Here is a 40577-nt window from a genome sequence, read left to right on the forward strand (position 1 = left end):
GTAATCATATAATTTCATAAAAGCAATTGATACAACACTAAATAACAAAGGTTTAATATCTTATACACATTCAAAGCCATCTTCATTCTGCCCCTTATCCACTCTTTGTCATTATGTCCTTCTGTCTACGTAAGAGCTTTCAGTCACTCCCTGTCATTATGCCCTTCTGTCTGAGAACATTAAAAGCATAGTCCATTCTGTCCCCTCTGTCTTAGTGCAATTTGCATAATTCGTAGTTCTGTGGTGATAGTTGTTTAGTATAGTCCATACCAGTCTTATTCCCATGTGGCATTATATCATCTTTTAATATGTCATTCTATTTATGGATAGTCCGTCTTTGTACCACTCAATTAAACCGCCGTATTTGTATGTCTGTGGAACTCGGTATGAGTATGAAAAGTCTCAACAAAAATGTAATGAAAGGTAGGAGTTAATGACGAAGGTTATATACATGGTTCACGTCTATAATCTGCATTAAATCAGTATGTTGTGAGTAGTAGTGGAGAAGATGCCTAATAAGGTGCAAGAAGGGCGTTAACAAGCGTCAAGAAGGGCGTGTTCTTGAAGGCTGAAGGGCGTCTTCTTGAACCATGAAAAGTAAGTATTAGCGATGGTGTATGCGATAAATCTTTACATCATCCATCCTTTCCCTTAGTTTTATTCATGGCTGGTTTATATGGGACTCTACGCCTATACCTTTAAATCGTACAATTAATTTCTTAAAGTCAGGACAATGTCATTTCAACTGTCCTACCATCTAACACAATAAAAAGTTTGTCGACCGCTTCCAATTATTATAGGTTCTTGAAGTTACATATCCCAAAATTAGGAAGCTCAGAAATACTGTCATATCTTTGCAACATCAAGAAAAACGATGGTTGATATCACCAGTGAATTAAAAGCTATACTTTATATCGAACCCAGCGTGATTTTACCAAGAGAAAGACAGCTCCGGTTTGCCCATCAGCATTCCTCATGCTCCTAAAGAAATGAAGCCAATGACACCATTCAGATGACGTACCCCATCTTCATTCTGCCCCTTATCCACTCTTTGTCATTATGTTCTTCTGTTTATGTATGAGCTTTCGGTCACTCTATGTCGTTATGTCCTTCTGTCTGAGAATATTAAAATCGTTGTTCCTTCTGTGCCCTCTGTCTCTCTATGTCATTATGTCCATCTGTCTGAGAACATTAAAATCTCCAATCGTTCAGAGCATTCAGTCTCTTCCTGTCATTATGTCATTCTGTCTGAGAACATTTAAGGTGTTGTTCATTCTGTATCCTCTGTCTTCGTGTACTTCGTAGTTCTATGTTGATAGTTGTTTAGTATAGTCCATACTGTTTTGGGGTTTCTTCATAATTTTGGAGTAATAATGACTCGCCTAAGCTTAGGTCTCTGATGAAATGTCACATAGAGAAAAGGAGAGTACGGAGAGTTATCAAAATAAAGTACTGTTAGTCATGGAGGTACCACCGGTACGTAGAGTGACGGAGATTGTTAGCCAGTTTTATTAGAGCTTATATACCCAAAGTGGTTAACCCAAAAGATTTATCAGGAATCTGGACGCTACACCTTCGCTGCTCATTGTACCTATTAGGGGTATGATATCGTCTATTACGTTGGTTTAACATTCTATTTTTGACGCTACCTGTTATATCCTACCTTTATATACAAGGTGAGTTTAGGTAATTAACGATGAAAAACAATAGCTTTTATTTTGTCCTTTAAGGAATTTACTTTATATTTGCAGAATAAATAGAAAAATAAAAACCGAATGTCATTTACAACACATTGTAACGAGATTTTCAATCAGGCAATCCGTGATTATCATATTACGGATAATGTTGATACACCGATTAGTAACCCTTACGACAGAGATTCTATCGAAAACCGTCTCTATCTGAAATGCTGGATTGACACTGTACAGTGGCATTTCGAGGACTTAATTCGTGATCCACATATCAATCCTGAAGAAGGGATGAGCCTTAAGCACCGTATAGACCGTTCTAATCAGGACCGTACTGACCTTGTTGAGCAGATTGATTCATATTTCCGTCAGCTCTACTCTGATGTGACGCCTCTCCCAGATGCTACTATCAATACTGAAAGTCCAGCATGGGCAGTAGATCGCTTGTCTATCCTTGCATTGAAGATTTATCACATGAAAGAGCAGACGGAGCGTACAGATGCTTCGCCAGAACACATCGAAAAATGTAAGTCTAAGCTGAACATCCTCCTCGAACAACAGAAAGATCTCAGTCTTGCCATCGACCAATTGCTCGATGACATCGAGCATGGTCGAAAGTACATGAAGGTTTATCGCCAGATGAAGATGTACAACGATCCTGCAACAAATCCGATTCTTTATAATAAGAAATAAAATGATGCCCCTCCCACAAAACATAGGGAGGGGTGTAATTACTCGTCTTGAGTAAATGCAAATATGCTTTATAAGGTTATTGAATAAGTATATCTTATTTGCTTATCCTAACTGATAATAGCCAGTGTTCTCGTTTCTTATTCTGCTTATTTATTCTTGTTAGCCTATGAAAACCCCACATATTCTTATCATTCGATTCTCTGCCATGGGTGATATAGCCATGACTGTTCCTATCGTTTATTCGCTTGCAAAGCAGTATCCAAATGTGAGAATAAGTGTGCTTTCTCGTCCTTTTGCACGACCATTCTTCCAAGGTCTTGCCTCTAATGTATGCTTTATGGAAGCTGATCTGAAAGGGGAATATAAGGGATTGACGGGTCTTAACAAACTATATAGGCGCTTGGTGGCAAAGCAGTTTACTGATATAGCCGACCTTCACAATGTACTCCGCACTCGTTTCCTTCGCTTTCGTTTTCTCCTTGGTGGCTATTCTGTGGCACATATCAATAAACATAAGCAAGGTAAGAAATTGCTTTGTCGGGAAGAAAATAAGGTTTTCATACAACAGCCCACATCCTTTCAGAATTATGCAGATGTGCTTAAGGAATTAGGTTATCCTATTAAACTCGAATTTACGAGTATCTTTCCACCTGAAGGAGGCGATTTACAACGTCTGCCAAACATTATTGGAAATAAGCAGAAAGAGGAGTGTTGGATAGGTATTGCCCCTTTTGCAGCTCATGCGGGTAAAATGTATCCACAGGATAAAATGGAACTTGTGATACGTAAACTAACTGAGCAACACCCGTCTTGGCGTTTGTTTCTCTTTGGTGGAGGCAAGGAAGAGATTGAAGTACTCAATCGTTGGGCTACGCAATATCCACAATGTTTATGTGTGGCAAGTGTCCTTAAAGGGTTAGAGCAAGAACTTATCCTTATGAGTCACCTCGATACTATGGTCTCAATGGACAGTGCTAATATGCACCTCGCTTCCCTCACAGGTACACGAGTTGTAAGTGTGTGGGGCGCAACCCACCCTTATTGTGGATTTATGGGTTGGCAACAGAAGGAAGAAGATGCCGTTCAAATCAATACACTCTCTTGTCGTCCTTGTTCAGTCTTTGGTAACAGACCCTGCCATCGTGGCGACTTTGCTTGTATGAATAATATTCTTCCAGAAGAGATTGTGCGTCGTCTTGAAGAAGGGTTGCATTCTTAATAGAAGAATAAGAGAAAGAAAGTGATAAAAGAGATTAATCCTTAAACTTCCAATAATATGAAACAAACGGTCACTCTACTCGTCTATCTTCTTACCATGCTGTCCTCCTGCTGTAATAAGACAAGTTCCAAGCTGACGGAGAATAATCCATTAGATAGTCTGGTTCTCGTTGATACAGTACAGATGAAGACCGCCTTTCTAAGTTGTATTCACGATTTTGTTAAACAATATCCTAAGGATAGTACGTTTATTCTTAAAGCTGGATATGGCTATGAAGACCATGGTGCTATTAGCAATGGTGTCCATATCAACAATGACATCTTTGTTATCCAACCTGCTTATAACTATGCTTTTATGGGAGGAGAATGGTCTATTGATGATATGTATCCTTCTCATTATTTCAAGGTTGACAATCGCATTGTCTTTCTCTGTTCACGTTCAGATTCCTTCATGAGGCAGGAGAAATATAAGAAAGCTTATCATCAGATAGTGCCTGATAGTCTCCATGTGCGCTATGATGACTACGCCTTTATACTTATTGAACATAATGACAATAAGGCAACATTGCTGTCAAGTGACGAAATAAGAAAGAGAACAATTAGTCCTATCAGTCCTTTTAGAAAAAGAATCAAGTTTATTCCACCAAAGATTAAATAATAGGAGTGGAGGATAAATAGTTTTACTCCTTTCAAGCCCTTAAAAGGTTAATTTCTTGAACGTTTTTCCTTGTAAGATATAAAAATATTTTTTTTCTCCTCAAAAGATTTTGTTTTCTCAATAATATTTTGCACTTTTGTCCTCAGAATATACTAACGTAAACAAAAGATAATCTAAAAAAGGGTAAGTCGAGAAAGTTACATGGGAGAAAGCAGACCAATGTCATGTTATGAACCCTCTGTTATCACCTATTTATAAGGAGGATACTACGCTTTCCAAGTACTACCGTCTCAGATAAGATCTTAATAAATTCATGTCGCAAAAGAAGAACATCAAGAGAATGCTTACAGTGCTTATAATGGCATTGTTATCCACAATATCGTTTGCACAAGATGTTAACTTGGTAAATGGTGTTGAGCCTTTGCCATCTGGTGAGCAAACTCCTGGTTCAGAATACACACTCGTCTTCCATGATGAGTTTTATGAACCAAATGGCACCTTACCTAATACAAAGGTGTGGAGATACTGTACGCGTTATCCTAAAGTGACATGGGCACGTTTCTTGAGCAGCTCTCCTGAAGTCGCATATATGCAGGATGGTAATCTTGTTTTGCGTGCTATCCCTAATCCAGATAAGTCGAAAGACAACGTGGAAATGCTCTCAGGGGGAATAGAGACCAGTCAGAGTTTTACGTTCCGCTTTGGTCGAGTAGAGTGTCGGGCGCTGGTTAATCCGTTTATCGGTAATTTCCCTGCTATTTGGATGATGCCAAAGACAACATTAGGATGGCCGAAAGGCGGTGAAATCGATATATTTGAGCAGATTGATAATGAGCAGAAGGCTTATGCAACAGTGCACTCTGTGTGGACACAAAGTCATGGAAATGAGCCACACTCAGGTAATTGTTGGATACCGATGAATCGTTATCATATTTATGCGGTAGAGTGGGAAGAAGACGTGCTGACCTTTTTTGTAGATGGTAAACGTGTTTACCAATATAAGAAGCAGAATGATAGTCAGGAGCAATGGCCGTTTGATAAGTCTAATTTTTACCTGATTCTCAATCAGTCAGTGGGCAATGGTTCATGGGCGAAAAAGCCAGATGTTAATCATACCTATGAGATGCGCATAGATTGGATACGTGTCTATCAGAAACAAAAGCACATCCCTACTGTTATCAGCGTCCCTATGACGAAGATTAAAGAATGCACGGAGAGCAACGATGTCTATTCGCTACAGGGTGCTAAGATGGGGATGAAAGAGAGTGAACTGCCCAAGGGCATCTATGTCTCTAATGGCAAGAAATTTATAAAATAAGCTTTACTACCATGGTAGAAAAGCTAAGTAATACAGAAACGATTTACTAACATAAACAAGAAATAATCTATGGAAGAACAAATCGAAGTGAAAGAGCTCGACAGTGTTGTAGTACACTTTTCTGGTGACTCAGGTGACGGTATGCAACTTGCAGGTAACATTTTCACTACTGTCTCGGCATCTGTCGGCAATGGTGTGTCTACTTTTCCAGACTATCCGGCTGATATTCGTGCCCCGCAAGGTTCCTTGACAGGTGTGAGTGGATTCCAAGTTCATATCGGTGCGGGTAAGGTTTATACTCCTGGTGACCGTTGTGACGTCCTTGTAGCAATGAATGCTGCAGCGTTGAAGATGCAGTATAAGCACTGCAAGCCCAACGGTACGATTATTATTGACACCGATTCTTTTGGTCAACGCGACCTTCAGAAGGCCGAGTTCCGCAGTGATGACTATTTAGGCGAGATGGGTATCGACCCTGATCGCGTAGTGGCTTGTCCAATAACAAAGATGGTGAAGGACTGTTTGGCAGATACTGGTATGGACAACAAATCCATGTTGAAGTGCCGTAATATGTTTGCCTTAGGTCTTGTTTGCTGGTTGTTCAATCGTGACTTAGAGTTGGTAAACAACTATCTTGAGACAAAGTTCAAGAAGAAACCAGCCATTGCAGAGGCAAATATAAAGGTTGTACGTGCAGGATATGACTATGGTCATAACGTACATGCTTCTGTTCCGAATACTTATCGTATTGAGTCTAAGATCAAGGAGCCTGGCCGCTACATGGATATCACTGGTAATAAGGCAACAGCTTATGGTCTGATGGCAGCGGCAGAGCGTGCTGGTTTGCGCCTCTTCTTAGGCTCTTATCCTATTACTCCAGCCACAGATATCTTACACGAGTTGGCAAAGCATAAGTCAATGGGTGTGACAACCGTTCAGTGTGAGGACGAGATTGCGGGCTGTGCATCAGCTATTGGTGCTGCTTTCGCAGGTGCTTTAGCTGCTACTTCAACCTCTGGTCCTGGTATCTGTTTGAAGAGTGAGGCCATGAACCTTGCGCTTATCGACGAGCTTCCATTGGTGATTGTTGACGTACAGCGTGGTGGACCATCAACCGGTATGCCTACGAAGAGCGAGCAGACCGACCTCTTACAGGTCCTTTATGGCCGTAATGGTGAGAGTCCAATGCCTGTTATTGCAGCGACAAGTCCTACCGATTGCTTTGATGCAGCATATAATGCTTGTAAGATAGCACTGGAACACATGACGCCAGTCGTGCTCCTTACCGATGCTTTCATTGCTAATGGTTCATCTGCTTGGAAGCTACCTAATATCGAGGAGTTGCCAGAGATTCATCCGCATTTCGTCACAGAAGATCAGAAATATAAGTACACTCCATACAAACGTGACCCTGAGACGTTGGCACGTTACTGGGCTATCCCAGGTACGGAAGGGTATGCGCATATCTTGGGTGGACTGGAGAAAGACGGAGAGACAGGTAGTATCTCTACTGACCCAGAGAATCATGACAAGATGGACCACATCCGTTGGAACAAGGTGGCACGTATTCCTGTGCCTGACTTGACTGTTTTAGGCGACAAGGATGATGCCGACTTACTCATTGTAGGCTTCGGTAGTACATACGGTCATCTTTATTCAGCTATGGAGGTGTTGCGTGGTAAGGGACATAAGGTTGCTTTGGCACAATTCAAGTATGTGAACCCATTACCAAAGAACACTGCAGAAGTGCTTGCTCGATACAAGAAGGTTGTTGTTGCAGAACAGAACCTTGGACAGCTTGCTGCCCTCCTTCGTATCCGTATGAATCATTTCGCTCCTTATCAGTATAACCAAGTTAAGGGTCAACCTTTCGTTGTCACCGAGTTGGTTACAAGTTTTGAGAAGCTCCTTAAGGCGCCTCTACCAAAGGAGGAAACGGGTACTTTCTATACGAAGATACTTGAATAAGCATATTGACGAGTAAACAAGTCACAGGATGACGAGTTACTTGTTGATAATGCAGAGTGAATAGCAGTAATCATAATTACGTATGATGAATTAAAAAAAAAAGTCATGAATCAATATACAGCACAAGATTTCAAGAAGGGACAGCCACGTTGGTGTCCTGGCTGTGGCGACCATTTCTTCCTTGCCAGCCTACAGAAAGCTATGGCAGAGTTAGGTGTTCCACCTTACGAAACAGCCGTTATTAGTGGTATCGGATGTTCAAGTCGATTACCATATTATGCAAATACATACGCTATGCAGACTATCCATGGTCGTGCAGCAGCTATTTCTACAGGTGCAAAGGTCACGAACCCGAACCTTACTATTTGGCAGGTTTCTGGTGATGGTGACGCTCTTGCTATCGGTGGTAACCACTTTATCCACGCTATGCGCCGTAATGTAGACTTGAATATGATTCTCCTGAACAACCGCATCTACGGTCTTACGAAGGGACAATATTCCCCAACAAGTCCACGAGGCTTCGTCTCTAAGTCAAGTCCATTCGGTACAACGGAGGACCCATTCCGCCCAGCTGAGCTCTGTTTCGGTGCTCGTGGTAACTTCTTCGCACGTAGTGTTGCCAGCGACAATTCTGAGACAATCGCCATCCTCAAGGCTGCCTATCAGCATAAGGGGGCTGCCGTATGCGAGATTTTACAGAACTGTGTCATCTTCAACGACGGTTGTCACAATTCTGTCTACACCTCTCAAGGTCGTAAGGAGAATGCTATCTACGTCAAGCATGGCGAACCTTTGATCTTTGGAGCCAATCAAGAGTTTGGACTCGTACAAGAAGGCTTCGGCTTAAAGGTGGTGAAAATAGGTGAGAACGGCGTTACTCGTGATGATATCCTCATACATGACGCCCACTGTCAAGATAATACTTTACAGTTGAAGCTTGCCATGATGAGTAATGAAGAGGGTTTCCCAATCGCCCTCGGAGTTATTCGTGACGTTGAGGCTCCTACCTACGACGCTGCTGTCAATCAGCAGATAGAGGAGGTAAAGGCGCAGAAACATTACCACACCTTTATGGAGATGCTCGAAACCAATGATATTTGGGAAGTAAAAGAGTAATAATTTAAGACGAAATACACTTGCACGAAAAGAGGAAAAGATGTATCTTTGTGGGCAGAACAACCATTTAAGACATCATGAGTAGACTAACCTCATTTCTACGTAGCAAGTATATGATACATACAAATGCCAGTTCCTGGCGCACAAGTGTTGCGTTGGGAGTTGGCATTTTTTTGTTTCTTTACCTCCTGCAGCCGTTTGGAATCAGTCGATATAGGGGTAGTATCTTCTTGATGTGTCTTGGTTTTTGCGTCATGACCATAGGAGTTCAGTGGCTATGTACTTTCTTTTTCTTCAGACGACCAGTGCAGAAGAATATGCCAGTAACCAATGGCTACATGATTATTTACAGTGTTGCTATCGAGTTTGCATTGGCCATCTCTCTGACGCTCTATGCTGCTTTCTTCTTCCACATACCGCTGTCATGGCAGCTGTTTTGGGTGTTCTTTTATTGGACCTTCCTTGTTTGGGTAATCGTTACGGCTATCTTTACGTTGTTAAACTATAACCGTATGTTGAATAGCAGACTGGAAGAGATGATAAAGAAGACTACGGACGAGCAAGAGGATGTCATCATTACGCTGCACGACCAGAACCTTCGAGGGACTGACCTAACCTTACCTATCAACAATCTACTCTATATCGAAGCACGAAAAAACAATGTTTGTGTTTGTTATATAAAGGAAGGTAGGTTACAGAAGACCGAGCTCCGCTCTACATTGACAGCCTTGAAGGATGACCTTCCATACGATAATGTCTTCCAATGTCACCGCTCCTTCCTTGTAAATGTCAATAACATCGTATCTGCAAAAGGTAATTCTAACGGCTATCAGTTGCTCCTCACTGGTTGTGAAGACATCATTCCTGTTTCTCGTACGTTTGTTCCTGGCCTTCGCCACTTCGTTGGTTAAGGTCTTTGCAGGCTATAGTCAGCCTTCTGTTTAGTGCTAATAGCATTGTTAAAATGCGTATTCTCTCCGCTTGATAGCCGTCTGTAAGTTCTGTCTACCTACTTGTTCTACCCCTCGCAAACGAATTAGGAACGACTAAACCACCCATCCTTTCGAATTATTTTCACGTAAGAAAGAAATTATTTTCATGAAAAAAAATATTTTTCTTCACGACAATAAATATTTATTTTCATGAAAATAATTCGCAAGAGGGGGAGCTGTCTGATAATAAAAACGATAGGAATACTTGTAATAAACAGCTTTTAATACTGTAAAACACGTCCTAAAGTAAAGGATGAATAGACTTTCTATTTACAAGGAAATAAGTGTTTACGTTCAAGCCAATAGAATTTCTATGAACAAGAAAGTAAATGATTTTGTTCAAGCTAATAGAGCTTCTATGAACAAGAAAGTCAGTGATTATGTTCAGCCGATAGGACTTCTATCTACAAGAAAGTAAGAGATTATGTTCAGCCGATAGGACTTCTATCTACAAGAAAGTAAGAGATTATGTTCAGCCGATAGGACTTCTATCTATATGAAAGTAAGTGATTATGTTCAAGTAAATAGGCTTGCTATATTCAAGAAAGGATGTGTTTATTTGGTAGGGATATGCCTATTTTACGAGAGAGGGAGAAGAAAAGGACAGCTATACCGCATGTGGTGAGATCATATCACTGGTACAACGCTGGAATAGCTGTCCTTGGTTTGAATAATATTTATCGATGACTGAGGATATTCTCCACAATCATCATGCTTACATCAGATGGCATACCATCATAGAGATGAGGCTGAATAAGGCTAATACCTATCGGTCAAGTTTCCACGTAACACCGTCCTTGGTGTCCTTAACTTGGAAGCCTGCGTCAGCAAGTGCATCACGAATCTGGTCGCTGACAGCCCAGTTCTTTTCTGCTTTCGCCTTTGCACGAAGGTCGAGAACCATATCAACTACCTTGCCATAAGCCTCCTCACGGGCATCGTTATTGGCCCCACGCTCATTCTGAAGACCGAGAATGTCGAAGGCAAAGAGCTGCATAGCCTCTGTTAACTCCCTAAGGTCGTCGGCTGAAATCTGCGCCTTATGGTCGATGAGGATGTTCACTAAGTGGCAAGCCTCAAAGAGAGTTGAGATGACAGCAGGGGTCATCAAGTCGTCATTCATTGCGTCGTAACACTTCAGACGGAAGCCATCAACAAACGTCTTCGTATTCTCATCCGTCGTAGCAGCAGGTTGGATGCGTGCTAAATCCTCAATGCCATTCATCAAACGCTCGTATCCCTTTTCTGCAGCCTGTAGTGCCTCGTTAGAGAAATCGACTGTTCCACGATAGTGAGCAGATAGGATGAAGAAGCGAATTGTCATTGGAGAGTAAGCCTGTGTGAGCGTTTCATGATTGCCCGTAAAGAACTGCTCAAGCGTAATAAAGTTGCCAAGCGATTTGCCCATCTTCTGTCCATTGATGGTAATCATATTGTTGTGCATCCAATACTTCACCATTTGGTCGCCTTGTGAAGCAACTGCTTGTGCAATCTCGCACTCGTGGTGAGGGAAGATAAGGTCCATACCTCCACCGTGGATATCGAAGTGATCACCCAAATACTTGCGCCCCATCGCTGTACACTCGCAGTGCCAACCAGGGAAACCATCGCTCCAAGGAGATGGCCAACGCATGATATGCTCTGGCATAGCACGTTTCCAAAGAGCAAAGTCAATCTGATTACGCTTCTCACCAACACCCGCCAACTCACGAGAATTGTTTATCATGTCAGTGATGTTACGCCCAGAGAGAACGCCATAGTGATGGTCTTTATCGTATTCCTCTACATCGAAATAGATACTTCCATTGCTTTCATAGGCATAGCCATTGGTTAGGATTTGTTTTACTAACTCCTCCTGTTCAATGATATGACCCGTTGCGTGCGGTTCAATGCTTGGTGGAAGCACATTGAGCAAACGCATAGCATCGTGATAGCGGTTGGTATAGTGCTGTGCTATCTCCATTGGCTCCAACTGCTCGAGACGTGCCTTTTTCTCAATCTTGTCGTCGCCCTCGTCAGCATCATGCTCCAAGTGACCCACGTCAGTGATGTTACGAACATAACGCACCTTGTATCCTATGTGTTTAAGATAGCGGAAAAGGATGTCGAAAGTGATAGCTGGACGAGCGTGTCCGAGGTGTGGGTCGCCATAAACGGTTGGTCCACAAACATACATTCCGACGTTAGGAGCTGCAATCGGTTGGAAGAGTTCCTTCTTACGATGCAGTGTATTGTAAATAACTAAGTCTTGCATAATGCCGTTGTTTATATCTTATTGATGCAAAAGTACAAAATTATTGTCAGCCATGATGCGTCTACATAGAATTTTTATTATCTTTGTCATGTATTTGTAAGACATCAAGTAATAAGTCTACATATCAATTATATTATTAATACTGACAAAAGATTATGATTATCACAACAACCCCAACCATTGAAGGTCGTCCTATCAAAGAGTATAAAGGAATTGTTACAGGAGAAACAATTATCGGTGCTAACTTTCTAAAAGACTTCCTTGCCGGCATCAGGGACTTCATCGGTGGACGTAGCGCAGCCTATGAAAAGGTGCTGCGTGAAGGCAAAGAAACCTCCATTCAGGAAATGATGCAACGTGCAGAAGCACTTGGTGCTAACGCTATCGTTGGTATTGACCTCGATTATGAGACAGTCGGACAGGGTGGTTCTATGCTCATGGTCACCTGTTCTGGTACTGCCGTAGTAATATAAGAAACGGTTGTCACAAGTCTTAAAAGGCTCTGAAATACAGAAAAGAGTACTTTCCCTTCGATGAATAATAGTGGGGAATCGTATTGAACATATAAATAAAGCACGCCATGCAGGATTGTATGGCGTGCTTTATTTATCTACTATTACCTATTTATTCATCAAAACCTATCGGACGAAACTGGTGTTGCTCCTCGCTATAGACGTAACCAGCATCATGCAAGTAGGCTTTGAGTCGCTCGGCATCTTCGTTGAAGTTATAACAAAGAGACTCTAAAGAGTCGAACTCTTCATCACGTAGTAGCATGTTAACACTGCTAACTAATATCTCTGGGTCTTTTGGTAAATGGTCCATAATAACTAATTTTTAAGAATGAAAAGGCTACTTCATTGACTCTCCAATAAACTGAAGAGGCAGCAAGTCCTTTATACTATTGATTACATATACGCCCGCCGTACCATAAAGCAGGATACGAATAGGCTGTTTATAACGGTCTTCTATTTCTAAGATAACTTGTCGACAAGCACCACAAGGTACTATCGGGTCACGCATCAGACCATACTCATTGGCCGCAGCAATGGCAAGTGTGGTGACTGCTTGGTCTGGATAGACAGACTGAGCAGCAAAGATTGCTGAGCGCTCAGCACATAAGCCTGATGGAAAAGCAGCATTCTCCTGATTGGCTCCGATAACTTCTGTACCATTAGCAAGCAACAACGCTGCGCCAACACGGAAGCGGCTATAAGGAGAATAACTATTACCTGTTGCCTCCACAGCCCTTTGAATGAGGTGCTGATCAGCCTCCGAGAGTTCATCTTGTTGGCAAAAACCTATCTTGATGCTTATGTCTATTGTTTTCATTGTTGATATTTATTATTGGTAATGGGGGTTATTGGGCTTATTAGGGCTTATAAGGCCAATATGGCTAATAGGCCTTATAAGGCCAATAAAGCTTATTGGGCTAATGGGGCTAATAGGGCTTATATGGCCAATAAGGCTTATTGGGCTAATAGGGCTAATAGGCCTTATAAGGCCAATAAAGCTAATTAGCTATCAGCTCATAACAGCCGATATCTGGTTTACTATCACGCTGCTTACCATCATGATCAGTTGCAAAACGGGGGTCGCCAAGGGCCAGTCCCGCATCAATTGCAGGATATTTCTCTCCTTTTTCAGCCTTCTTTAGATGAAAATCATAGTTCTGCTTGTCGCCATCTACCAGTACAAACTGCTTTGAACCACCCTCTGGATAGTCCTTACTATTTTCCCATGTGACGTCTGTGAAACGTGCCATAAGAGACGAGTCCTTAGGTTTTGACGTACGAAGAAGACAATTATAGAAATGATAGTTGGCTGTCACATCCTCCTTATTATTGCCCATAAGCACAACATCCGCATATCCTGTTACAAGTGAATTGACCACGTGGAGGGTCTGGAGCGGGTAGTCCTTGTTGTCAATATGATTGCCAAAGCTCAATGCAGCACCACGGTTACTATCGAAGGGATAGAACTGTGCGAAGGTACAATGTGTCAGGGTCACCTCGCCACCCACAAAGTCAGCACAGTCCATCAGCGTGTTAGAGAACTGAGTGTTATAAGCAACTATCTTACAGTTAATGGCTTGTAAGCCATGACCCTGACAGTTATGAACAGTAGAGTTCGCTATAGTCAGCTTCGTACGTGCAGCCGTTGCGGTATCGCAGAGAATACCATTATAGGTAGAATGGATGTCGGTGTGTTCCAATAGATTATCATAACTATCCTTGTGAAAACGCACACCTTGCCACTGACCACTGACCCGGTCGTATGGTAAATACTTGAACATTTTATCTAATCGGTCGCCACGTAGTGTCACAGGATTAGCTGCCGTACCCTCACAACGCAGTGTTCCGTAAACGTCAAGGGCAGCCTTCTGAGAGAAGTAGACGGTCGTACCGGCAGGAATCGTCAGTGTAGCACCCGCTTCAACCCGCAATGTATCTTGGAAGACTATAGGTTTTGTACTATTCAGTGTGGTGTTTGTTGTAATCTTCCTACCCTTAATCAACTCCGCATCCCAGCTGTAAGCAGACAGGTTAACCTTCTGTTGTACACCGCTTTCGAGCGTAAATAATAGGTTATCAGACAATTCTTGCGGTGTCAGTGCATTGTTCAAAGGGGATGTCATCTCAACGAACACCTGAATACTATCCTTGTTCCTAACCTCAAGGTTGCTAACTTGATAGCCGTTCTCAGCCGACAGTTCGATGCCATCTACGTTCACTCTGAATCCTGTTTGATTACCTTGTGCGAGGCGAACATTAGTTAATCGCAATCCATCCCCCGACTTATTATACACCCAGAAAGTCTTAGTAGATGTCGGAACATTGGAGAATGTGGTGTCAAGTCGTAGTGTATCTGTTGAGAAAGAGAGGAGATTACTGCGCGATGTAGTGAACGTATCATCATCCGTACAGGCCACCATCAGCATGACAACAGACAGAAAAAAGAATATAGAAAACTTCTTCATCATTAATCTTATTAGTTCTTATCTAACGACTCAACAGGCTGTTTTATTGCCTTTGGGTGTCTATTCCAAGTCTACATGCTCCACATCGACTTGTTCATGTAGGAAGATACGTGCCGTCTCCTTGAACTTCTCGGGGTTTTCTGTGGTGAAATACTTCACGCTACCATGCTTTGTACAACGTGCATCCATATCGGGATGACGTCGAAAGTAGTCTTTCAGACTCTCTGCGACATACTCACCCTGAGCAACAATCTGTACGTTTTTTGGTACATGCTTCTGTATTTTTGGCATGAGGATAGGGTAGTGTGTACAGCCAAGGATGAGCGTGTCAATTAGTGGGTCACGTTCCATGATAAGGTCGATACGCTTTTTCACGAAGTAGTCAGCACCGGGCGTATCTGCTTCATTGTTCTCAATGATTGGTACCCAAAGCGGACAAGGGATACCCGTCACCGTCACGTCGTCCCATAATTTCTGTATTTCAAGCTTATAACTATGACTCTTTATCGTCCCTTCAGTAGCCAACACCCCCACGTGACGTGACTGTGTAAGTTTGCCTATCACCTCAGCAGTAGGACGAATTACGCCCAACACTCGTCTATCTGGGTCGAGCTTCGGTAGGTCATTCTGCTGAATAGTGCGCAAGGCCTTGGCCGAAGCGGTGTTACAACCTAATATTACCAAGTGGCAACCGAGGTCGAATAGCTTCATCACAGCCTGCCGTGTGAACTGATAGACCACGTCGAAGGAGCGTGAACCGTATGGTGCACGTGCATTATCACCCAAGTAAAGATAGTCATACTCAGGGAGCAGCTGTCGAATACCATGTAGGATGGTCAGTCCACCATACCCAGAATCGAATACACCGATAGGTCCCGGCTGTTTAGAATATGCTGTCATTTATCCTTACTAATATTATTTCAGCACTGTAATCAGTGCGTCTGTGATATCTTCTCCCATGGTTGTGTTAGCGAAAGGTAGCCCGTTATTATCCGTATTAAGGATGAACGCATAGCCTCTCTCCTTTCCCATCTCACGAACAACATTGTTCAGTTTAGTGCGAACAGGTGCATAGATATCTTCTTCAGCCTTCTTCAACAGTCGTTCTGACTCCTTACGAAATGCGATGTTGCGGTCCATCAGTTCCTCTAACTCTGCTTGACGCTTACGGAGAATAGATGGTTCCAACTTACGCTGTACGTCAAGGAAATCTTCATATCTGTTGTTGAAATCCTCTACTGAACGCTTTGTTTCAGCATCATACTTTGCTTTTAGGTCGTTTAAATTACGTGTTGCAGAAGCATAGTCGGCCATAGCACGAAACACTTTATCATAGCTAAAGTATGCGAACTTGAATGCTGGTACACTCTGCTGTGCCGTTGCCAAGAGTGGCAAAAGCATGAAAACGAAGGAAAAGATTAGTTTCTTCATTACGTTATATATTATCTTTTCTATATTTAAACATAAGTGAGGTCATCGCAAGAACAGAATATTCGTGCGGTGACCTCACCCTTTTTTCTCCCTTTATTTAGTGTCGGTTCGTTGAAAGAAATATTCTACTTTCTAACCAGCGGCCTGTCTTTCTCGAATTCTTTTCATGAAGAAAAATATTTTTTGTCGTGAAAAAAAATATTTTTTTTCATGTAAATAAATTCTTCTTGTCATGAAAATAATTCAGTGTCATCAGATTGTTTGATGCTCAAAGACAAACTATCAGAGAAATACTTACCAGTCTCAAGGGCTTAAAAGAGCATTAGCATGTTTCGTCAGATACCTTAGTAGCCCTCGACAAGCTAACCTTCTCTGGCAAAGAAATTCCTACTATAATAGCCCGTTCATTCTAAACAATGGAGAAACAAACACGGGGCAAAGGCACCCGCATTGCTTTACTTCATCTTAGCCAACTGAGCCTTTACCTCTGCAGTGATATCCTTGCTGAGTGCCTCGTTGATATACAATGGCTGACCAGCTGCCTTCTCCATGATGTAAACATAGTTACCTGCCTTAGCGACAGCAGCGATAGCGTTACGAACCTTCTCAAGGACAGGGCCGAGCTGCTTCTGCTGTTCCTCGTTGAAAGCCTTCTGGTTGTCCTGAGCAGTCTGCTGAATCTTGTTATACATATCCTGCAGATTCTTCTCGGTCTCAGCCTGTTTTGTAGCGTTCATAGTGCTCTTAGACTTGTCGTAAGCCTCAGCTTGACGCTGCAACTCAGCCTGCATGTCCTCAATCTGCTTCTGATACTCCTTGCCCTTAGCCTCGAGTTTACTCTGAACGGCTGTAGCCTCTGGGAGAGACTGAAGCAAAGCCTGTGAATCAAGATGACCAAACTTCTGTGCGAACAATGTCATTGGTGCGCAAAGCATCAACATCAAAAATAACTTCTTCATTTCTTTCTATTGTTTAATTGTTTATTAATTTACTTTTTATCTGTGGTGATAGTATTCCTAGGATAGCTAGGAGAACTAGTTTTCCTAGCCTCCCCTTACTGATAAGAATATCCTAATTTCTGCAGCACCTCATTACTGATATCCACCTTTGGAGACCCATAGATAATACCAGAGGCATTGCTTGAACGGTCGATGACCAGACTATAGCCACGTTGGTCAGAGATATCCTTTACGGCATTGTAAATCTCGTCCTGTATCGGAGTAATCAAGCTCGTACGCTTCTTGAAGAGCTCGCCCTCTGGGCCGAAATACTTACGTTTGAGGTCGGAAGCCTGCTTTTCCTTAGCCATGATAGCGTCTTGACGCTTCTTCTTCTGGTCCTGTGAGAGGAAGACTACCTCGTTCTGATAGTTCTTATACATTGTTGAAGCCTCAGTATTGAGCGCCTCAACCTCAGCTTGCCACTTCTTACTAACCTGATTCAACTGCTCATTTGCACGCTCGTAAGCAGGTACATTCTTGAGGATATACTCCATATCAATCAGCGCAAACTTCTGTGCTGATGCCATTAAAGGCATAAGAGTAAACACACAAAGAGGTAAAACGTATCGTAATACACTCTTAAACATATTCTTCTTCATCCTTTACTAATTCAATATTTATAACTCTTAATTCTCTTTACCGATAGTTACTCAGCCTATTAGAACAAGCAACTTGTCTACTCGTTTACTCATTTAACTCGTCTACTCGTCTACTTGTCAACCAGTCAACTCGCCCTTAAAACTCCTGTCCAAGGATGAAATGGAACTGACTTCCGCCCTTTGTACCAAAGACTTTGTCGAAGCCATAAGCCCAGTCGATACCCATCATACCCACCATTGGGAGGAAGATACGAACGCCAAGACCAGCAGAACGCTTCATGTCAAATGGATTGAACTTACTTGTCTCTGTCCATGCGTTACCAGCCTCAACAAATCCAAGACCGTAGATGGTCGTGTTACCCAAGAGGAAAGGATAGCGAAGCTCTAACGACATACGAGTGTAAGCATAACCTTCAGCACCACGAGGAGTAAGTGATCCATTCTCATAACCACGTAATCCAATCGTTTCTTCAGCGTATCCTGTAGTATAACCACTCATACCATCACCACCCATGTAGTAGGTTTCAAATGGACTTTTCTTGTTTTTATTGTAACTTCCCAACAAACCGAACTCAACACGGGTCATCAAGACGAAACATTTCTGACCACTTGTGAGGGCTGTAAAGGTACGAGCCTTGAACTTCCACTTGTGATATTCTATCCAACGATACTTCTCCTGCTGCTCCTGCGAGAAGGTTGGAGAGTTACGGTCGGTTGCCAAGTGAGCATAGTCCTTATGATCCCACTTAGACCAAGGCGGAGTAATCGTCAATGATACCGAGAAGTCAGAACCACGACGTGGGAAGAGTTGGTTGTCTGTTGACGTACGATTAAGCGCAATGTTAAGGTTCAAGTTGTTTGCTGAACCATTCGACATAATAAAGTATTGCCAGTTACGCAACATATAACGCTGATACTGCAGCTGGAGTGACAAGGTGAAATAGTCATCAGGCCAGCTCAAACGCTTACCCCAACCAGCATAGACACTAAAGAGTTTCACATACTTGTCTGGGTCATAATAGTTCTCGTAGCTATTGTAATTGTAGTTACCATAACCGTAACGATAGTTGTTATAGTTATTCATGTAACCACTGTTATAATAGTTGCTTGATACGTCAGTCTGCTTTGAATATGACATACCCACACTGAACTGGATAGGACGCTTACCTCCCAACCAGTTGGTAGAGTACTGTGCATTGTATGACTGGTAGTAAGTACCGTTGGTCTGTGCGCCTAATGAGAGTGTCTCACCATCTCCGATAGGCATGATACCACGGTGATCGCGATTCTTACGGAAGAGGTTTGCCATTGAGAAATTATTCAACTTCAAACCAACACGGCCGATAACACCCGTCTGACCCCAACCGAGTGAAAGTTCGACTTGGTCGTTTGACTTCTGTTTGAGGTTATAGTTGATGTCGACAGTACCGTCCTCATAGTTTGGCTCTGGTACAGGGTTGATTGCTTCTGGGTCGAAGTGTCCCATAGAAGCCAACTCACGTGCAGAACGCTGAAGCGCTTCCTTAGAGAAAAGGTCGCCTGGCTTTGTACGCAACTCACGACGAACAACATTCTCGTAAAGGCGGTCATTACCATTAATCTTCACTCGATTGATATGAGCCTGCTGTCCTTCTGTGATACGCATCTCAAGGTCTATGGAGTCGCCGACAATGTTCACCTCTGTTGGTTGGAGGTTATAGAAGAGGTAACCATTGTTCCAATAAGCATTACCCACAGCATCCTCATCCTGTGAAAGACGCTTGTTCAGGTAAGTCTGGTTATAGACATCACCCTTCTTCATATCGAGCAAACGAGAAAGATAGTCGGTTGAGTAAACCGTGTTACCTACCCATTTGATGTTGCGGATGTAATACTTCTTACCCTCATCCACCTTTACATAGATGTCAACATGCTTTGGGTCGACATTCCAGACACTATCCTTTGTAATCATAGCATCACGGAAGCCATACTCGTTATACTTTGTAATAAGGTTCTTCTTATCCTCTGCCCACCGTTCTGGTGTGAACTTCTTTGACTTTAAGATATTAGCAAGCTTGCCAGCCTCGTGGGTCTTAGTAAAAGCACCCTTGCTTAAGAGGCTACCTTTAATCTTCTTATCACCCAACTGGTTGTCGCCGTCAATCGTAATTGTGCGTACTTTCAGTTTCTCCTTCTTATCTACATCAATATCAAGGATGACCTGGTTCTTTGCTGCAACGTCATCTCTCTGACGGATGAAGACCTCAGCATTCTTATAACCCTTGTCTTCAAAGTACTTCTTGGCAAGTATCTTTGCACGGTCAATCATGTTAGGAGTTATCTGACCACCCTTTACAAGCCCGAGTTTCTTCTCCATATCCTCACGCTCAGTCTTCTTTAGTCCATTATAGTTAATGGTTGAGATACGAGGACGTGGCGCGAGATGTATCTTCAAATAGATATTATCTCCTACAATAGAGTCAGCCGAAATGGAAACATCTGAGAAGAGTCCATGCTTCCAGTAACGCTTCACAGCATCTGTGATAGCCGTTCCCGGAACCTCCAACTCCTGTCCAACGCTAAGTCCGGAAATACCTGTTAGGACATAATCCTCATAGCCTTCAATACCAGTAACGGATAGTCCTGCCAACTTATAAGTCTTAGGCGTACCAGAATAAGTGATGTCTGGGTTTACAATCTTCTGCTGAGCACTCACCGTAAGCGAAACTCCAGAGAGTGCAAGGAGCATCAACACCTTATTTATTTTAGTCATCTATTGCGTAACTTAATTGTTTTCTTTTTCTTCTACTTGTTTCTCAGTCTTTCCAAAGCGACGCTGTCTACTCTGGAAACTCGCAATGGCTTTCTGCAAATCCTGCTCATTGAAGTCAGGCCAATAGGTATCACAGAAATACAGCTCAGAGTAAGCTATCTGCCATAAGAGGTAATTGGAGATGCGAAGTTCACCACCCGTTCTTATCAAGAGGTCTGGGTCGGGCATAAAGTTTGTCTCTAAATGCTCGCTAATCACCTCTTCTGTAATCATTTCTGGGCGCAAAGGTTCAGAGCTGTTAGCCTGATGCTCTGCAACAATCTCCCTCATTGCTTTGGCTATCTCCCAACGTGCACTGTAGCTAAGTGCCACAACCATTGTCATGGCAGCGTTCTTCGCTGTGTGTTCCTCCGTCTCTCTCAGCTTTTTCTGCACTTCTTCTGGCAGGCGAGCCATGTCACCGATAACACGGAAACGCACATTATTCTTCATGAAGATTTCATCTTCCAAAGATGTGAGGACAAGTCCCATCAATGCAGCTATCTCATCAGAAGGACGGTTCCAATTCTCTGTTGAGAAGGTATAGAGCGTGAGAAACTTTACACCCAATCGTACACACTCTGACGTGATACGACGCACGGTATCCACTCCGGCCTGATGTCCGTATGAACGTGGCTTATTGCGTTCTGTAGCCCAGCGACCGTTACCATCCATTGTGATGGCGATGTGCTGGGGTATTCGTGTCATATCTAATTCTTCTGCCATATCTTTTGAAGAGATAAACCTTTGTTTTTATGTACAATATGTATGTTTGTACGATGCGGACTACACCTTATTATATTAGCTCCTGACTTCTTTGTCCTTTATTCGTCCTCGTTATGACAGGTCTTACACTTTGCCATAAAACTATAAGAGAACGTCAGCTGTAGGGTGGAATAACTGTCCGTATTCTTGAAGATTCCACTACTCTTAATGCCATAGGGGTCTTTCTGTCCGTCTAATTCATCACTGAGCGAGAAGTGTACAGCCCATTCTAAGCCTACGTTCATACGCTCGCTGACCTTATATTTCACACCTACTCCGATAGGAAGATTAGCCGTCAAGACTGACTTACGGTCACCTCCTTTTAGGTTTACGTAGGTGGCACCTAATCCTATCATAGCGTAGGGTGACAAGCGCTGTGCACCTCGATAGTCACGACCTGTGCCGTATGGTAGGAAGTTATATTCGTATGCAAGGCCCACATCAACCAATGCGTTGTCGAAGGTATAGGGGGCTGAGGCAAAACGGGGATAGTAAGTTTTGACATCAGCAGACGACCCTTTCATCTTTCCAAACGACACATTCATCTTTACTCCCATGTAAGGACTGAGATTATATCGTGCTAACAACGTCCCCATCGGCTGTAGGTCTTTCATTAACGACCCATTGAAATCGCCTAAATAACCCATCACTCCGACGCCAGCGCCTATCTCCATCTTATACTCGGGGTCGGACTGCGCCCAAAGTGGTGTAGTAGCAAGGAAGAGGAGAAGACTGATGAAGAGTTGTTTCATTCTTGTTACTTATTGTCTTATCCTACTCTGCCAATCGACTAAGGTTCAAGGCCCATCCTACACGATTGAGTCTTCCACGCCAAACCTTCGTTCCGCTGATAATCCAGAGGTATTGGTCGCTATCGACAGTAGCTGCGAAAGTAGCACCTGCCTGCATGTCTTTTGGATAAGTAAAGTTCTTGTCGGCTTTCCAAGTGATACCACTATCACGAGAGAGAAGCATAGAAACCACCTTATTACTATTGTCGATACCCAAGGCCAGGGCTGCTCTGTCATAGTCGACAACGGCAAGGTTCTTATAAAGAGGCAACTGGAACTTATCCGCATTGCTCTCAACATAATTCCACTGCTCGCTTGGTCGATAAGAAACCTTTGTCCATGATGTATTGTGCGTACCACTTGCTGGTTTGCCAACGAGAAGCACACTGTACAGATTAGACGTAATCGCTGTATATGAGTAATTGATATTGCTTGTTGGTAATAATGATGTGCTACTATCTAATGACTCAGCAGTCCATGTTGCACCATTATCTTTTGATGACAACAGACTACCTGTGTTAGACAAAGCAAACAGCTCAACTGGTGATGCTGCCACCAATTGTTTCAGACTGCTATTAGTAGCAACAGTAGTCCAAGTGTTGCCGTCTGTAGAGCTATACACCGCTCCGTTATCGATGACAAAGAGTTTATCTCCTTGTGTCACAATACTCTTATAAGCATCAGCAGCGAAAGTCTTGTTCAGCTTAGTCCAGCTATTTCCATTGTCTTTTGCCGCAGCATAAACGACAGTCTGGCTACCATTGGTACCGAAGACAAACACCTTGCTACCCGTACTAACGGCCTTCATTGCTGTGAAGGAAGCAAAGTTGCTGTTTGCCTGCAGTGTTTCCCAACTAAACACATTCCCTTTTTGCTTATGAACATTGACGATCACCTTATAATCTCTATACTCACTCCCCTTGTTTGAATAAACACGGAGAACACGAGGAGTGCTAAAGTCGATAGAGTCATTGCTGTTGTAATACGTAAATTTCTCTTCAGTCGTTGACTTAAGAACCACAACACCACTGTTCTTGGCTACAATCTTAGCCAATACACTTGACGACTTCGTACCGTAAGGCAAAGAGTCAGGGTTATAAATCAGCCCCTGCGCCTGATCAATATAGAACTTAACCTTAGCCGCATTAAACTTAGCTGTATAAACGCTATCGCTTCCGTTCTTAGTAATTGTATCACGCACTTGCGCCATTTGTCCCAAAGAAAAGCTCAAAATAGCCGTGTCTTTGTAACTTACACTTTCTTTCTCGTCGTCGTCTTTAAGACAAGAAGTTATCGTCAAAGTAGCCATCATTAAAGCTACGAGAGTATATATCTTATTACGCATCAGATACTAATAATTGGATTTAACTGCAAATTTAATCAGAATTCTTCATATTCAACGTCTTTAACGAGGTTAATTATGTAAAATATCGAAAATAACTGCGTTTTTTTAAGTTTGTTTAGTAAGTATTGCCAAAGTAACGATAAACTTGAAGAAAAACGAGCAATAAATCACATCTGATAAGCTTCTGCTATCTTCCTTACCTTCACCTGAACTTTTCAATTTATACTATTGTCTTTTCACACGCCTTTTCTCGACTTAAAACCTTATCCTTCTTCGACTTTTCTACACCATTGATTATTTACTTATTTTGCACTACATCACACCATCATTTGCTCTCATTGCAGAAAAAATCGTATAAGAAGCAAAAAAGACTCTAACAATACTGAGAAGTGTTTTTTATTTGTTACTTTTGCTGATATAATAACTAAAAATATGAATACATCAAAGAAGATAACAGTACAGAGTACAGAAATATCTGTGCTGATAGGAAATGAGAGCGACTACATTTGCCTAACAGATATGGCACATTTCAAAGACAAGGAAAGGACGGATTATGTCATACAGAACTGGTTACGCACAAGAAGCACAATAGAATATTTGGGAGCATGGGAACAGCTTTACAACCCTAATTTTAATCCCACCGAATTCGATGGGTTTAGAAATAGCGCAGGATTAAACTCGTTTACTCTAACCGCAAAGCAATGGATACAAAAGACAAATGCGATAGGTATTATGTCTAAGGCTGGCAGGTATGGTGGAACTTATGCACACAAAGATATAGCCTTTAACTTTGGTATGTGGCTAAGTCCTGTATTCCAACTTTACATTGTAAAGGAATATCAGCGGTTAAAAGAACAAGAGAACGATCCGCTTTCGTTAGAGTGGAACGCAAAGCGAATACTATCCAAAACCAATTATACACTTCATACCGATGCTATTAAAAACGTGATTATTCCTAAAATGGACATTGAGGCTATCAAGCATGGGATTATCTATGCAACCGAAGCTGATATGTTAAATATAATTCTCTTTGGGTGTAAAGCAAAAGAATGGGCTCAAGCGAACCCGAATTTGGCATCTAAAGGAATAAATCTTAGAGAAACTGCAAGCATCAACCAGTTAGTAGTATTATCTAATATGGAATCTGCTAATTCTGAAATGATAAAACAAGGGGTATCAAGAAAGCAACGTTTTGAAATTCTCCATAAAATGGCAAAAGAACAGTTAAAGGTACTTGACACGAACAATACAGAACAAAGATTTAGAAAAATCTTACCTGATAGCACAAAGAAAATAGAGTAATTAGTATTGAAATAGTTTACGCATTTAAGGAATTATATTCGCCTTGATAGTCTACTGCTAATCAAATAAATATCTATCGTAGCTCATCCTACTTCTTTCAGTCAACGTAATGATGCCTCGCACACCTTGTGCAGAGCGTTCGCACAGGTCGTGCGGAGGCTGAACACGAGTGGTGCGGAGTACTCAATACATTTGCCATAATCCCCATTAGAAGTTTGATAATCAGATGAAAACAATAAAGCAAGCCTATGCCATAATAAACCATACAGAGCAAGCTGAGGGAAACGGAGGTTGGATGTTCACAAAAATATGGGTTTTCAGAAATTTAGAGTGATAATAATCTGCCTAATCTTAGATCTCTGACGAAATATCACACAGAGAAATAGAGGGTACGGAGGAGTATTAAAACATAATAATGATAGTCTACAGAGGCACAGTCAGTGCATAGAGCAAAGGAGATTGTTTGCCAGTTCTATTAGCAATTTATATACAAAGCGTTTATCCTAAAAAGTTATTAGGAATCTGTACGCTACCCCTCCGTCGCTCATTGTGCTATCAGCACCTCCACAACATGGTGTTTAGCTCCGTCCCCTCTGTATCTCCGTGTGCGTTATTATATAAGTGCTTTAACATATCACTCAACATTTTGGAAGAACAAAAAATCCTAACAGGGATTTTCTATATGAATAATTAACTCATAAGAGACAGGACATAATCTGGGTCTTCAGCAATATGGAGTGATACCTTTTGAGATTAGAACTTTGAAGAAACGTCACACAGAGAAATGGAGATCACAGAGGTTTTATATAGCAGAAATCATTAGGCACAGAGGCATCGTTGGTGGGTGGAGGAACAGAGGATATTTGCGAGTGTTATTAATGTTTTTGTCTACTTCATTACAAAGCACTGGTTTGCAAGATTTATAAAAACGTTTATTACCAAAGCTATCAGTAATATGTACACTACAACTCTGTCGCTCTTTGTGCTTTCGGCACCTCCGTGATATTGTCTTTTATGCTTTCACCTCCGTGTTCTCCTCCTCTCTGTGTGACTTTTATATGTAGTGGCTTACTTTATCACTCCAAATTCCTGAAGAACCCATAATCTTACCAAAACAAACTTTGCTGTCACTCCTGTCACTCAAAACATCCACTTAACTCGTTAATATTCAGTAGTATTACACGAAGTGTTAAAAGTGACAGCAAAACAAAATTAAAACTACTGTAGTAATAGTGCGTAATATTTCTACTTACTATTAGCGGTCTTATTATCCTATATTACAGAAGGACAAACAAAAACTCCCACCCGTATTGCTACGGATGGGAGTCATTATTATCTATTCAGAAGTATTCCGAAAGGATTAGAGCTGTGGACCAGCTGCTACGAGAGCCTTACCAGCCTCGTTGTTCTCGTACTTCTTGAAGTTCTTTATGAAACGAGCTGCGAGGTCCTTAGCCTTCTCATCCCACTGAGCTGCATCAGCGTAAGTGTCACGTGGATCGAGAATCTCAGTTGCAACACCTTCGAGCTTTGTAGGAACAGTGAAATCGAAGTAAGGAATCTGCTTTGTTGGAGCAGCGTCAATTGAGTGGTTCAAGATAGCGTCGATGATACCACGAGTATCGCGGATAGAAATACGCTTACCTGTACCATTCCAACCAGTGTTAACCAAGTAAGCCTTAGCACCGCTCTGCTGCATCTTCTTAACCAACTCCTCAGCATACTTTGTTGGGTGGAGCTCCAAGAATGCCTGACCGAAGCAAGCAGAGAATGTTGGAGTAGGCTCAGTGATACCACGCTCTGTACCAGCCAACTTAGCTGTGAAACCAGAGAGGAAGTAGTACTTAGTCTGCTCTGGAGTCAAGATAGATACTGGAGGCAATACACCGAATGCGTCAGCTGAAAGGAAGATAACCTGCTTAGCAGCTGGACCCTGAGACTCAGGACGCTGGATGTTCTTAATGTGGTAGATTGGGTAAGAAACACGAGTGTTCTCAGTTACGCTCTTATCAGCGAAGTCAATCTTACCATTCTCGTCAACTGTTACGTTCTCGAGGAGAGCGTCACGTGTGATAGCGCCGTAGATGTCTGGCTCAGACTCCTTGTCAAGGTTGATAACCTTAGCATAGCAACCACCCTCGTAGTTGAAGATACCCTTGTCATCCCATCCGTGCTCGTCATCACCGATGAGCTTACGCTTTGGATCGGTAGAAAGAGTAGTCTTACCAGTACCAGAAAGACCGAAGAAGATAGCTGTGTTCTCACCGTTCATGTCAGTGTTAGCAGAGCAGTGCATAGAAGCCATACCCTTCAATGGCAAGAAGTAGTTCATCATAGAGAACATACCCTTCTTCATCTCACCACCGTACCATGTGTTAACGATTACCTGCTCCTTAGTTGTTACGTTGAACATAACGCAAGTCTCTGAATGAAGACCGAGCTCCTTCCAGTTCTCAACCTTAGCCTTAGAAGCGTTGTAAACGATGAAGTCTGGCTCCTGATCGAAGTCTGCCTCTGACTTTGGACGGATGAACATGTTTGTTACAAAGTGAGCCTGCCAAGCAACCTCAACGATGAAACGAATCTTCATACGTGTGTCCTTGTGAGTACCGCAGAAACCATCAACTACGAAAAGACGCTTGTTAGAAAGCTCCTTCTTAGCGATGTCCTTAACAGCTGTCCAAGCTTCCTTAGAAGCACGGTGGTTATCGTTATGGTATTCCTCAGAATCCCACCATACTGTATCGTGAGAGTTCTCATCATCAACGATGAACTTATCCTTAGGAGAACGACCAGTGTAGATACCAGTCATTACGTTTACTGCACCAAGCTCAGTCTCCTGGCCTCTTTCATAGCCCTGAAGACTCTCTTTTGTTTCTTCATTGAACAATACTTCGTAAGAAGGATTGTAAAGTACTTCTGTTGTACCTGTAATACCGTACTTCTCAAGTACGCTCTTATCAAACTTTGCCATTTCTTATAAATGTATTTAGTTGAAAATTGATTTGTTCACTGTTTTTACGTCCTATTTATTAAGACACCGCAAAGGTAATATATTTATTAAATTCACACAAAAAATACCGAAGAAAAAGTTTCAAAGTATTTGCTTAGAAGGTTAAAGAAATAAAAAAAACAAGAAGCATGGCTATATTTGCAAATCAGACTTTGCAAAACCTCAGATTTATTTCTTAATTTTGCCGAAATTTTGCAGAGCAAGTTGCTAACTTGCTTATCTATAACACCTAAGACTTAAAATGGACATCATTAATTTTTCAGAGCAGAACTCTATTATCAATCAGTATTTAGCAGAAATCCGTGATAAGGATTATCAGAAGAATCGTTTGCTCTTCCGCAACAATGTTATGCGTATCGGAGAGTTCGAAGCTTTTGAAATTTCTAAAACACTGAACTACGAACCAAAGGATGTTGTTACTCCATTAGGTACGGCTCAGGTTAATGTACCAACTGACAAGATTGTTTTGGCAACTATTTTCCGTGCTGGATTGCCTTTCCATAATGGCTTCCTTAACATATTCGACCATGCTGGTAATGCCTTCGTTAGTGCTTATCGAGAATATACGGATGCTGAACATCATGAGGTAGGTATTCACGTTGAATATCTTGCTACACCAGACATCAATGGTAAGACACTTATCATCGCTGACCCAATGTTGGCTACTGGTGGTTCTATGGAGTTAGGCTACAAAGCTATCCTTTCAAAGGGAACTCCTCGTCATGTGCATGTTGCTTGTCTTTTGGCTACACCAGAAGGTATCGCACATATCCGCAAAACTTTCCCTGAAGACTCAACAACCATTTGGTGTGCAGCAATTGACGAAGGATTGAACGAGCATAAGTACATTGTTCCTGGCTTCGGTGATGCTGGTGACTTGTGCTATGGTGAGAAGTTATAAAGATACTCTATAAATCTTCAAATCGGTTCATTAGAGATATATAGAAGCTGATTTTCATAAATCCTTTCGTCTAACGTATGAAGCACTTAAAACTCATATTTTAGCTTCAAAAGGAAGTCTATGAACAATCAAAGCTTTCTCTCTTATGAACCGATTTAGTATTACATTACTTTTACATAAGTGCATTATGAAGAAATTTGTTGTATTGATGATTGTTACCTTTGGATTAATAGTATCTATATTTGCAGTGTTTGCTCTAAATAGATGGTATCCAACGCATGGGCATGCAGACTGGGATGAGGTTCAACAATTCACAGCAGACAAGATACCTGTTAATCCAAAAGACTTCCGAAGTGATTTCGAAGAGATATTCGAACAGGTCAAAAAGAAATACCCATATATTACTAAGAAACACATCAACCTTGATTCGATTCACACCACATGCCTTCAACGAATTGACACCATGCAATCGAAAGTGGCTTATTCATTACTTATAATGGAATTCTTTGCCAATTTGAAATGCACTCATGCAAATAATGAAAGCATACTATATCCTTGGTTCATACAAGGGGATAATATCACAGTCATTGGGAATCGTGTGTTTATTAATTACCCTTCAGTCTTTGCTATAAAGGCAGGATTGCAAGATAAAGACGAGATTGTAACTGTTGATGGTGTACCTACAAATAAATGGGTGATGCATAATAGCAAATATGTCTCTGCTTCGACAGATGCCACTCGCTATCTACTATCAGCTTTGACTATACTCTGTAGTTATACAAGTCCTATAAAGACACTTGGCATTATTCGCCATGGAAAACCAATAACTATCACCATTCAACTGCAATCTAAGTCTGTTCCCACAAAGGCAGAGGAACAAAACGTAACTTGGAGAAAGGTGTCTTCAAGGATTGGATATATTAACGTGAAAAGCATGCAAGATAATGCTGACACTGAATTCACCAAAGCTTTGAAGCATCTAAGCAAACTCCCATACTTGATAGTTGATGTACGTCAGAATGGTGGAGGTAACAGTTGGATAGGAGATAATATTGCACAGAACTTAATAAAAGGTAAACGACGTATTTGGAATGGGTCTACAATATCTCCTTCTACTAACAGCTATAAGGGAAAAGTAATCATCTTGATGGGTCATTATTCTTGTTCTTCAGCTGAGACTTTTCTCATTACAATGAAAGAAAGTGGTGATGCAGTGTTGGTTGGTACATCTTCAGCTGGTGATACAGGCGGTATTATTTGTCTTTTTAAGACATCACATGGAATATTCTATCGACTTCCTGTAGGACATTCGTCAGGTACCTCTCCCAAGGGTTTCCCATTAGAAGGGAAAGGAATAAGCCCGAATTATTTGGTATCAATGAAAGTTAATGACTTCTTATCAGGGAAAGATACTCAATTGTCTTATGCTCTTCAACTGCTTCAAAAATAGCAGTCAACATTAGAAAGTACATGTGTATGCTTGTTCTCGAATATATTATCGAATCTAAGGCAAGCGCTTCATTTCTACTCAAGACTACCCTTACATAAACAAAGGACGATAAAAGCGAAATACTTCTATCGTCCTTTGCTATTCATTCTTGCTTTCTATGCTTATATCTTAGAAGCAATATGCCTTCTATAGACATCCAAGTGCGACTTCTGTAAGACGTCACTGATATGGCTCATACGCTGTTTCTGACTCATATCAGTATCGTTTTGAGTCTCATCCTCCTGCATCATAATACGGCCATTGCCCTCAACAGGTAAGAACTCATACCACTCCACGGGTACATCATGCCATGAACCGTCACCACCATATTTACTAATATAAGACATACGACGTTCTGAACGGAAGCCATAAGCTGTCACGTTAATCAGCGTACTGCCATCCCCCTGTGCCGCAGAAGAAGTCTTCATAATACAAGGAGTTACACAATCAGGATGTTGGAAATTCTCCTGTCCCCAAAAGTTAGCCAATGCTTCATGCTCCCAGAACGAACTCTTCTGTTCCATATCATGTCCGTAGATATCCTTCTGTGGACGTATCTGCTGATACATCGGTACACATAACAAGGGTGCAAAACTAAAGTAGATAGCACGGAAGTATCTCGCATTGATTTCGTAAAAGTCTTTCTTAGCCTTCTCAAAGTCAAAACTGCGATACTGAGCAGGGTTCATATCGAGGTCTAACACTTGTAAATGTTCTGGCATGATAGTGTCTATCATGTAATGCTTATCGAAATCAAAGTCATCACCATAGCCCTCTTTCTCGTCCATCAACAGTGCCATCATACTCTGTTGTGCCAATGGTGTGAAGAGTAAAGCATATTGCTGATTGTTATTACGATTACTTGTATTGAACGCAACCTCAAACTCTTCATTCGTCAACATCGCAAAGTCGCCACTCTCAAGGTTGCGTGCTTTACGTCTCAACATAAACCGATCCCACTTATAACGTAACGAACCTTCTTTTCCTGCCAGCCCACTTGGCTTACGATAGAAGGTCAAGTCGGGTGCTGCTGTATTACCATAGATAAGCCTTGTACGCTCAAAATAGTTAGGATAAGGCGCTGTTACACTGGCATATAAGGTTTCTGAGTGAGACACAGTACGTGGCTTTCCATCAGGACCCGTCTCTGTTGTTGTCCAGAAAATGGTTTTCTGACCGTGATAAGTCTTCTCTCCCATCTCCATCTTTCGTGTTCGACAGATGACGAAAGGATTACCATTAATAAGTCCAGAATGTGAATAAAGTACAGAACGCTCGGTATTAAAAGAGTCGTTCCATCCGTATGTTTTACGAAGGTCTGCCAGTCGTTGTGCCGTAAAATAAGGGTCGAACTCCAGTCTGGGTACAGTCTTCGACATCATACGCGTAAAGACATCCCAGTCGTAAAGCCTATTCAGAGCAGCCATCTGATTCCATGCCTGTTCCTTCAAAGTTTTCACCTTATTATCTAATTCATTGTGCTGAGTACGTAAGGACTTCAATTTTGGATGTACCTTGAGTAATAGAAAGACAAGCAGTAAGACCGCCCCTCCACCTATCATCAAGAGATGCTCCATTGGAAACTCATTCCATTTCACATATACAACAGCACCACCTGCCACCATAGCTATCCACAGAATGACGCATAGGATAGTCCACATCGTGATACGACCAGACACATCCGCAAGATTCTTCTCACCTGCATAGATTTGTCGACACGTCTCACGATTAGCCTCAACATCAACCTGCGCCTCGTCAGCAAGTGCATTAAAGGTTTCATCAGCCACCTTCTTGAACTTATCTTTGAAGGTGCTGATGTATTCGTTTAGTGGATCATATATATCCTCTATCATTTACTTCTGTAGTATTAGAAGAACTTACCTCTCGCTGCCTCTCGTGTTTCTGCTGTTGCAGTAAATGGTATGCGAGTTGTATAACCCTGCTGAGCAGCAACAATCATCTTTGTTGGCCAAGAGAAGATATCAGTATTCCATTGTGTCACACGACTGTTATATACAGTACGAGCTGCAGTAATCTCACGCTGCAAGTAGTTATTCTGTTGCATCGCATCAGCAATAGCATTGTGTGCTTTCAACTCTGGATAAGCCTCAACCTGTGGAAAGAGTCGACCGAAGGCTGTATTTACTTGTGCATTCACATCACTTCTATTTCCTTCGTTCACACCACCACTACGAAGGGCTGCAACGGCTTTCATCACGTCTTTATCAAGGTCAATAGCACGTTCTACCAGTCCTACTACGTTCTGCAGTATCTGTACGCGCTGTTCCAAATAGTTGTCAATATTAGACGCCTCAGCCTGAATACGCTGTTCTAACTTCTGGAAATAATTGCGAGCTGATATCTTCATAAAGATAAAGATAACACCTGGAAGGATTCCCACCAAACAGCCTACAACACCTACAAGCAATGGATTTGTCATCGTACTACCCAATAACAGCACAAACAACAATACCAACACCGGACCAACTACCCACAAAGCAATCTGGAAAAGGGTTGAACCAAAACCAACTTCAACAGGAAGTTGCTTGTCTATTACATGTACATCACGGCCAGCATCATTAACTGGTCCTGTCACTTCGTCTAATGAATTTGCCATAGCTTAAATCGTTCTTTGTTTTCAATAATATCTGTTTTTAGGCTTCAAAGATACATTATTTTCTTAAAGAGAGCAAATCTATACTCTTTATCTTCTGTTTTATGAAGACTTGATGACGATTTATAGTATCTATTAGCATAATTTCGTTGTGTACTAAAAGACCTCACAAAGAAAGGGGCATACGCTTGGTACGCCCCCAATCTTTATGAGTTTAATGTCTTCAGCAGATTACTTCTACTTGCAAAAGTCTATCAGTTGACGTCCCCATGCAGGTTTCAGTCCATTCTGCTTCTCCTTGGCATACAGTTCTTTGATGGTCTCTAAGTCCTTTGGACCATTCATACTCGGCTGTCCTGTCTGCTTGCTCATAATATCAAAGAACATGTAAAGAAGAATACGAGGGCGAGGGTTTGTTGGGTTAATGGCAATAGCTGACTTGTAACAACTGATTGCATCGCGGTAATAAAGTTTACCATTCTCAACTGGATTTTGTGTGATAAGGGCCGTGTAATAGAACCCCTTCAATGTAAACAGCTCTGAACGGTCAACGTCATTCTTTGTTTGTAGTGCCTCGACATCATCCTTTACTGCGTCTAAGAATAAAGAAGAATAATCGCTCTGTGGGTCTCGAGCAGCATACTGAAGGGCATAGAACACACGATAATAGGTAGGAAGCCAAGCATCAGGATACTGATTTTCCATGTGTTTCAAGTCATTCATTACCTTTACAATAGATGTAGGTACGTTTACATTGACGACACTTAATGAGTTTTTTAACTGTGCATCGAACTGATTGTTGTTCTGTGCATTCATACTGGTTGCGCACATAAGGGCAACGATAACGACGATTTTAGAAACTAAAGTTTTCATACGCTTTGATTTTAATAAGTGAAACAATGATTTCTGTTGCAAATGTATGAAAGCTTTTTAGAGCCTCCAAATACTGGGGACAGACAACAAAAAAGCGGTTTAGATAACTATCCAGCCCGCTGAAATACTATCTTTTGGGACGAATAACTAACATGCTTAGTTCGTTGGATAGGTAAGAGAATGATGTTATATTTCTGACTAAAGTAAGAAGACACACACTACTCATTTCTACAAGAATAATTTTACTTTTAGTTTGCTGTCACTTTTAACACTTCGCATAACCCTACTGTAATTTAACAAGTTAAGTCATCATAATGAATGACAGGAATGACAGGAAACTCAATTCTAAAAGAATTACCTTACGATAGACAGAGAAGAATAGAGTGGATAACCTCTATATAAAATAAAGTTATTTACAGCTTTATAATATGGTGTAAAATAGTTTTATTGTTAATTAATATAGAGGCTATTCCTGTCATATTATGTAGAACACTATAACCTTTTCTACTAACTTGCACGTGAGCCATAAAGAAATTGTGCCCATCTTGTTTTACTGGAATGTGTGAAATATTACCTTCCATAAATCATATCAACAGTTCCTACTCCTAGCCAACTGGCACCAAAAGATCCACAAATACCACCTACAGCACCTCCTATGATTGCTCCAGAAATAGCACCAACACCTCCAAACCATGCTCCTATCGCCGTATCAACCTTTGCTCCCAATGTCGAACCAGATACACCAGATACGAATACACTGGTTAAGTTAAGTTCATTTCATGTCTGATTATATCTGCGGGATATCCTCCATAGAGTCTACGGAAGGAATATGGCAAATTTCTGAATCATCTACCTTCCAAAAATCTAATTCATAGAGCGTATCATTAGAATCTATTAAAAGATAAACCGCTACTTCAACATTATCAACATCATGAAACTTGCAACATGAAAGAACTCTACTTTGTCTTCGAGTATATTTCTGGTTATTTTTAAAAAGCCCAATACTGCCTATTTTCTCTTTTGTGAGAGGATAAGCGATAAATTTATTTTCCCAATTACTTTCTAATTGGAATTGAGCTTTGAACGCTAGAAAGGCAATAAGAGCTACTTCCTCAGGAAAAATTTTTCTTTTATATTCCATGAATCCGACCTATATTATAAATATATTCACCATTCTCCAACCTTTTGGACACCACTAGATAAGCCATGTGCACAGCTCTCAATAGTTCATGTCCAAAAGTTCCAACGCCATTAAAAATTGAGCCTATTCCATAAGTAGCGGCAGCACTAGCTGCACCTAATAAAGCCCCTTTCCATATGGGCTTGTCTGACATAGCTGCATTCATGGCACCCATCATTGCACCCATTGCAGTTATTGCGATAAAATCGTCAAGGACAAATATATCACCACTAGGATCGGCATATTTGAGAGGATTATTCAGACAATAACTATAGCTGTTATAGTTCTGGCTATTGTCACCTTCCTGTACGTATTTATCAGGGCTTAGGAATCGGCCGAGTACAGGATCATAGACACGGCCGTTCATATTGATGAGGTTGAACTCATTCAGCATCTCATGCCCCATGCAACCACAGTGCAGGCCCAATGGTGTTGAGCGTTTCCGTCTGCTTACCCCCACGCATCGTACGAAGCATCGAAGACTTTCGTGCCCTTCTCATCCATAACGTAAAGGATGCTGCCCAAAATGTCCGTGAAGGCAAGATTGCATACATTCTTTAGTCTCCATTTTTGATAACAGTCTGCTTGAATTCTTTTGCTTCTCTATCGTAATAGACCGAATTCCATAAGTCGTTAAATTCTTTTTCGGTTATCATATTTATACCCATCTTTTTGAAATCTTCCAATTCGCAATTTGTATCCAGCCAATAACCATAATTTCTATCGTCTGGCATTTTTACAATAATCCTACCATCTTTAGCAAATCCAATTTCTCTGTTTGCAATATGATTTACCACATCGTCATATTCAATAAACCATAGAGTAACATCCTCTATTTTATCATCAAAATCAGGATTTGCACTGAGTGGAACGATCATCTTATGCAGCAAACGACACCATAAGCTTCGTTTTGTTTTATTGTTCTGCTTTTTTTCTGATGACCACTTTAAAATAAAATATTTCATAAATTTGTACTACTTAATATTTAACGAAACCAATGCCATGAGTCTTCATCATTTAATCGCCATTTATAATGAATATGTCCTGGATCAGCAGTGCGCCAATTGTCATAAGGAAATTTTGTATTTCTCAAATTTTGATTTATGTTTCTTAAAGTAGGATTACCTATCTTTTTTGTGTAATATGGTGATACCCCCCCAGAGAAGAGATTTTGTTTGAAAGTCTCCACTCTTAGAATAAGAATTTCCTAACCTAACCCATTGCTTCCATCCTCCCGTTTCATACTTTAATACAGTCCAAAATCCTTGAAATGCTCCTTCTATTACAGATCTTCCAAACAAAAATATTCCGAACTCTGGATATACAGACTCTAAAGGTTTTTCATGTGGAACATTTGAAATTATTGCTGTCTGATTATATCTGCGGGATATCCTCCATAGAGTCTACGGAAGGAATATGGCAAATTTCTGAATCATCTACCTTCCAAAAATCTAATTCATAGAGCGTATCATTAGAATCTATTAAAAGATAAACCGCTACTTCAACATTATCAACATCATGAAACTTGCAACATGAAAGAACTCTACTTTGTCTTCGAGTATATTTCTGGTTATTTTTAAAAAGCCCAATACTGCCTATTTTCTCTTTTGTGAGAGGATAAGCGATAAATTTATTTTCCCAATTACTTTCTAATTGGAATTGAGCTTTGGACGCTAGAAAGGCAATAAGAGCTACTTCCTCAGGAAAAATTTTTCTTTTATATTCCATGAATCCGACCTATATTATAAATATATTCACCATTCTCCAACCTTTTGGACACCACTAGATAAGCCATGTGCACCAGCTCTCAATAGTTCATGTCCAAAAGTTCCAACGCCATTAAAAATTGAGCCTATTCCATAAGTAGCGGCAGCACTAGCTGCACCTAATAAAGCTCCTTTCCATATGGGCTTGTCTGACATAGCTGCATTCATGGCACCCATCATTGCTCCCATTGCAGTTATTGCGATAAAATCGTCAAGGACAAATACATTACCACTAGGATCAGCATATTTGAGAGGATTATTCAAACAATAACTATAGCTGTTATAGTTAAATCTGTCTTTTGTTTTCAATAAAATCTGTTTTTAGGCTTCAAAGATACATTTTTTTTCTTAAAGGGAGCAAATCTATACTCTTTATCTTCTTTTTTATGAAGACTTGATGACGATTTATAGTATCTATTAGCATAATTTCTTTGTGTGATAAAAGACCTCACAAAGAAAGGGGCATACACTTGGTACGCCCCCAATCTTTATGAGTTTAATGCCTTCAGCATATTACCTCTACTTGCAAAAGTCTATCAGATTACGTCCCCATGCAGGTTTCAGTCCATTCTGCTTCTCCTTGGCATACAGTTCTTTGATGGTCTCTAAGTCTTTTGGCCCATTCATACTCGGTTGTCCTGTCTGCTTGCTCATAATATCAAAGAACATGTAAAGGAGAATACGAGGGCGAGGGTTCGTCGGGTTAATGGCAATAGCTGACTTATAACAACTGATTGCATCGCGGTAATAAAGTTTACCATTCTCAACAGGATTTTGTGTGATAAGTGCCGTGTAATAGAACCCCTTCAATGTAAACAGCTCTGAACGGTCAACGTCATTCTTTGTTTGTAGCGCCTCGACATCATCCTTCACTGCGTCTAAGAATAAAGAAGAATAATCGCTCTGTGGGTCTCGAGCAGCATACTGAAGGGCATAGAACACACGGTAATAGGTAGGAAGCCAAGCATTAGGATACTGATTCTCCATGTGTTTCAAGTCATTCATTACCTTTACAATAGATGTAGGTACGTTTGCCTTGACATTACTTAAAGTGGTTTTTAACTGTGCATCGAACTGATTATTGTTCTGTGCATTCATACTGGTTGCGCACATAAGGGCAACGATAACGACGATTTTAGAAACTAAAGTTTTCATACGCTTTGATTTTAATAAGTGAAACAATGATTTCTGTTGCAAATGTATGAAAGCTTTTTAGAGCCTCCAAATAATGGGGACAGACGACAAGAATGTGGTTTAGATAACTATCCAAGCCGCTGAATTACTATGTTTTGGGACGAATATCTAACATTCTTTTTTCATTGAAAAGCTAAGAATGAAGCGGTGTGATAACCCTTATTAAAGAACGAAGGGAGTAACTACACATTATATTATATGAGTAATTATGTTTCACTTTGCTGTTATGTTTAATTCTTCATGTAGCCTTATTATAAATTCATGAATTAGGTCTTCACGATGACGGCCTACTATGGTAACAAACGCTGGCTTGGCGAGATTACATCATCATAGAGAGGCTTCACCAGCGTAGATAGAGCCGATAATAAGTGCAGTGTCAACCGAATTGTGGGATAAATCCTACTTATTATATTTAAGGAAAAGGGTAATTTAGTGTTAAAGAAAATTACATCTTCGTCAGGGTTGATGGTTTTTAGTATCTTTGAAACCATATTACTTATAAAACCACAATTATGGGACTATTCAACTTCTCACGTAAACTAACAGACGAACAATTACGACGTATCTCCCTAAGTGCACAATACCAAGAACAACAGGGAGGTAATCATTTTACGCTTTCGGCTAAGATTGGTTCACGTGCGAAGGTCTTTCTCCAACAAGGATGGGGCATCACAGACCGTCAAGGACTCTGCGATACCATAGAGACACTACTCGGACGTATCCGTTCGGCTGACATTACTGTTATTAAAGAAGAGATAATAGCAGAATTACAAGAGGATAGTAATATCAATACAGAGGAACAACGCTTATGCTCAATGGCAAGTATTGCTGGTAAGTATCACATTACAGAGGAAGAAGATTTAGACGACTTGCTCAATATGTTGAACAACTATATCGCAGATCTTGACGCTCTGCACGCCAATCAATTGATAATTTCATGGGATGCCATAACAGGAAAAGACGTTATAGGATGGGATATAGGGCGTGCTGCCTATCTCGTACGTGTAGGCGTAGAAGTGAACTATTTAAAGGCAGACGAGGCATGGAACTACCTCGAGAGAGCGTATCAGAGAGCCATTAGCACATTCAACACATGGGAGGAGTTCGGACATTCCTATATCATCGGCCGTAGTTTCTGGGCCTATTCCCCAGAGGTTCGCGATGTCTTAGGTTTTTGTAACGTAATGAAATGGCTTATGAAACATCCAGATAGCCCATGGCTAAAAGTTACTCTGAAATAAACAATTAATAACATATAAATCATTAAGATTATGAGTCAAAGTATTATTCCGTTTATCTTCATGTTTGTTGCGATGGCCGTTATTGCCTTTTCGTTGATGCTCTATGTATATAGAAAAGGCAAGAATAGTAAGGGAGTCTACACTGCAAAGGCACTGGAGTTTATTGCAAAGAAGTATCCTACTATCGACACAAGCAATATCAAGTGTGTAGAGTTTTGGTATCCTCTGGGCATAATGGGGAAAGCTGATGTCGCACTCGTTGCTTACAATGATGACGACATGTATATTATATCTGTTCTTCCTCGGCCTATACCAGGTTTTTATAGAATCGTTCCTAATGAAGAGTCTGAATGGGATATGGTTTATTATCCTATGTCAAGTATCGAACAGGCAGGCTTTGATGAGAAGCAAAAGAATTTCATTTTCACTGTCAATGGAAAGTCTATAAAACTGAAGATAAGAAAGAGGAACGGATTCCAAGAAGACCAGCAAGCAGAACTACATGACTTCTTTACAACAATATCACAGGCTTTACAGAAGAATAAAGCATTGAACGTATAGCCTCTAAGGGAGATACATCAATAACACACAAGAGGGTGCATAAAAGCTATATAAAGTCTTTTATGCACCCTTGTTTATGTGTGACTGGCTCTCTCTATACAACCATTACCAAATTATTTTCACGAAGAAAAATATTTTTCTTCATGACAATAAATATTTTTTTTCATGAAAATAATTCTCAGAGAGGGGTGTTTTATGGGTCCATACGTCAGACTTCACTTTTTAATTCTTTATCTTTTCCCTTCGAAAGAATGGCTTTTATTTGCTTATGCTTTTGTCTTTTTGTCGTTTGTTTGGTCCCGTTCTTTTCTTGTTGGACGGTATCATTCGCTGCAATCAGTTTACTTATTCAGTACGAATGAGCCTGATGGGTAATGTCTCTAATGGTTACGAACAAGCGAAAAGGCCTCGCTTCCAAAGCGGATGCGAGGCCTTTTATATTAGCAAAGTAATGTTTCTACGATGATAAAAGCCAACGGCTTTATGCGTCCTGTTGGCGGACACCCATACGAGCTTCGACGACATTGACCACATAGTCGCCAAGTTTCTCGCACTCCTGAATGATGTCCATGTACATTGTACCTATTGCGTAGGTGTACTTATGGTCGTTTACATCGTTGATATTCTGCGACCTCAACTGGTTACGATAGTTGTTGATTTCGGTCTCAATATTGAATGATCGATTTACATCATTGTCTTGGCGGTGACCAACAAGGATACGGTTCATCTGTGTCAGAGCGCGCAGAGTCAACCAGCAAGTGCAAAATTACAAAACGTGTTTAAAGAACTCACACTTTGGAGTAGAAAAGTTTAATTTTTCTCTTGGTCTTTCGTT

36 protein-coding genes and 1 pseudogene are annotated in these 40577 nt (G+C 41.1%); 13 read left to right on the forward strand and 24 right to left on the reverse strand.

Going from position 1 to position 40577, the window contains the following annotated elements:
* Window positions 1-1775 precede the first annotated feature (1775 nt).
* The 7 genes from CHB62_RS11230 to CHB62_RS11260 all read left to right on the forward strand — a co-directional run bounded on the left by CHB62_RS11230 (window position 1776) and on the right by CHB62_RS11260 (window position 9570).
* Window positions 1776-2381, forward strand: a complete 606-nt coding sequence (locus CHB62_RS11230; RefSeq protein WP_009013131.1) for a DUF4254 domain-containing protein — start codon at window positions 1776-1778, stop codon at window positions 2379-2381.
* A gap of 166 nt (window positions 2382-2547) precedes the next feature.
* Window positions 2548-3600, forward strand: a complete 1053-nt coding sequence (locus tag CHB62_RS11235; protein ID WP_089366929.1) for a glycosyltransferase family 9 protein — start codon at window positions 2548-2550, stop codon at window positions 3598-3600.
* A gap of 57 nt (window positions 3601-3657) precedes the next feature.
* On the forward strand, window positions 3658-4257 hold the full coding sequence (locus tag CHB62_RS11240) for a hypothetical protein (RefSeq protein WP_089366930.1): 600 nt from the start codon (window positions 3658-3660) through the stop codon (window positions 4255-4257).
* A gap of 313 nt (window positions 4258-4570) precedes the next feature.
* Window positions 4571-5575 carry a glycoside hydrolase family 16 protein gene (locus tag CHB62_RS11245; RefSeq protein WP_089366931.1) on the forward strand — a complete coding sequence of 335 codons (1005 nt, stop codon included), beginning with the start codon at window positions 4571-4573 and terminating at the stop codon, window positions 5573-5575.
* Between the two features lie 69 nt (window positions 5576-5644).
* Window positions 5645-7543 carry a 2-oxoacid:acceptor oxidoreductase subunit alpha gene (locus CHB62_RS11250; RefSeq protein ID WP_089366932.1) on the forward strand — a complete coding sequence of 633 codons (1899 nt, stop codon included), beginning with the start codon at window positions 5645-5647 and terminating at the stop codon, window positions 7541-7543.
* Window positions 7544-7648: 105 nt separating this feature from the next.
* Window positions 7649-8659, forward strand: a complete 1011-nt coding sequence (locus CHB62_RS11255) for a 2-oxoacid:ferredoxin oxidoreductase subunit beta (RefSeq protein ID WP_089366933.1) — start codon at window positions 7649-7651, stop codon at window positions 8657-8659.
* A 77-nt stretch (window positions 8660-8736) separates the two neighbouring features.
* On the forward strand, window positions 8737-9570 hold the full coding sequence (locus CHB62_RS11260; RefSeq protein ID WP_089366934.1) for a LytTR family DNA-binding domain-containing protein: 834 nt from the start codon (window positions 8737-8739) through the stop codon (window positions 9568-9570).
* A gap of 847 nt (window positions 9571-10417) precedes the next feature.
* On the opposite strand, the gene cysS is transcribed toward CHB62_RS11260, so the two are convergent.
* The gene (gene cysS, locus CHB62_RS11265) at window positions 10418-11905 is read right to left on the reverse strand and encodes a cysteine--tRNA ligase (RefSeq protein ID WP_089366935.1); all 1488 of its coding nucleotides are present in this window, start codon (window positions 11903-11905) and stop codon (window positions 10418-10420) included.
* Window positions 11906-12060: 155 nt separating this feature from the next.
* On the opposite strand from cysS, the gene CHB62_RS11270 reads away from it, so the two are divergent.
* Complete coding sequence (locus CHB62_RS11270; protein ID WP_089366936.1) at window positions 12061-12378, forward strand: heavy metal-binding domain-containing protein; 318 nt, start codon at window positions 12061-12063, stop codon at window positions 12376-12378.
* 151 nt (window positions 12379-12529) lie between these two features.
* On the opposite strand, the gene CHB62_RS11275 is transcribed toward CHB62_RS11270, so the two are convergent.
* From CHB62_RS11275 to CHB62_RS11325, 11 genes are all read right to left on the reverse strand, one after another.
* Window positions 12530-12730 (reverse strand): DUF4250 domain-containing protein, encoded by a 201-nt coding sequence (locus CHB62_RS11275; protein WP_009013122.1) that lies wholly within the window; start codon window positions 12728-12730, stop codon window positions 12530-12532.
* A gap of 27 nt (window positions 12731-12757) precedes the next feature.
* Complete coding sequence (locus CHB62_RS11280) at window positions 12758-13237, reverse strand: cytidine deaminase (RefSeq protein WP_089366937.1); 480 nt, start codon at window positions 13235-13237, stop codon at window positions 12758-12760.
* A gap of 181 nt (window positions 13238-13418) precedes the next feature.
* Window positions 13419-14885, reverse strand: coding sequence for a hypothetical protein (locus tag CHB62_RS11285; protein ID WP_089366954.1), 1467 nt, complete (start codon window positions 14883-14885; stop codon window positions 13419-13421).
* Between the two features lie 60 nt (window positions 14886-14945).
* The gene (gene murI, locus CHB62_RS11290) at window positions 14946-15785 is read right to left on the reverse strand and encodes a glutamate racemase (RefSeq protein ID WP_089366938.1); all 840 of its coding nucleotides are present in this window, start codon (window positions 15783-15785) and stop codon (window positions 14946-14948) included.
* A 15-nt stretch (window positions 15786-15800) separates the two neighbouring features.
* Window positions 15801-16316, reverse strand: coding sequence for an OmpH/Skp family outer membrane protein (locus CHB62_RS11295; protein WP_089366939.1), 516 nt, complete (start codon window positions 16314-16316; stop codon window positions 15801-15803).
* A 455-nt stretch (window positions 16317-16771) separates the two neighbouring features.
* Window positions 16772-17275 (reverse strand): OmpH/Skp family outer membrane protein, encoded by a 504-nt coding sequence (locus tag CHB62_RS11300; protein ID WP_089366940.1) that lies wholly within the window; start codon window positions 17273-17275, stop codon window positions 16772-16774.
* A 95-nt stretch (window positions 17276-17370) separates the two neighbouring features.
* On the reverse strand, window positions 17371-17916 hold the full coding sequence (locus CHB62_RS11305) for an OmpH/Skp family outer membrane protein (RefSeq protein WP_042856459.1): 546 nt from the start codon (window positions 17914-17916) through the stop codon (window positions 17371-17373).
* A gap of 136 nt (window positions 17917-18052) precedes the next feature.
* Entirely contained in the window at window positions 18053-20668 is a 2616-nt protein-coding gene (locus tag CHB62_RS11310) for a BamA/OMP85 family outer membrane protein (protein ID WP_089366941.1), read from the reverse strand.
* 12 nt (window positions 20669-20680) lie between these two features.
* On the reverse strand, window positions 20681-21433 hold the full coding sequence (locus CHB62_RS11315; RefSeq protein ID WP_089366942.1) for an isoprenyl transferase: 753 nt from the start codon (window positions 21431-21433) through the stop codon (window positions 20681-20683).
* 98 nt (window positions 21434-21531) lie between these two features.
* Window positions 21532-22224, reverse strand: a complete 693-nt coding sequence (porG, locus tag CHB62_RS11320; RefSeq protein ID WP_089366943.1) for a type IX secretion system protein PorG — start codon at window positions 22222-22224, stop codon at window positions 21532-21534.
* A 22-nt stretch (window positions 22225-22246) separates the two neighbouring features.
* The gene (locus tag CHB62_RS11325; RefSeq protein ID WP_089366944.1) at window positions 22247-23608 is read right to left on the reverse strand and encodes a DUF6242 domain-containing protein; all 1362 of its coding nucleotides are present in this window, start codon (window positions 23606-23608) and stop codon (window positions 22247-22249) included.
* A gap of 432 nt (window positions 23609-24040) precedes the next feature.
* On the opposite strand from CHB62_RS11325, the gene CHB62_RS11330 reads away from it, so the two are divergent.
* Window positions 24041-24910: a KilA-N domain-containing protein gene (locus tag CHB62_RS11330; RefSeq protein ID WP_089366945.1), complete on the forward strand. Its 870-nt coding sequence runs from the start codon at window positions 24041-24043 to the stop codon at window positions 24908-24910.
* 1360 nt (window positions 24911-26270) lie between these two features.
* Here CHB62_RS11330 and pckA read toward each other — a convergent pair.
* Entirely contained in the window at window positions 26271-27884 is a 1614-nt protein-coding gene (pckA, locus tag CHB62_RS11335) for a phosphoenolpyruvate carboxykinase (ATP) (RefSeq protein ID WP_089366946.1), read from the reverse strand.
* Between the two features lie 280 nt (window positions 27885-28164).
* Here pckA and upp point away from each other — a divergent pair, with 280 nt between their 5' ends.
* Entirely contained in the window at window positions 28165-28824 is a 660-nt protein-coding gene (upp, locus tag CHB62_RS11340; RefSeq protein WP_009013109.1) for a uracil phosphoribosyltransferase, read from the forward strand.
* Between the two features lie 145 nt (window positions 28825-28969).
* On the forward strand, window positions 28970-30274 hold the full coding sequence (locus CHB62_RS11345; protein WP_089366947.1) for a S41 family peptidase: 1305 nt from the start codon (window positions 28970-28972) through the stop codon (window positions 30272-30274).
* A 161-nt stretch (window positions 30275-30435) separates the two neighbouring features.
* Here the strand turns inward: CHB62_RS11345 and CHB62_RS11350 are convergent, their stop codons facing one another.
* The 10 genes from CHB62_RS11350 to CHB62_RS11395 form a co-directional block, all read right to left on the reverse strand.
* Entirely contained in the window at window positions 30436-32166 is a 1731-nt protein-coding gene (locus CHB62_RS11350; protein WP_089366948.1) for an MAG1210 family protein, read from the reverse strand.
* A gap of 14 nt (window positions 32167-32180) precedes the next feature.
* Window positions 32181-32930, reverse strand: coding sequence for a LemA family protein (locus CHB62_RS11355; RefSeq protein ID WP_013264589.1), 750 nt, complete (start codon window positions 32928-32930; stop codon window positions 32181-32183).
* Window positions 32931-33164: 234 nt separating this feature from the next.
* Complete coding sequence (locus tag CHB62_RS11360; RefSeq protein WP_089366949.1) at window positions 33165-33800, reverse strand: hypothetical protein; 636 nt, start codon at window positions 33798-33800, stop codon at window positions 33165-33167.
* A 570-nt stretch (window positions 33801-34370) separates the two neighbouring features.
* Window positions 34371-34526, reverse strand: coding sequence for a hypothetical protein (locus tag CHB62_RS14925; RefSeq protein ID WP_155948921.1), 156 nt, complete (start codon window positions 34524-34526; stop codon window positions 34371-34373).
* A gap of 61 nt (window positions 34527-34587) precedes the next feature.
* A complete protein-coding gene (locus tag CHB62_RS11370) occupies window positions 34588-34941 on the reverse strand; it encodes a DUF6984 family protein (protein ID WP_089366950.1) in 354 nt (117 codons plus the stop codon).
* The gene (locus tag CHB62_RS11375) at window positions 34931-35407 is read right to left on the reverse strand and encodes an RHS repeat domain-containing protein (protein WP_254919381.1); all 477 of its coding nucleotides are present in this window, start codon (window positions 35405-35407) and stop codon (window positions 34931-34933) included. The genes CHB62_RS11370 and CHB62_RS11375 overlap by 11 nt, the downstream gene beginning before the upstream one ends.
* A 130-nt stretch (window positions 35408-35537) precedes the next feature.
* Window positions 35538-35945, reverse strand: a complete 408-nt coding sequence (locus CHB62_RS11380; protein WP_036862139.1) for a hypothetical protein — start codon at window positions 35943-35945, stop codon at window positions 35538-35540.
* A gap of 409 nt (window positions 35946-36354) precedes the next feature.
* On the reverse strand, window positions 36355-36708 hold the full coding sequence (locus tag CHB62_RS11385; protein ID WP_004359294.1) for a DUF6984 family protein: 354 nt from the start codon (window positions 36706-36708) through the stop codon (window positions 36355-36357).
* Between the two features lie 26 nt (window positions 36709-36734).
* Entirely contained in the window at window positions 36735-37055 is a 321-nt protein-coding gene (locus tag CHB62_RS11390) for an RHS repeat-associated core domain-containing protein (protein ID WP_009013104.1), read from the reverse strand.
* 210 nt (window positions 37056-37265) lie between these two features.
* Window positions 37266-37901, reverse strand: a complete 636-nt coding sequence (locus tag CHB62_RS11395; protein ID WP_089366951.1) for a hypothetical protein — start codon at window positions 37899-37901, stop codon at window positions 37266-37268.
* A 551-nt stretch (window positions 37902-38452) separates the two neighbouring features.
* On the opposite strand from CHB62_RS11395, the gene CHB62_RS11400 reads away from it, so the two are divergent.
* Complete coding sequence (locus tag CHB62_RS11400) at window positions 38453-39181, forward strand: DUF1266 domain-containing protein (RefSeq protein ID WP_089366952.1); 729 nt, start codon at window positions 38453-38455, stop codon at window positions 39179-39181.
* Window positions 39182-39211: 30 nt separating this feature from the next.
* Window positions 39212-39742, forward strand: a complete 531-nt coding sequence (locus tag CHB62_RS11405) for a hypothetical protein (RefSeq protein ID WP_089366953.1) — start codon at window positions 39212-39214, stop codon at window positions 39740-39742.
* A 481-nt stretch (window positions 39743-40223) separates the two neighbouring features.
* Here CHB62_RS11405 and CHB62_RS11410 read toward each other — a convergent pair.
* Window positions 40224-40493: pseudogene (locus CHB62_RS11410) on the reverse strand (Na/Pi cotransporter family protein); the annotation flags it as partial.
* Window positions 40494-40577 lie beyond the last annotated feature (84 nt).

This window comes from Prevotella jejuni (assembly GCF_900187995.1).
GTDB lineage: Bacteria > Bacteroidota > Bacteroidia > Bacteroidales > Bacteroidaceae > Prevotella > Prevotella jejuni.

Bases quoted from the DNA above. Each gene is read 5' to 3' on its own strand.
- CHB62_RS11240 (WP_089366930.1), top strand. From the start codon at position 3,658: ATGAAACAAACGGTCACTCTACTCGTCTATCTTCTTACCATGCTGTCC.
- upp (WP_009013109.1), top strand. From the start codon at position 28,165: ATGGACATCATTAATTTTTCAGAGCAGAACTCTATTATCAATCAGTAT.
- CHB62_RS11310 (WP_089366941.1), bottom strand. From the start codon at position 20,668: ATGACTAAAATAAATAAGGTGTTGATGCTCCTTGCACTCTCTGGAGTT.
- CHB62_RS11350 (WP_089366948.1), bottom strand. From the start codon at position 32,166: ATGATAGAGGATATATATGATCCACTAAACGAATACATCAGCACCTTC.
- CHB62_RS11400 (WP_089366952.1), top strand. From the start codon at position 38,453: ATGGGACTATTCAACTTCTCACGTAAACTAACAGACGAACAATTACGA.
- CHB62_RS11360 (WP_089366949.1), bottom strand. From the start codon at position 33,800: ATGAAAACTTTAGTTTCTAAAATCGTCGTTATCGTTGCCCTTATGTGC.
- CHB62_RS11385 (WP_004359294.1), bottom strand. From the start codon at position 36,708: ATGGAATATAAAAGAAAAATTTTTCCTGAGGAAGTAGCTCTTATTGCC.
- CHB62_RS11380 (WP_036862139.1), bottom strand. From the start codon at position 35,945: ATGAAATATTTTATTTTAAAGTGGTCATCAGAAAAAAAGCAGAACAAT.
- CHB62_RS11325 (WP_089366944.1), bottom strand. From the start codon at position 23,608: ATGCGTAATAAGATATATACTCTCGTAGCTTTAATGATGGCTACTTTG.
- CHB62_RS11295 (WP_089366939.1), bottom strand. From the start codon at position 16,316: ATGAAGAAACTAATCTTTTCCTTCGTTTTCATGCTTTTGCCACTCTTG.
- cysS (WP_089366935.1), bottom strand. From the start codon at position 11,905: ATGCAAGACTTAGTTATTTACAATACACTGCATCGTAAGAAGGAACTC.
- CHB62_RS11300 (WP_089366940.1), bottom strand. From the start codon at position 17,275: ATGAAGAAGTTATTTTTGATGTTGATGCTTTGCGCACCAATGACATTG.
- CHB62_RS11245 (WP_089366931.1), top strand. From the start codon at position 4,571: ATGTCGCAAAAGAAGAACATCAAGAGAATGCTTACAGTGCTTATAATG.
- CHB62_RS11230 (WP_009013131.1), top strand. From the start codon at position 1,776: ATGTCATTTACAACACATTGTAACGAGATTTTCAATCAGGCAATCCGT.
- murI (WP_089366938.1), bottom strand. From the start codon at position 15,785: ATGACAGCATATTCTAAACAGCCGGGACCTATCGGTGTATTCGATTCT.
- CHB62_RS11250 (WP_089366932.1), top strand. From the start codon at position 5,645: ATGGAAGAACAAATCGAAGTGAAAGAGCTCGACAGTGTTGTAGTACAC.
- CHB62_RS11405 (WP_089366953.1), top strand. From the start codon at position 39,212: ATGAGTCAAAGTATTATTCCGTTTATCTTCATGTTTGTTGCGATGGCC.
- CHB62_RS11255 (WP_089366933.1), top strand. From the start codon at position 7,649: ATGAATCAATATACAGCACAAGATTTCAAGAAGGGACAGCCACGTTGG.
- CHB62_RS11285 (WP_089366954.1), bottom strand. From the start codon at position 14,885: ATGAAGAAGTTTTCTATATTCTTTTTTCTGTCTGTTGTCATGCTGATG.
- CHB62_RS11370 (WP_089366950.1), bottom strand. From the start codon at position 34,941: ATGGAATATAAAAGAAAAATTTTTCCTGAGGAAGTAGCTCTTATTGCC.
- CHB62_RS11395 (WP_089366951.1), bottom strand. From the start codon at position 37,901: ATGAAAACTTTAGTTTCTAAAATCGTCGTTATCGTTGCCCTTATGTGC.
- CHB62_RS11305 (WP_042856459.1), bottom strand. From the start codon at position 17,916: ATGAAGAAGAATATGTTTAAGAGTGTATTACGATACGTTTTACCTCTT.
- CHB62_RS11315 (WP_089366942.1), bottom strand. From the start codon at position 21,433: ATGGCAGAAGAATTAGATATGACACGAATACCCCAGCACATCGCCATC.
- CHB62_RS11275 (WP_009013122.1), bottom strand. From the start codon at position 12,730: ATGGACCATTTACCAAAAGACCCAGAGATATTAGTTAGCAGTGTTAAC.
- pckA (WP_089366946.1), bottom strand. From the start codon at position 27,884: ATGGCAAAGTTTGATAAGAGCGTACTTGAGAAGTACGGTATTACAGGT.
- CHB62_RS11235 (WP_089366929.1), top strand. From the start codon at position 2,548: ATGAAAACCCCACATATTCTTATCATTCGATTCTCTGCCATGGGTGAT.
- CHB62_RS11345 (WP_089366947.1), top strand. From the start codon at position 28,970: ATGAACCGATTTAGTATTACATTACTTTTACATAAGTGCATTATGAAG.
- CHB62_RS11280 (WP_089366937.1), bottom strand. From the start codon at position 13,237: ATGAAAACAATAGACATAAGCATCAAGATAGGTTTTTGCCAACAAGAT.
- porG (WP_089366943.1), bottom strand. From the start codon at position 22,224: ATGAAACAACTCTTCATCAGTCTTCTCCTCTTCCTTGCTACTACACCA.
- CHB62_RS11330 (WP_089366945.1), top strand. From the start codon at position 24,041: ATGAATACATCAAAGAAGATAACAGTACAGAGTACAGAAATATCTGTG.
- CHB62_RS11260 (WP_089366934.1), top strand. From the start codon at position 8,737: ATGAGTAGACTAACCTCATTTCTACGTAGCAAGTATATGATACATACA.
- CHB62_RS11355 (WP_013264589.1), bottom strand. From the start codon at position 32,930: ATGGCAAATTCATTAGACGAAGTGACAGGACCAGTTAATGATGCTGGC.
- CHB62_RS11270 (WP_089366936.1), top strand. From the start codon at position 12,061: ATGATTATCACAACAACCCCAACCATTGAAGGTCGTCCTATCAAAGAG.